Origin of the sequence: Acinetobacter sp. YH12021, assembly GCF_013420145.1 — a bacterium.
Lineage (GTDB): Bacteria > Pseudomonadota > Gammaproteobacteria > Pseudomonadales > Moraxellaceae > Acinetobacter > Acinetobacter towneri.
Genome location: NZ_VOYT01000004.1, coordinates 57672 through 115342 on the forward strand (window position 1 = coordinate 57672; position 57671 = coordinate 115342).

Consider the following 57671-nt stretch of genomic DNA (forward strand, 5'->3'; position numbering starts at 1 on the left):
ACCATGATATTGTTTGTGTAGACTTGGTACATAAAATGGATTAAGGCGGCTTGGAAATTTCATTTCTGGCAGCAATTTGCCCAATTGGCTTAAGCGCGGAATACCGACTTTTTTCTCAATTTCGCTCATATTGAAATCATAAAAAGGGCTGTTGCACCATAAACCACGAATCAGTGGATGATTGGGATGATGTGCCACATATAACGTGGTGATTAATCCACCTGTTGAATGTCCCGCCAAAATCACTGAGTCATGTTCTTCTGCGGCAATTTGCTCAAGTGCAGCGGAAATTTCTGCATCATATTCAGACAAGTTGCGCACGTTGTACCAATGCTGATGTGACAAATGCGAACGCCCGTATTTGCGCAAATCTAAGGCATAAAAGTCGTAGCCGTGCTGATTAAACTGGTCTGCCATTTCTGTTTGAAAGAAATAGTCAATAAAACCATGAATATAAAGTACGGCTTTACGGGTTTCCTGTTCGGTTTTTTTGCGTACCAAGGTAGCAATCACTTTGCCTTCATAATCCGAAGGAAAATCCAGCGTCATTTGTTGGTAATCGGCACCCAAAATATCGGGTTGATAGCTTGGTGTTGTTTTTTGTTTTTTACTTAACAGCATAAGGTGTTCGTCATCCATTTTATTTTGACTATATCCTTGATGAGCTGTGCGCATTTGTCAAATTGAATTATGCAAACTCTCTGCATCTATACCGGTTTAGTTTTATGCTGAGAGTTCATTTTGTTCTGAACAGCAAAAAAAGCAGAACGCATCTGAGATGGTTCTGCCAAAAGGAAGGATAAAAATAAAACAGCAACAGACGAAAATTGAAAAAAGGATGGGAGATGCTGAGCAAATCGTGATTCACTCAGCAGGAGATTCAAATTACATCGCGGCTTTAAAAATTTCGACCACTTGTGCATGATTGGCTTTACGTGGGTTGGTGAGCATGCAGGCATCTTTTTGTGCATTTTCAGCCATAATCGCCAAGTCATCTTCTTTAACGCCTAACTCTGCTAAACCTGTTGGAATACCAATTGAGCTAGATAATTCACGAATTGCATCAATTGCGGCATAGGCGGCTTCTGTGGTAGTTAATCCATCAGTATTTACCCCCATCAGTTCTGCAATATCTGCATAACGCTCAGGGCAGGCAATCAGGTTAAATTCGCAAACATGTGGCAATAAAATTGCATTACATACACCGTGCGGCAAGTTATAGAAACCGCCGAGTTGATGCGCCATGGCATGAACATAACCTAGCGAGGCATTGTTAAATGCCATACCTGCTAAGTATTGCGCATAGCTCATGGCATCACGTGCTTCAATATTTTCACCATTTGCCACAGCAGGGCTGAGCCACTGGCTAATCATACGAATAGCTTTTTCCGCACAGGCATCGGTAATAGGATTGGCTGCAGTTGAAACGTAGGCTTCTACAGCGTGAGTTAAAGCATCCATGCCTGTTGCTGCGGTTAAACCTGCAGGTTTGGCAATCATGAGTTTTGGATCATCAATGGCGATGAGTGGTGTGCAGCGCCAATCGACAATTGCCATTTTAACGTGCGTGTCAGTGTTGGTAATGATACAGAAACGGGTCATTTCCGATGCTGTACCTGCTGTGGTGTTAATGGCAATTAGCGGGGTCATTGGCACGGTACTTTTATCAATGCCTTCATAATCACGAATATGCCCACCACCTGCGGTAACTAAGCCAATGCCTTTGGCGCAGTCATGTGAAGAACCACCACCTAAAGACACAATAAAGTCGCATTGATTGGCATTGTAGGCATCGACACCTTTATGTACGTTAATGTCGGTTGGGTTTGGCTCAGCACCTGCAAAGATATGGCTAGCAACGCCTGCTTCGGTGAGATAGCCTGCAATGGTATCGGCTACGCCAAATTTAAACAGTCCTTCATCTGTCACAATCAGGGCTTTTTTAGCACCTAAATTTTGCGCTCTTACGCCAATTTCTTTGGCACAACCAGGGCCGAAGAGAGACACACAAGGAATATAAAAACCGTTGGTTTGATCTGCAATATTTTTAAAAGCCATGCTCAGATTCCTTCTTGCATTGGGTATTGGAATAATGTGTTGTTATCGCGGTGTTGAACCGTGATTTGAGTATATAATGTATACAATGCTTTGTGGTGAAATCCTACCTACCAAACACCAACCCTATTTTCTGAGTAAATAATGCAAACTAATCAATTGAAATTTATTTGTTTTTTAATGGGTTTTTATTTTTTCTGAAGTTGTGCGCAGGCTATAGGCAAGGGCTTAAATCTTGTTTATAGTGTTTTTGTATCTCTAATTTTAAGGTGTAGATACCGTTCACATAAATTTCAGGTGTAATTCAATTAATAAGTGGCTTAAGCTCGATTGAAGAATTGTCCACTTTTTGCAGATGGAAATAAAAAACAAAAAATAGGGATGTATCACGTGATGGGTCTAGTCGGTGCAATCAAATAAAAATAAGATGACACTTAGATAGACCGCACTTAAGCATGAGGAGCGTATATGCAGCCAATTTGCCAGCATAGCCAGTTGCATGCCGTTGCACAGCAATTGGTTCGTATTTCCAGTGTGGCCGCAGAAATCTATCAAGATCAAATGGATTTGGTTGGACATTTTACAGCACAAAATTTGTTTCGGATCGATCCTTTGCAGCATCGGGTCGAATTGCTGAATGGTCTGTTTAGTCTTGAATTTTATCCGCCAAAATCGCATACAAATTTAATAGAAACTCACTTTGAATTTGCGGGGAAACAGCAAGAAGCATTTGAAGATTTTTTCTTACATGATCTGCATTTTTTGACAGGGGATTTAAAGCCGCAGCATTCCTTATTTTTGCGTAATCAGGCGCAGCAATTGCGGCAATTGATTTTGCAGCAAGTTTACCTGTGGGTAGATGGTGCAGCACGGGTTAAGCAATTGTTATTGCATTTAGATGCAATGCAGGCACAAATTTTAGATCAGGCATTAATGCAGGCAGACGATCAGTATCAGCCAGTATTGACCAAATTTGTGCAGCAAGGGCAGCCAATTCCTGAAGATGTTTTAACTACTTTATCGACACTGTGTGCTTTGGAATTTGTAGAGGGTGAAACCTTTTTGCCAGTGCAAGCACTGATGCAAAGTTATGATGATTTTTGTTTTAGTGCGGCAGAATTTCTGCCTAAAGCCATGCATCGTATTTTAAGTATTTCATTTCCTGAGCGATTTAATTTACAGGATTTAATCGATCATCAGGATGATATTCGGTTGTTGTATCGACATGCCGAAGAACATGGGCATTTATTGGGTTTTGCGCGTTTAATGCACCGTGAAGTGTGGCAGCGTTCCGATGCTTTGGCGAAACCGCATTTTTTAAAATCTTGCCCTTTAATTTGGCAAAAGAAAGTCGCCAAACTGCCGTTATTTGATTATCCACGTGCGGTGAATTGGCTGTTTAAACAGTCTGCACAAGTGTTGGATTGGCTTAGTTTAAATATTCATCATACCAGTGTGCGGGTGGCAGTGACTGCGCTCAGTTTTGTCGATTGTAGTCAGGCACATCCACGGATTATTTTGGCAACTTTACAATATTTTCAATATTCAGCCGCACGTATGTTCATTCAAAGCTGTAATGTATATGCGACACAGCAAGCGTGGTTCGCACATGCGCATAATGTCAGTTTAATGCCGCATGGCGAAAAACAATCGTTGGATGATCCGCGGGTTGCCATTAGTCCTTCTATTTTGTATTTGGATGAATGGATGACTTTGCTGAAAACCGTGGCGCAACACGATGAGCATTTGGTCAAGCATGTATTTCGGCGTTTAAGTCGTGTCATGCAAAGTTATATGTTGTCTTTACAGCAGATCACCCAAGATTTACCGACAGCTTTGTTGGACTATATTCAGTCTGATAGTCAGCAGCAACGTGACTTTTATACGGTATTGCAGCGTTATCAGATTCAGCCTGATGATTTTCGGCAGCGTTTTTATTTACGTGCGCACAATACACGCGTTTCAGTATTTGACAGTTATGTGCGTGACTATTTACTGGAATATTTCGTAGCGCATACGCATATTCCAAAAAGTTTGAGTTGGTTGGGGTTGTTTCATCAAGCGGTGTATTGGCATCAACAAGTGTATAAAGCAGAGCTATTTGCCAAACTGAAAAAAGAAATTCCATGTAGCACATGGCAGGCCAAAAGCCCTATGCCGATGCTAAAGTTTTCAGGTTGGTGCTTTGAGGAGCTGACTCATCTAGACCGTATTATTGAAGAATCACAAAACTTTAAACACTGTTTGGCACTTAGCTATGCCAAGCTAATGAGTGAAGGGCAATATGTGGCTTTTCACATGGCATCGCCACATTATGCGCAGCAATTGACCTTGGGGTGTCATTTTCGGCAAGGACAGCTTGAATTTGATCAGTTGGAATATCCGAATAATCAAAAAGCGGAACAGTTATTGGTGACCATTGCAGAGCAGTTTATTGCATGGGTGAATCCACAATTGCAAGCTAAAGCATAAGACAACAGTTGTCGTATTCGCAGACTTGAGCCTTAACTTTTGGGCAAAAACTCGTTAGGCTATAGCCGTTCAATCATGGTATAGGTCTTATGAAACAGGAAACTGCACTTAAACTTTTAAAAGCAGGCGAAAATGTCTTTTTAACAGGCTCGGCTGGTGCGGGTAAAACCTATACCCTGAATCAATACATCAATTATTTAAAAGCGCGTAAAGTGCCAGTGGCAATTACGGCATCTACAGGCATTGCTGCAACGCACATGAATGGCATGACCATTCATACATGGGCAGGCATTGGTATTAAAGATTTTTTGTCCGATGCTGACCTGAAAAATATGAAAGAGCGCAAATATCTCAAAGAACATTTAGAAAATGCGCAAGTGCTGATTATTGATGAAATTTCGATGTTGCATGCTAAGCAACTGAATTTGGTCAATCAGGTTTTAAAATATTTTAAAGACAGTGATGACGCTTTTGGTGGTATTCAGGTGATTGTCGCGGGAGATTTTTTCCAGTTACCGCCTGTGGGAAAAAACGATGAGCGCAATCGTGACAAGTTCTGTTTTATGTCAGATGCGTGGGTCGAAGCTAAATTTCGGGTCTGTTATTTAACCGAGCAGCACCGTCAGGGCGATGACTACTTAAATGACATTCTCAATGCGATTCGTGCACAAAGTATTGATCATCAACATATTCAGGCTTTGGAACACACCCGTCATCAAGATATTGGCGACACTTTCACGCGTTTATATACGCACAATATGGATGTGGACAATATCAACTTTAAGCATTTGAATGAAATTGAAACTGAGAGCAAGCAGTTTGATGCCGTGTGTGATGGCAATGAAAAGTTGATTGAAACGCTGAAATCATCGGTACGTGCGCCTGAAATTTTAAATCTAAAAAAACATGCCAAAGTGATGTTTGTTAAAAACAACTTCGATATGGGCTATATCAACGGCAGTTTGGGCGAAGTGATTGGCTTTGAAGAAGATGATGATCACGGCATTTTACCTAAAGTAAAATTGACTGATGGCACAGTATTGTTGGTCGAGCCTGAAACTTGGTCGGTGGATAATGATGCAGGCAAAACCATTGCCAGTTTCCAGCAAATTCCGCTGCGTTTGGCATGGGCAATTACCATCCACAAATCACAAGGTATGACCTTAGAAGCGGCAGAAATCAATCTTAGCCATACTTTTGAAAAAGGGCAGGGTTATGTGGCGTTGTCACGATTAAAATCGTTAAGCGGTTTGCGTTTATTGGGATTTAATAGCCAAGCTTTGGAACTCGACAGTTTAGCGATTAAGGCTGACCGCCGTTTTCAGGAATTGTCTGAAGAAGCTGAAACGCACTATGAGCTGATGGATTTAACACCACAACATAATGCATTTATTCGTCACTGTGGTGGCACGTTGAACGAAACCGAAATTTTGCGCAATGAAAAGAAAATTGCCAAAGGTGGAAAAACCAATTATGCGACTGCCACGTTAGATGAAACCCGCGCTTTATTTGAAGAAGGTTATGATATTCAGGATATTGCAGTAGAGCGAGGTTTAACTCCTGCAACTATTATCAACCATTTGGCACGTTTGCAAAAAGAACAAAATCTGGATATTTCAGTGGCACATCCAGGTGAAGAAGTGGTGGAAGAGGTCCGTAAAATTTATAAGCGATTAATGAAGCGTCAAAATGCAGAGCACTTCAGCGATGATGACGCAATTAAACTGCGCCCGATTGTTGAAGCGACTAGTCCACGCATGGGCTATGATCAGGTGCGTTTAGCATTGCTGTTTATTCAGTAGTTTAGTCATTTGGATAATGATGACTTATACTGCAATTCTGCATTAAAAATGCCCGCTTAACGTCACATAAAATACTATCGTTTTGAGAAAAACTTCGGTTAAACTGCCATCACTGTAAGCTTTAAAATATAATATTCGGTATGGCATTTACACCGTGGTACACATTTCGAAAATTTGTCTATAACAACTTACACGACGATGACTATGAAACATGGTTTAGTCGTTGCATTAACTATTTTTTAATTTTACTGATTTTAAGCAATGCCAGTGCGGTTATTTTGGAATCGGTCAATGATGTCTATATTGCATATCAGATATTTTTTGACCATTTTGAAAACTTTTCCATCGCCGTTTTTACCGTTGAATATTTGCTGCGGATCTGGAGTATTGCCGAAAAAGACCCATTTATGTCACCTTGGAAGCAGCGTCTGAAATGGCTCAGCAGTGGTGGGGCGATTATAGATTTATTGGCAATTTTACCTGCTTATATCAACTTCTTTGTACATTTAGATTTACGTTTCCTTAGAATTTTACGTTTGCTGCGTTTATTAAAACTGACACGTTATTTTGTGTCCTTACAAATTCTATTAAGAGTGATTGAGCGGGAAAAAGGCTCATTTCAGGCTGTTGTTTTTATTCTATCAATTATGATTGTGATGTCTGCTGCAGGCGTGTATGTGGTTGAAAGTAAAGCACAGCCTGAAGCGTTCAGCTCGATTCCTGCCTCAATGTGGTGGGCAGTGGTAACCTTAACCACGGTGGGCTATGGTGATGTCACACCAATTACCCCTTGGGGCAGAATTTTAGGTGCGTTAATTACGGTATTGGGTGTCGGCTTGGCAGCATTGCCTGCAGGTATTTTAGCCACAGGTTTAGCCAACGAACTTGAACAACGTAAGCAGCATTTAGGGGTGAAATTTAGAGAGCTATTGCAAAATAGTGAGATTGATCTGTTAAATGATCAAGAAAAAATTGAAGATTTACGCAAACAAGTCGGTTTAACCACTGAGCAAACCCAAGATATTTTATTGCAGTTAATTCGTGAGCGTCGTGAAGAAGAGCTGCGTTTAGAACAGGAGCCTTATAAATACTGCCCACATTGTGGAGAGAAGTTGTCGGAGTAAGCGAGGCTTGGGTTAAGAATTTCAATTCTAGTTTGGCTCTGCACGTTGGAAGCCTAAAACATGCTTGCTGAAAGCCATATTATTCTTATGGAATTGTATTGATTTCGTAGTAAATATCATCGAATAAAAACTAAGATGAAGAAAACTCATTATTTACATGCTAAGATTAAATTAATTCATTATTAAATTGAATCATGTTTGGCTTTGTTTCTTATTTTGCAAAATAAAAATGCGACCTAGGTCTAAACATGCAGTCAATAACTTGAAAAACTAGGAACAAGCAATGCTTGAAATTCGCCACTTAAAAACGCTATCAGCCCTGCGTGAACATGGTTCTTTGGTTGCTGCCGCCAATGATTTATGTCTGACGCCATCTGCCATTTCTCATCAACTCAAAGAACTAGATCATTGGTATGGCGTAGAAGTGGTGAACCGTCGTAGTCGCCCTGTGACATTTTCCAATGTCGGACAGCGTTTATTGAAACTGGCGGATGATGTCCTGCCACAAATTCAAATCACCCAAACTGATATTACCCGCATTGTGCATGGTCAAACGGGGCGAATTATTTTTTCTTCGGAATGTCATAGTTGCTTTGACTGGTTGATGCCGCTGCTGAATCAATATCGTCAGCAATACCCTGATGTAGATTTAGATTTTGCTTCAGGTTTTGAAGCCAATCCGCATGAATTATTGCAAAACGCAGAATTTGATTTATTGATTACCGCAGACCCGATTGCCTTAAAAGGTATCGAATATTTTCCAATTTTTGAATATGAATCGCGTTTGGTGTTGTCAAATACTCATCCTTTAGTACGTGCCGAGCGCATTACCGTACAGGAGTTGGCAGAAGAAACCCTGATTACCTATCCTGTCGATAAACACCGTTTAGATATTATGTCTAAGCTATTCATTCCAGCCAATATTCAGCCAAAAGCTATTCGTACTACAGATTTAACCCAAATGTTGATTCAACTGGTGGCGAGTGGGCGAGGGATTGGCGCATTGCCAGATTGGGTGGTGAATGAATATGAGCAAAAAGGCTGGGTAACTTCACGTCGTTTAGACTGCGTTGCTGCGGGAGGATTACGCCGTACCTTGTATGCGGGTTATCGTAGCGAAGAAAAAGAAAAGTGCTATTTTGAAGGCTTTTTGAAGCAATTAGAGAAATTTTCCCAAAAACGCACGCAGTATTATTCAAGTTAAAAATCGTACGATCAGCATCGTAAAGAGAATGCTAATTTATCGCTAAAAACACTAAGCTCATCTAAATCTCCACTAAAAACAGTGAGATGTTCTTGCTAAGCTTGCCTTGCGAAAATTAAGGGAGAGCGCAGTGAGTTCGGTACGTTGGCTGACAAAGGATTTGTGGATTGTTGCTGCGGGTTTTATGGCAGCAATGCATATTGGCAAGTTGCCACCGACTGTACCCATCCTACAAGCTGAACTCGGAATTAGTTTGGTTCAGGCAGGTTTTTTGCTGTCTTTGGTACAAGCTGCGGGCATGTCTTTGGCGTTGTTGCTAGGCAGTTATACCGCAAAAATTGGCTTAAAACGCTGTGTACTTTTGGGTTTGTCTTTATTGGCAGGTGCAAGTTTTGTTGGTGGTTTTGTACATAGCTTTTCCGCACTATTAAGTCTGCGTGTAATTGAAGGTTTTGGCTTTTTACTGATTACACTCAGCGGCCCTGCATTTATTCGTCAACTGGTTGCAGTGGAGCAGTTGCCTGCCAAAATGGGGCTGTGGAGTGCCTATATGGGCGGTGGGATGGGTATTGGTTTACTAAGTACGCCGTTTTTACTGACCATCTTGGATTGGCAAGGCGTGTGGATGTGTTTGGGATTGTTATCCTTTGCGCTCGCAATCATCATTTATAAAGCCGTACCGAGTGTGCAGATCAGCACGCAAGCCATTGCCATCTTTGAACTGATTAAAAGCACTTTGAGCCATCCACCCGCATGGATATTGGCTTTGGTTTTTGGTGTTTATGCAGGGCAGTGGTTCAGTTTGGTGGGTTTTTTGCCGACCATTTATCAGCAATATCAAATATCTTTACAAACCGCAGGTGTGCTCACAGCTATGGTTGCAATGGCAAATGCGGTGGGTACATTTGTATGTGGGTTGTTATTACAGCGTGGGCTGAGAGCGCAAGTGCTGATGCAAATGGGTTTTGCGGTATTGATGCTATGCGCACTGAGTTTTTATATTTTGCGTGATGTTTTACCATTCATTGTGCAGTTTTTATTGGTCATCCATTTCTCTTTATTTGGTGGTTTAGTCGCAGCTGTGGTATTTGCGCAAGTACTTAATTTTGCACCACAACCGATTGCGATTAGTACCACCGTAGGTTTGGTGTTGCAGTGCTCGGCAATTTCACAATTTTTATTGCCGCCTGTGGTCGCAGCTATCGTATCTGCCACAGGAACATGGCTTTGGGTTGGTATTTTAATGGCCGTTTTATCTGCAATGGGAATGATATTAACATCTATCTTGTTTCGCAAAGTGGCTTAGATTTGGATGGTTTTTATTGAAATTGGTTGATACAAGACGATGAATTCAAGCAAAACCATCTAAACCAAGCGTCCCTAAATCTATGTTAAGAATAGCCAATAAACAAGGTGAGAATTCCTGCTGCAATCAGTGGTCCCACAGGCACGCCACGTAGCACAGCAACACCTGTGACTGTACCAATCAATAAGCCTGCGACCACATCAGGCTGATTGGTCATGAGCTTGACACCACGCCCGCCTAACCATGCCACAAAAACACCAATTGCAATCGCAAGTAAAGATTTCCAACTCAGGAAAGATTTTAGAATTGCTTCGCCTGGAAGTTTGCCACTGGCAATGGGTGTCAGTACGCCAATGGTGAGAATGATAATGCCCAGATTTAAGCCATGCTGCTGCAATAGTGGGAAAAATTCACTTAGCGGCGTAATTCTAAAAACAATCAGTACTGCTGCGGCAATGGTCACAGCCGTATTTTGGCTAAAAATACCGCATGCGAGTAGAACGATCAGCACCATCAGGTTAAGGTCTAATTGAGAGAGCATGGTGATCCATAAAAGGGGAAATAAATTGGAAAAGTGCAGTTATTGTAACTGTTTTGAACTACAAGCGGGCAAGGTACGCAATGTGTTCAGAATTTACGGTGTATTTGGTTTAGAATAGCAGCAAATATATTTATACTTTTTATCATTAGGTCGCTCATCATGTTGTTGGAAAAAATGTTGCAATCACAAGGCTTTGGATCACGTAAACATTGCCAACAACTCATTAAAAATGGTGCAGTCACCATTATGGGCGAAACCCAGACCAATCCTAAATTCGCGATAAAAATTGCGCCTGAAACGGTTTTGCAATTTTCGGTGTATGGGCAAAATTATCAATATCGTGAAAAGGTCTATATCGCCTTACATAAACCACAAGGCTATGAGTGTTCGCATCAGGCGACCCATCATTTTAGTGTGTTTGACTTGTTTGATGATGTATTGCTGAATCGTGGTTTGCAGTGTGTTGGACGCTTAGATCAGGACACCACAGGGCTGTTATTGCTGACGGATGATGGACAGTTTTTACAAGCATTGACCCATCCTAAAAAGCATGTGGCAAAAGTATATGCTATGCACACCGCAGACCCGATTAATGCAACACAAATCCAGCAACTTGAGCAGGGTGTCGCATTGCGCAATGAATCAGGGACATTTGCTGCAACAGAGGTACAACAGCTTGCTGAACATGAATTGCAGATGACCATTCATCAAGGTGTTTATCACCAAGTTAAACGTATGCTGGCAGCAGTGGGCAATAAAGTAGAACAATTACATCGTCAGCAAGTTGGTGCATTAAACTTGACTGATTTGGCTTTAGATGTGAGTGAATGGATGTATTTAAGCCCTGAACAAGTCGAATTGGCAAAAAACCGTATGGAATAAATGAGGTTCTGCTGAACTTTCATCAATAGCTTATGATCAATGGCTTACGTCAGATTAAATTTAAACCCTTTGCCTAAAGCCGTAATCGTCAGATCAGGTGACTATTTTAAAAAGCAGTGATAAGTCTGGAATTCATCATCTTTGACAAAGCCCATCTTTTCATACAATTGGTGGGATTGGTAATTACTTTTTTGTGTTTCAAGGCTAATCCGTAGCGCATTTTCATGTCGTGCAAATAAAATTGCAGTATCAATGAGCTGTTTGGCCGAACCTTGTCGTCTAAAAACAGGGGTGACATAAACGTCATCTAAAATATAGTAGGTCGAGCAGGCAACCGAAGAAAAGCCTAAATAAAGTAATACAAATCCAGTGATTTTTTGATCTTTGATATGAATGAAAATCACACTTTCCTGATTTTCAAAACGCTGTTTTAAGAATGCTGCTGAAAGGCTTAAATTCGAGGATGCACCATAAAACTGACGATACTCATCGAACAATACAGCAAGCTGGTCTAAGTCTTCTAAAGTGGCACGTCTTACAATCATTACGATACTCCATGCTTTTTTATTGTCCTTGCATGAAGCATAGCTAAGTTTTTAAAGTAAATTTTTAAAGAATTGTTTAAAAATGCAACACTGTTAATTTTTGTCAGTTTCACCCAAAATTGCATTGAGTTCATCAAACAAGTCTAGATGTTCATCATCCAGTTCAAAATCTTCAACACTATTATTGCCAGTTACAGATGCTTCATTGCTTGGGGTTGCATCCACTAGCGTTGCTTTTTGCTCTTGTTTTAATTTGCGTAACTTAATCAATTGTTCCAGATTAATATTCTGATTTTCAATTGAAAAGGGAATTGATTTAGTCAGCACGACTTGCTTAAAAAACAAACGTACCGCTTGCGCAGGCGTAATCCCCAACTGTTTAAACACAGCAAAGGCTTGTTTTTTCTCTTGAGAGTCCAAGCGTACTTGATAGACTTCAGTTTTTCTCATAATTTTTAATAGAAGGAAATAGATTTAAATTTTAGCAATATTGTAAACAATTCATTTGTAATTTCAATATGACTACAACGAAAATCCACTATTTTGTAATGACAAACATATTACAATGTCAATTCTTGCTGTGCGCTAAAGTGGAATTGTTGCTGGCTAATCGGGTCAAAAAAACTTAAATGCTTGGCAAGCAATTGTAGCGGTGCAGAAAAATCATCTGCTTGTTTGTGCTGTAAAATGGGATAAAACGGGTCGTTCTTAATCGCAATACCTAAGCTATTTAAATGCACACGCAGTTGGTGCTGCTTGCCTGTTGTAGGCTTTAATTCATATTTTGCCCATGTTTGATTATGTTCAAGCAAACGAATTTCTGTTTCGCTGTTAGGTGTGCCTGCCACGACGTGCATCAAATAAAAAGGTTCACCTTTTTCCATGCGTAATTGCACAGTACATGGTAGTGACAAATTAGCTTGATAAGGCGCAATGGCATGGTAGGTTTTTTGCACCTGACGTTCTGCAAATAATTGCTGATACACCGACCGAGTTTCTGGTTGTTTGGAAAACAGCACCACACCCGCAGTTTCGCGGTCTAAACGATGAATAGGTGTGAGCTGCTCATTCTGTGTTTGTTTTTTTAAGCGTACTAATAAGGTTTCTTGTACATATTGCCCTGTAGGGCTCATGGTCAAAAAATGTGGTTTATCTACAACCAATAAGTGTTCATTTTCAAATAAAACTTGATGCTGAAAAGGCACGGCAACTTCATGCGCTAAAAAACGATAATAAAAAATATCCTGATGTGCGCTATAAGGTGTATCTAAATCTAAACGCTTGCCTTCGGCATCATAAACCAGACCATCCTCAAAGCGTTGCAGCCATTCCTGTGCAGAAATATGGGCAAACTGGGCACATAAATAACGAAAAATTGATTCAGGCTGTGTGCTTAATTTGGGTAAATGCAATTTGCTGGCGCTCACACCATCTAGCATGGGTGGAACAAATGTGTTGGGATGAGTCGACTTCATCTGCAAATTGCTCATATTCAGGTGGGAGAGTTTCTTTTTCATCATATAGAAAATAGCCTAAGCAGTTTGGGTGCTAAGCTTAATAATCTTGATTCATTGCCTTGTCTAAACTTGTTATAAATTGTCCATATTTACACAGTTTTATCCATCAGTACATAGGCTTTAAAGCAGTGCGATGCTATCATAATTGGTCTTTTGAATCATGTCGTGAGCGTTATGCAGTATTCATTTAATTTGGCTTTAAATAATGAGCAAGATACCCAAAATCTGGCGCAGGTTTTGGCAACGCATTTTCGGTCGGGTGTGATTTATTTAATTGGTGATTTAGGCGCAGGAAAAACCACTTTATCGCGTTATTTTCTACAGCATTTGGGGCATCAGGGCGCGGTTAAAAGCCCGACTTACACCTTGGTGGAACCTTATCAAATACAAGGACAAGATATTTTTCATTTTGATTTATATCGTTTAAATGATCCTTATGAATTAGAGCTGATGGGCATTCGTGATTATTTAGAAACCCCAAATGCCTTGTTTTTATTTGAATGGCCATCAAAAGGTGGCGATGAAATTCCGCCCGCAGACTTGATCATTGAAATTAAAAAATCGGAAGATGAATTAAGCCGTACTGCAACGCTAAGTTCGTCTTCGGTTGCATTACAACAAGCTTTGGAGTAACAATTTAATCATGCCTAATGATGTGTTAAATCTACGTCGGATCCACACGCTTGAACCTGCCTTAGCCAACCAAATTGCTGCAGGTGAGGTGATTGAACGTCCTGCCTCTGTGGTCAAAGAACTACTAGAAAACTCCATTGATGCAGGTGCAACCGAGCTAATTATTCGGGTGGCACAAGGCGGCAGTACACTCATTGAAATTATTGATAATGGTCGTGGCATTCATGCTGAAGATTTGCCTTTGGCGGTGACTCGTCACGCGACCAGTAAAATTCAAACGGCTGATGATTTACATGCTATTGTCAGTTTAGGCTTTCGTGGTGAAGCACTGGCATCAATTGCAGCAGTATCGCGTTTGACTTTGGTCAGTAGCCAAACTGAAGATGGTGTCGGTTATCAGGTCGAAGTCAATGGCACTGCCTTTGACCATCAAGATATTCAGGCCGTTGCTGCACAAAAAGGCACACATATTCGGGTACAGGATTTATTTTTTAATGTGCCTGCACGACGTAAATTCCTGAAAAAAGCGGGTACAGAATTCGGACATATTGAAGAAATTGTGCGTCGTTTGGCACTCACACATTTCGATATTCGTTTTGTTTTGGAACACAACGACAGCATCAAACTGAATTTACCCATTGCAGACAGTGGCGAATTGCGTTTTCAGCGCGTGCAGCAACTTTTAGGACGAAACTTTGTCGAAAATGCCTATTGGATAGATGCTGACAGTGTCACCATGCACTTATCAGGTTGGTTGGGGCATCCTTCCGATGCACGTTCACAAGCCGATCTGCAATATGTGTATGTGAATGGACGTATTGTAAAAGACAAGACCATCTCCCATGCTTTGCGTATGGCATACGAAGGTATTTTGCATGGACATCAACATGCTGCATATTTGCTATTTTTAGAAGTAGAACCTGAAAATATTGATGTCAATGTGCATCCGACCAAGCATGAAATTCGCTTTTTAAATCAGCGAGAAGTTCATGAGTTTGTAAGACATTACGCCAAAGAAACCTTAGCTCAATTTCAAACTGCAACTGCAGATTTAGCTACAGCCATGAAAGCCGATCCTATCGAACAAGCTGCGCCTTATGTGGTGCAACCGCGTTATCAGGAACAATTTTTACTGCACAAACATGCCGAGGCAAATCCTTACAATTCCGCTGACGATGCAGTAGATGCGTACACGATGCAGCCCGCTTCACAAGCGGGAAGTGAGTTACTTACCGATTTTAATCAGAGTCAGCCGCAGACAGTTCAATATAACCGACCTGTGCAGAGTAATTATCAAGGTTCGCAACAGCTCAACAATGCTTTAAAAAGCTATCTCGCGCCTTTACGTGATCTAGATCAAGACTCAGCCAATCTTACGCAAACAAACACAACACCTGCGGTGGATGAGCATCCGCTCGGCATTGCAATTGCGCAATTGCACGGTATTTATATTCTGGCGCAAAACAGCGAAGGTTTGATTATTGTCGATATGCATGCCGCACATGAACGTATCGTTTTACAGCAGATGAAAGCTGCGTGGGATAAACCAGAGTTTTGGACTTCGCAGCAATTGCTCATTCCCAAAGTCATCAGCATTAGTCGTATGCAGGCCATGCGTGTAGATGATTTAAAACCACAATTGGCACGTTTAGGTTTGGATGTTGACCAATATGGCGATGAGCAAGTCATTGTGCGCGGTGTGCCAGCCATTTTGCATAAAGCAGATTTTGCAGAGTTGATTCCTGAATTACTGAATGATTTAGACCCAAATGATGAAGCGCAGGCATTACTGCAAAAACGTGATCATATTTTGGCGGGTATGGCGTGTCATAGCGCGGTGCGTGCACATCGGATGCTGAGTCTTTCTGAAATGAATGCCTTATTGCGTCAAATGGAACAAACCGAATTTGCTAGCCAATGTAATCATGGTCGCCCGACTTGGCGTGCCTTTCCATTGGCACAACTAGATAAACTTTTTGCTCGAGGAGAGTAGCGTTACATGTCAAATCAATTGCCGGTCATCAATTTAATGGGACCAACTGCAAGCGGTAAAACTGCTTTGGCATGTGAGCTGTATGAAATGGGGCATTTTGAGCTGATTTCAGTCGATTCTGCGCTAGTTTATCGAGATATGGATATTGGTACAGCCAAACCAACTAAAGCGGAACAGGCGCGTTATCCGCATCATTTGATTGATATTATCAGCCCGCTTGAAGTGTATTCTGCTGCACAATTTGTCGAAGATGCCTGCGCCTTGATTGACGATATGCATGCGCGTGGCAAAACCCCAATTTTAGTGGGCGGAACCATGCTGTATTTTAAGGCATTGCTTGAAGGTTTATCTTCAAATTTACCCAGTGCCAATTACCAAGTACGTGCTGAAATTGAAGATAAAGCCGCGCGTGAAGGTTGGGAGGCTGTATATGCAGAATTATGTGCGGTAGATGCATTGGCGGGACAAAAGTTTAAAGTGTCCGATAAGCAACGTATTATTCGTGCTTTGGAAGTTTATAAATTAACAGGCACACCAATTACCCAACTGCAAGCAGAACAACCTAAAAATGTACCATATCGTTACACTTTTCATAACCACGCCTTAGTGCCTGATCGGGTAGAATTACATCAGCGTATTCAAAAACGCTTAGAGATCATGTGGGAAATGGGTTTTTTAAATGAGGTGCGTCATCTTATTGAAAAATACGATTTAGATGCAAATTTACCTTCCATGCGCTCTGTCGGTTATCGTCAAGCTTTAGAGTTTTTACAAAAAGGTGATGAAAGTCGCGGAAAAATGCAGGAAATGGAGGATAAGGCGCTATTCGCAACACGACAACTTGCGAAACGTCAATATACTTGGCTCAGATCGTTGCAAGAATCGCATAAATTTCACACATATTTTACGATAAAGCAGGCTCAAGAAGACTTGCGAAACTGGTACGGATAAAGCAAAATTTACACACTGTCTTTTTTATAATTTTTAATTGAAAAATAAAGATAGTTTTTGCGCTGATTTTTAATTATTTTTGGAGTTATAACATGTCTAAAGGTCAAACTTTACAAGATCCGTTCTTAAATTCTCTCCGTAAAGAACGTATTCCTGTTTCTATCTTCCTTGTGAACGGTATCAAGCTACAAGGTCATATTGAATCTTTTGACCAATATGTTGTTTTATTGAAAAACACGGTAAGCCAAATGGTTTACAAACATGCAATTTCTACAGTTGTTCCTGCACGTAATCCACGTCCAGCGGGTGCACCAGCAGGCGGTCAAGGCGCAGGCTTTGGTGGTCAAGGTGGCGGCTTCGGTGGTCAAGGTGGTGGCTTCGGTGGTCAAGGTGGCGGCTTCGGCGGTCAAGGTGGTGGCTTCGGTGGTCAAGGTGGCGGCTTCGGTGGTCAAGGTGGCTTCGGTGGTCAAGGTGGCGGCTTCGGCGGTCAAGGTGGCTTCGGTGGTCAAGGTGGCGGCTTTGGCGGTCAAGGTGGCTTCGGTGGTCAGTCTGCAAGCGGTTTTGACAACGATTCTAAATTTGAAGAATCTTCAGAAGACGATAACAACCGTTAATTGATCTTCTTAAAAAACCTCTCGAAATGAGAGGTTTTTTTATGTCTATGGTTTTTTTATCAAAGTCGTATTTTGGTAGTGGCTAAGATGAAGTGCATATGGTAAAAAAGCATAAAAAACCAGTGTTGCTACACTGGTTTTAATTTGGGAAATAGCAGAAAACTTAAGCTTAGTTTTTCTTGCGGTCTAAGCTTGGGTCTTTAATTTCTACAAAAGCATTGTTACGTGTTTCACGTAACCAGCTATCCAATTCAGTATCAAACTGGCGTTCACCTAGTATTTGACGTGCCATACGTTCTTGGTATTCACGAGTCATATCTTGCTGGCGTGTATCGGTCACTTGCAGTACATGCCAACCAAACTGGGTTTGGAATGGTGCGCTAATTTCACCTTTTGCAGTATTTTTCATTTGATTTTCAAATTCTGGCACCATCACGCCAGGATTCACCCAGCCTAGACTGCCGCCATCACGTGCAGAGCCAGCGTCATTAGAGAACGTCGCTGCTAAGGTTGCAAAGTCTTCACCCGCTTTTAAACGGTTGTGAATACTGTCAATCATGTGTTTCGCATTTTCAGGGCTTACGACTTCACTTGGCTGAATCAAGATATGTCGAGTTTGATATTGTGGAACTAGTGCACGTTGCTCAGTACTTTTGCGCTCCAGTAATTTTACGACATGAATACCATCACGGACTTCAATCAGTTCACTGGTTTGCCCCACATCTAATGGCGTAATACGTGCAGCAAGTTCCGCGGGAATATCGGTCAAGTTACGTAAACCCATGTCTGCAGACTGAACGGTTACACCATTGCCTGTATATTTTTTACTAATGGCTTGAATGTCATTGTTCTGCGCCAATTCAGCTTTGACTTGTTGCGCAACTTGTGCGGCATTTTCTGCTCCAGAAACACGCGCATGCAAAATATGTACTTGATTGCCTAAGGCAGCCTGACCTTGTGGTGTTTTCAGGAAATTATCAACATCTTGGTCGCTAATTTGAATACGTGACATTACGACTTGCTGACGTAAGCGATTCATTGCCAAATCTTCAGCAATACGGTTACGTAAAAACGCATAACTGCCTGGTGCAGATTTATCTAATTTTTGCTGAAAAGTTTCTAGGCTGTTTGCGCCATTTTGCTGTGCAACTTTTAAAACTGCTTCATTTAAAGATTTTTCATCAGCTTTAATGTTGTAGCGTTTGACTTGCTCTAATTGCGCTTGGCGTACAATCAGTTGTTCTAAAGCTTGTTGTTCTAAAATGTGTTGTGGTGGAACAGGGCGCTTTTGCATCTCAAGTTGTTGTTTGAGTTCAACCACGCTTTGCGCTAAATCACTTTTTAAAATGACACTATTGTCAACTACAGCCACAATTTGATCATTCGCAGCAAATGCAGGCAGCGCTGCTGTCATGTAAAGTGCCAAGGTAGATGCTTTTAAAAATCGTTTTAACTGTTCTGTTTTCATTAACGTTGTGTCCAAGATTGATTAATTTTATTAAAACCTAAAATACGGTTTTCAAGCAAAGAAGCAAGTTTATTATTGAAACTGCCTAAACCTTTTAAATTTAGCTCTGCCATAATGGCACGTTTTGGTTTAACACCTGCATCTGTCACATCGTCCAAGTCGTTATAGTAAGAGCGACCATAGACTGAAATACCCCAGCAGCATGATTCGTAATTTACACCCAGTAAATACTCACGTGCCACACTGTTATCTAAGTCATATTGTGCGTGACCTAAAATACGCCAGTTGTTGTGAATGGGTTGAATGAATGATGCAACCACTTGATCATAATGGTCTTGGCGGTTTGGAATATAACGACGGTTAATATAGCCAAAGTTATATAAGTTACCCTGATCGCCAGCGTAAAGCAGATTTACATTACGCTGAGCATTGTCGCCATTAGACATCCAAGCAGCATTGGCACCCACACTGAGGTTTTGACTTAGCTGACTGGTTAAGCTCACAATTGGCCCAGTACGGTTTTCCGTATTAAATTCGTCTTCGGTATTATCCAACGTGACACGACGATCTTCAAAGTAAAAACTTTGACCAATTCCTGCTCTAAGGCGTTCTAAACCAATTTCATCAAACAGGCTATAGCTTAAACCCAAAGACAAAAAGTTGTTGTCTTCTAAACGGTCATGACCATAGAAACGGTTTGGACTGAACAACTGGTCATAATTAATAGAAGCGGTTGCAGAGTCAAAATTCGGGTGGTCGTTTTGATTGCGGTACGGTGCATAGGCATAGAACGCGCGCGGGGTGATGGTTTGCAAGAAGCGACCATCTTTTTCAAAGGTAATCCCTGTATCTAAAGTGAATTGCGGAACAGTAACTGACTCACTTTTACTTGAAGATTTATACGTATTTAGGGTATCTTTGTCATAGAAGGTGTTGATGTTACGTAACGATACTTCAGGAATTACAAATGACCACGGGTTGCGGTAGTTGTAACGCACAGCAAAGTCATTATAAATACGCGTACCACTTGGTTCCCCATCTTGCGCAGCTAGATCTTTTTTGAAGTAAGCTGTGTCGTTATTAAATTCGACTTGGAAGCCTTGAGGATTGCCCGTTTTATAGTTCAATAAAAATTGTGGTAGGCGTGCATAAGGGCGATCCACAGATGGAATCGTCTTATCCAGGGTTTGGAAATCTTCAACTTTGAGCTGTGCTTTTAAACCCGGTATGCCGTTACGATAATTCAACTCCCAAGCACGACGTAAATTTAGGTCGGTTTTAGAGTTCGGGTTGTTATTTAAATCGGCAAAGTAGTCTTTGTCCGATGCATAGTTATATTCTAAGTTGGTTGAAAATTGTTCGTTGATTTGCCAGCCGTGTAAAAAATGTAAGTCTTTACGGTCTTGGTCATCATATTTGGCATCCGATGCTAAATAACCGCCCCAAATTTTACCTGAACCAAAATTTTCAGTTAAATAACGGAATTCACCTTCTAGCATCGCGCCACGATCGGCAATATAACGCGGGCTAACGGTTGCATCAAAATTCGGTGCAAGGTTTAAATACACAGGCACAGACAGCTCGACACCACCATCATTGGTAAAACCAAAACTTGGGGTCAAAATACCTGTGGTACGGCGGTCATCAATTGGGAAATTGAAGTAGGGTACAGCTAAAACTGGTACATTTTTCACATACAATTTGGTGCCGCGTGTTTCACCGCGTCCCGTTTCCTGATTCAGCTTAATTTCATTGGCTTGAATTTTCCAAGTCGGGGCTTGTTCAGGCGGGCAAGTACTGTAAGTGGCATTATTCAGCACCATCGTATTGGTTGAGGTGCGTGCAATTTTTTCTGCCATGCCGTGTGCATGTTGTTCTTCGGCAATATAAAAACTGTTGTTTAAGTCACCTTGCTGGGTTTTTAGGTTGTAATTAATTTCATCACTTTGCGCCAGTAAACCCGCTTGCGCCATTTGTACCCGACCTTCGGCTTTGGCAAAGGTCTGAGTTTGATCAATGGTAATTTTATCGGCACGAATTTGACGACCTTCTTGGTCAATCACCACGTTGCCTTCTAAGACTGAATCACCATTTGGGTCATAGTGCCCATAATCGGCAGTCACTGTAGAAGTGGCATTTGCAGCATCTACCGCAACAGTACCTGAGCTGATCGGCGTTAGCCACGCACCCTCACAATAGGCAGAACTTTGGCTGTGACCAAATTGTTGTTGTGCTTCAGGTGCAGCTTTATCAACATAATATTGCTCAAAGAACTGCTGCCCAGGATAAGCTTCCTGAATGGTGTGTTTAAGCTGTTGGTTATTGAAATTTGTGACAGATGAAGTCTGATCTGTGGTCTGCGCATAGCTGGAAACAGAGTGACCACATAACAGAGTTAAGACCGCAGTCGCTAAAGGATTAAATTTAAACTGATGCTTCATTTATCTCATCAACCAAGAATGCTTAATCGCAATTAATTATTGTCGCATCATAGAGAAAAAGCGCAGAAGTAGCTACACTTAGCACTTTAAAAACTCAGCCTGTATTAGAATTTATTGCAAATGAATACACAACGCGAACAATTGATACAAACATGGATAACATCTGTACTTGGTTCAGATCAATTTGAAACTCATTTTTTAGCAGGCGATGCAAGTTTTCGTCGTTACGCACGAATCAAGTTGAATAATAAAACATTTATGCTCATGGATGCACCACCAGAAAAAGAAGATTGTGGTCCTTTTGTGACGATTGATGAATTTTTTGCTGCCCATGGCGTGCGCGTGCCAAAAATTGTAGCCAAAGACCTGACACAAGGCTTTTTGTTGCTTGAAGATTTTGGTGATGTCTTATTATCTACCTTGCTGAATGATCAGACTGTAGATGACTACTATGCGCAGTGTTTTAAGCAGTTAATTCAATTACAAGATATTGATGGTACGGCACATTTCCCTGAATATTCCTATGACAAACTCATCAGTGAAATGGAGTTACTCACCGATTGGTTATTGCCTGCCTTACAGATTCAGCCAACGGCTGAAGAAAGTGCATTAATTAAACGTACATTTGCAATTTTGGCCAATGCCGCTTTGGCTCAGCCACAAGTGATTGTGCATCGCGATTTTCATAGTCGTAACTTAATGAAAATTAATGATGATACCGAGCTAGGTGTAATCGATTTTCAGGATGCAGTGATTGGTGCAGACACCTATGACCTGATTTCAATTACGCGTGATGCTTATGTACAGTGGAATGCTGAGCGTGTGTATCGCTGGTTTAAAATGTTTTATGACTTGTTGCCGGCAGCATCTAAGCAAGACCGTGATTTTGAACAATTTAAAAAAGATGCCGATATGATGGCGATTCAGCGTCATATCAAAATTTTAGGTATTTTTGTGCGTTTATTTGAGCGTGATGGTAAATCGGGTTATCTCAAGGATTTACCGCGCGTAATGTGGTATTTACTTGAAGAAAGTAAACCTTATCCAGAATTACAACCATTTATGCACTTTATTCACACGACAGTAATGCCAAAATTTACAGCCAAATATGGTCAGTATGAGGTGGTTGCCTAAATGAAAGCCATGATTCTTGCTGCAGGCATGGGTAATCGTATGCGTCCTTTAACGTTGCATACACCTAAGCCATTATTGGAAGTCGGTGGTAAGCCTTTAATTGTGTGGCACATCGAAAAATTACAAAAGATGGGTGTGCAGGAAATTGTCATCAATACGGCATGGTTGGGTGAAAAACTTGCAGATGCTTTGGGTGATGGTTCGCAATTTGGTGTGAAAATTTTGTGGTCGCATGAAGGCGAAGGCTTAGAAACTGCAGGTGGCATCATCAATGCGTTGCCATTATTGGGCAATGAACCTTTTATATTGGTGAATGGCGATGTTTGGACCACCATGGATTTTGCGCCACTATTAAATGTGCAGCTTCAAGACGACTTGGCACATTTGGTTTTGGTGGAAAACCCTGTGCAGCATCCGCAAGGTGATTTCACTTTGGCTGCAAACAAAGCCTATACTTTTGAGCAAGCACGCTCAGGTGAAAATCTGACTTATAGTGGCGTGGCGGTGATGCATCCGCAAATGTTTAACGGTTTGGAATCGGGCAAACGTCCGCTTGCGCCATTGCTCAAACAAGCCATGCAGCAAGAAAAAATTTCTGCACAGAAATTGCAGGGTGTTTGGGTGGATGTTGGCACTCCTGAACGATTAAATACGCTAGATCAACAAATTCAGCAGGGTGTGTACGCTTAAGTGCATATTCACTAAGCATTCGCCCCTATGACTGCAACTATAAATCGGTATACTTCCATTAACTTTTTCGAGATGTGAATTGTGATGCATTCGTTTTTTCAGGAACTCAAGCAAGGTAGTCAGGCTTTAGGTTTAGAGCTCAGTGATGAGGCTTTAAATTTATTACTCAAATACCAAGATGCTTTGGTGCTATGGAACAAAGCGTACAACCTCACTGCAATTCGTGACCCGAAAGAAATGCTAGTGAAGCATTTGCTAGATAGTCTGAGCATCCTCAAAGATTTGCCTGCAGGTCGTTTACTGGATATTGGTACTGGCGGTGGTATGCCGGGCATGATTATTGCCTTGTGTCAGCCTGAGCGCGATTGCGTGTTATTGGACTCGAATGGTAAAAAGATTCGTTTCTTAAAACAGTTTATTGCCGATTTAAAACTGAAAAACGTCGTGGCAGTTCAGACCCGTGTTGAAAATGAAGACAGCATCCGCGAGTTAGGTCAGTTTGATGTAATTACCAGTCGTGCTTTTGCATCTTTAACTGACTTTGTAGCCGCGTCAAAACCATTTATGCATGAGCAAAGTATTATTGCATCTATGAAAGGTTTGATTCCTGCCGATGAAGTAGAGGCATTGAAAGATGAATTCAGCTGTGAAATTATCGAGCTTAAAGTTCCGCGCTTAGACGAACAACGTCATTTACTTTTATTAAAACGTATCTAATTTTCAAAGGACTGGGGTGATCATGGCACAAATTATTGCGATTGCGAACCAAAAAGGTGGTGTCGGAAAAACCACAACCGCAGTAAATTTGGCAGCATCTTTGGCTGTTTTGAAAAAGCGCATTTTATTGGTCGATATGGACTCACAAGGCAATGCCACCATGGGTTCAGGCATTCAAAAAAATGATTTGCTGTATTCAGTGACCGATGTATTGTTGGGCGAAGTGCCGATTGAAACTGCAATTAGCAAGGCAGAAGTTGGTTATAAAGTTTTGGGTGCCAATCGTGATTTGGCTGGGGTTGAATTGGTGATTGCTGAGCAAGAGGGGCGTGAGTTTATTTTGCGCAATGCCTTGCAAGAAGTTGCCAAAGACTTTGATTATATTATTGTCGACTGTGCACCAAGTTTAAGCTTAATTACAGTAAACGCTTTAGCAGCAGTGCAAAGTGTAATCATTCCAATGCAGTGCGAATATTATGCACTTGAAGGTTTGGCAGACCTGACACAAACCATTGATCGTATTCAACAAGCACTCAATCCTGATTTAGAAATTATTGGCGTATTGCGTACCATGTATGATGCGCGTAATGCCTTAACCCGTGACGTGTCTGAAGAATTATCACACTATTTTGGTAAAAAATTATACGATACCGTGATTCCGCGCAATGTGCGCTTAGCAGAAGCGCCTGCACACGGTTTACCCGTCATTTATTTTGAAAAAAGCTCAAAGGGTGCAGTTGCCTACCTGAATTTAGCAGCTGAAATGTTGAAAAAAAGCAAAGTGAAAAAAGGAAGTAAAGCATGACCACAAAAAAACGCGGATTAGCCAAAGGTCGTGGTTTGGATGCCTTATTGGGGTCAATCCAGAAAGAAAAATTACAACTTGAAGTGCAATCTTTAGATCATGGTCAGCTCAAACAAATTGATGTCTATTTATTAAAACGTGGTGAATATCAACCGCGTCGTTTTATTCAAGAACAAGATTTGCAGGAACTGGCGGCATCTATTGAAAAACATGGTGTAATGCAGCCAATTGTGATTCGTCCGATAGATGACGAACAACATCCTTATGAAATTATTGCAGGTGAGCGTCGCTGGCGTGCTGCACAGTTGGCAGGTTTAACTGAAATTCCTGCAATTGTGCGTGATTTGACCGATCAGGTCGCGATTGCTTTGGCATTAATTGAAAATATTCAGCGTCAAGACCTCAACCCAATTGATCAGGCAATGGCGTTACAACGCTTTCACGATGAGTTTGGCTTGAGTCATCAGGAAATTGCCGAAACAGTAGGTAAAGCACGTACCACGGTCAGTAATTTATTGCGTTTACTCACTTTGGCTGAGCCTGTTAAAGAGTTGATGCAGCAAGGCTTGCTAGATATGGGTCATGCACGTGCTATTTTAACTTTGAAAGCTAAAGATCAGCTCAAAGTCGCGCAGCATGTAATTGAAAAGAATTTATCGGTACGTCAAACCGAACAGTTGGTACGTGACTTTAATGCGCCAAAACAAGAAAAGCCGAAAACGGCTATTGCGCCTGATATTCAACAACTCACGCAACGTCTTTCTGAGCGTTTTAGTGCAGATGTTAAAATTGATTATAACAAGCAAGGTAAGGGCAAATTGACCATCAGTTATCACTCTCTGGAAGAGCTGGATGGTATTTTAAATATTTGCCTGTCCGATTAATTTTAATTCGTATTTTATTGGGGAAAAGCGAATGTGGGAATTGGTAAAAGCAGGTGGCTGGCTGATGCTGCCGTTGGTATTGTGCTCGGTATTTACCGTTGCAATTACCATTGAGCGTTTTATGCGTTTAAAGAGAGCAGGTATTTTGCCCAATGCGTTGTTGCTCAACCGCGGGCAAAGTTTAGCGACTGTGTTGCAACAACTGAATCAAAGTGCCAACTTAAAAAACAGTACATTAGGCCGTATTTTTGAGGCGGGTGCGCGTAACAAACAACAATCAGAACACTATGCGCGTGCACAAATGGAAGCGACAGCTTCACAAGAAATTGGTTATTTAGAAAAAAATATCAACTTCTTGGGTACGCTCAGTGCAGTTGCGCCATTATTGGGTTTATTGGGTACAGTGCTTGGGATTATTGAATCATTTTTAGTGATTGATGTGGGTGCAAGTAATCCAACCTTAATGATTCCAGGGATTTCTAAAGCCTTAATTACCACTGCTGCAGGTATGTTAATTGCAATTCCAGCCTTATTTGCCTATCGTTATTTTCAGCGTTTGGTGCAAGAATATACTGCTGAGTTAGAGCAGCAAGCGACTTTGTTTCACGCAGGATTATTTCATCAGACTCAACCTCATCAGCTTGATGCGGATGTGCAAGATGTGAAAAAAGTAAGCTAAGGTGAGTTTATGAAATTCAAACGCTCGCAAGTTGAAGATATTCATATTAACCTGACCCCAATGATTGACTGTTTGCTGTTCATCTTGGTGTTTTTGTTGCTTTCGACCACATTTAACCAATTTAGCCGTATGAATTTAACTTTGCCAGATGCGCAAGGCGTACCACCAAAATCTTATGAACATAAAATTGAAGTCGTGGTAGATTCTTCAGGGCATTATTCTGTCAATGGTCAGGCACTTTCGACTAAGGAAGTGGCAGATTTAAGCACAGCAATTAAACAAATTTCTCAAGATCGACACGATTTAATGTTTATCATTGCTGCAGATGCCAAAGCCACTCATCAAGATGTGATTCGAGTGATGGATGTCGCAGGACAACTTGGTTTCGTCAACATCAATATCAGTACGAAAGTCCCAACTCGAGGTTATTAGTGAAGAAGGATTTACAGGTCTATCGCCGTCTTCTGAGATATTTGCTCCCATTTTGGGGCTTGGCAATCTTGGTGATTATCGGTTTCGCCATTAATGCAGCCACAGAAGTATCTGTGGCAAAACTCTTGGAAAAAATTATTAATGCCATTCAGGAGCGTGACCAATCTTTCACCACACTATTTCCGCTATTAGTCATTGCACTGATGTTTTTCCGTGGTTTGGGAACTTTTATTGGCGGTTACTATACCGCAGTGATTTCACGTAATTTGGTATTCAATATCCGTCAGGAAGTCTTTGCTAAATTGCTGCGTTTACCTGCACAGTATTACTTAGATAATACCAGTGGGCACATTACTGCCAAAATTATGTATAACGTAGAGCAGTTGACCGCTGCATCTACAGAATCGCTGCGTACATTGGTACAACAGGGTTTGATTACACTCGGCTTGCTCGGCTATTTGCTGTATACCAACTGGCGTTTGACCTTATGTATATTGGTATTTGGCCCATTAATTGGCTTGCTGATTCGTAAAGCTGCAAAACGCATGCGTCGTTTATCTATTCAAGTACAAGACACCATGGGGGATGTAAACCACGTGGTGCAAGAAACGGTGAATGGTAATTTGGTCGTCAAAGGTTTTGGTGGTCAGACCTATGAACAAAGCCGATTTAAAGAAAACTCTTTAGAAAACCTGCGTCGTGGTTTAAAGATGGTGGCAGTGCAGCAATTGAACAGCCCTGTGGTGCAGTTCATTATGTCCATTGCTTTGGCAATTATTATCTGGATTGCCTTACGCCCAGAAATTCTACGTGATATTTCAGCAGGCGAGTTTGTAGCCTACATTACTGCCGCAGGTATGTTGAGCAAACCAATTAAAGCCCTTACCGATATTAATGAAAAATTACAACGCGGCTTGGCAGCAGCACATTCAGTCTTTGAATTGCTCGATATGCCTGAAGAAGACAATCACGGGACGCTTACACCAGACCTAAAAGGCAATTTGCAATTTAAAAATGTGAATTTGGTGTATTCCGATGGACACCATGCCATTCATGATTTCAATCTAGATGTCAAAGCAGGCGAGACAGTGGCTTTGGTCGGTCGTTCAGGTGCGGGTAAAACCTCATTGGTCAATCTGTTGGTACGTTTTCAGGAAGTATCTTCAGGGCAAATTTTGTTTGATCAGCATGATATTCGTGACATTGAGCTGAATAGCCTGCGTTCACAAATTGCTATGGTCAATCAGCAAGTGGTATTGTTTAACCGTACGGTGCGTGAAAATATTGCCTATGGTCAGCTTGAAGGTACGAGTGATGAAGCAGTGATTGCTGCAGCCAAAGCGGCTTATGCACATGACTTTATTATGGCTTTACCGCAAGGCTACGACACAGCATTAGGTGCGCAAGGTTTGAATTTGTCGGGTGGTCAGCGACAGCGTATTGCCATTGCACGTGCAATCTTGAAAAATGCACCGATTTTAATTTTAGATGAAGCCACCAGTGCTTTAGACAATGAATCTGAATACTTTATTCAACGTGCATTTGATGCGGCCATGCAAGACCGTACCACCATTGTCATTGCACACCGTTTATCTACCATTGAAAATGCTGACCGTATTGTGGTGATGGATCAGGGGCGTATTTTAGAACAAGGAACTCATCAGGAACTCATAGCGCAAAAAGGCGCGTACTTCCAGTTGCATCAACGTAACTTCGAGGAACATTAACTCATGTCTTTGGCACAATTTATTCAGGACGCTTGGCAGCAACAGGCCAAATGGCTGGTTGTGCTTAGGCCCTTGTCTTTATTGTACCGTGGCGTGAGTTTGCTCAATCAAAACTTATATCGTTCAGGTATTAAAACCGCTTATACCGCGCCCGTACCTGTGATGGTGATTGGCAATATTACTGTGGGTGGCAGCGGCAAAACCCCTTTGCTGATTCACTTGGTCAAATATCTACAAAGTTTAGATGTTCGTGTTGGCGTGATTAGCCGTGGTTATGGCGGAAAAGGCCCATTTCCAGCCTATGTCAGCATTGACGCTAATGTTGACGTAGTGGGCGATGAACCGACTTTGATTGTGCAATCTACAGGCGTACCGATGGCTGTGGGGCCAAATCGTCAAAAAAGTATTGAATTGTTACTTGCACAGCATGAATTGGATTTAATTATTAGTGATGATGGTTTGCAGCATTTGGCTTTAAACCGTCAATTGGAATGGATTGTTTTAGATAATAATCGTGGTTTGGGTAACGAGAAAATATTGCCCGAAGGTTATTTGCGTGAACCAAAATCTCGATTAGAGCATGCCACGGTGATTGAACATGCAGCGCAACCGAGTTCTGAATTAAATATGCATTTGGCCGTTGCAGCGCCATACTTATTGCATCCCGCACAAGAATTAATTTTTGATCCGACCCAAAATTTTTATGCTGTCGTGGGCATTGGCTTTCCTGAGCGGTTTTATAAAACTTTAGAGTCGATGGGTGTGACCCAATTTCAATGCCATGAGTTTCCAGACCACCATGACTATGAAATTACCGATTTGCAGTTTGAAGACTCGCAACCGATGATTACCACAGAAAAAGATGCGGTCAAGTTATTGCCCCTGTTAAAGCAATATCCAGATTTTCAGCGCGAAATTTGGGTTGTACCTGTAGATGCAGTATTGTCATCGGCCTGCTATGTCACCTTACATCAACAATTGAAACAATTGGGTTTAAACCTGCCTGAAAGACCATGATAAGGAAAATTATGAAGCACATTGTTATCCCTGCACGTTATGCTAGTTCACGCCTGCCAGGCAAACCTTTACTGGAAATTCATGGTCGTGCCATGATTTTACGTGTGGTTGATCAGGCAAAAAAAGTGGCAGGTTTTGATGACTTGTGTGTGGCGACCGATGATGCTCGTATTGCAGAATTATGCCGTGCCGAAGGTGTAGATGTAGTGCTGACTTCGGCAGACCATCCATCAGGTACAGATCGTTTAAGTGAAGTGGCGCGCATTAAAGGTTGGGATAAAAACGATATTATCGTCAATGTGCAGGGCGATGAGCCACTTTTGCCTGCGCAATTGGTGCAACAAGTGGCGCAGTTGTTAGAAGCTCAACCTGAATGCTCGATGTCTACGCTATGTGAGCCGATTCAGCAACTAGATGAATTTACTCGCGACAGCATTGTTAAAGTGGTCATGTCTAAACACAATCAGGCTTTGTATTTTAGCCGTGCCACGATTCCTTATGACCGCGATGGTGCGAAAGCAGCGACACCACAATTGCATGCACATGCGTATCGCCATTTAGGTTTGTATGCGTACCGTGTGGAATTGCTGCAAGAATATGTGACTTGGGAAATGGGAACATTGGAAAAGCTGGAAAGCCTAGAGCAATTGCGTGTCTTGGAAAATGGACATCGTATTGCCATTGCAGTTGCAGAAGCCAATTTACCACCGGGTGTAGATACCCAAGCAGACTTAGACCGTTTAAATGCAATGGATATTGCCCATTTTGAGTAAGTGAATCACCGACCATGCAACGTGATGTAATTGGACAAGTATATCCTTGGCAGCAACAAGTTTGGGAAAACCTGACAGGGCGATTTCCCAAAATGGGGCATGGTTTATTGTTTTTTGGCAAACAGGGTTGTGGTAAAGAAGCCTTTGCACAGCAATTTGTGGCTTGGATTTTATGCCAACAGCGTGATGTGCAGTCACAGCCTTGTGGTGAATGTAGCAGTTGTCAGTGGTTAAAATCAGATACACATCCGAATTATGTCTATATCAGCACCGATGAAGAGAATAAAAAGCAAAACGCGAAAATTAAGATCGAGAAGATCCGTGATTTATTACCTTTTGTCCAGCAAACGGTAGATGGCTGGCGGGTGATTGTGATTGAACCTGCTGAAGCCTTAAATATTGCATCTTCCAATGCGTTGCTGAAAACCCTCGAAGAACCGGGTGATCGCATCGTGATTATTTTGCTGGCAGATCATTATCTTAAATTACCTGCAACCATTCGTAGCCGTTTGCAGCATTTTGCTTTAGACCGTATTGATGCTGCACAGGCTACGGCATATTTGCAGCAGCATTTGCCCGATTTAGATGCGAACAAACAGCAATTGTTGATGAATTTGTCTAATCAAATGCCATTGCAGGCTTTGCAGTTGGCTCAGGTGGAATGGCTAGAACAGCGTACAGATTTTCTGAAAGACTGGTATAAACTGGTGACGCAAAAAAATATGCCGATGGCAATCGCAACCAAGTGGAACAAGGCGCTGAGCTTTACTGATTTTAGTCAGATGTTTGAATACTTGTTGTGTGATTTAATTTGTGTCAAGCTAAATCAAAGCATTAAAAATTTGGATTTAAGCACCGCTTTGCAGCATTTGGCTGAACAATATGACTTAGAAAGTCTGTTTGGTTTATATGCAGAATTACAGCAAGCCAAGCCAATGCTTGAGCAAAACGTGCAAAGTAATCTAGTGCTTGATCAATTATGTATTAAGTTAATGAATATTTAAGGGGAACATGATGCAACCACGTATGGGCGGTATTATTCAGGCCAATATTCCTGATGTCGAAACGCTATATTTAAGTTATATGCCATACGTTGTGGGTGGTGGCTTATTTGTACCCTCAAAACAACCTGTAAAAATGGGTGAAGAAATCTTCGTACTTGCAACTTTGCCTGAACAATCACAAAAAATTCCACTTACAGGAAAAGTCATCTGGATTTCGCAAAAGCAAAATGGCATTAAATTGCAGGGCTTTGGCATTCAACTGAGCGGTGAAAAAGGCGTTTATTACAAATCTGAAGCCGAAAGAATCCTTGCGGGGCTTAAGTCTGACAACCGTAACAGTTACACTATGTAGGTTGTTTGCTTTTAGGAAAAAATCGTGTTTGTAGATACACATTGTCATTTAACGATGCTGGATTTAAGCCCTTATGATGGTGACTTAGACGCAGCAATTGCTCAGGCACGCCTAGCGGGGGTGTCTAAAATTATGGGTATCTCTGTCGATTTAGACGATCATATTGCATTGTCAAAAATTGCAGCACGTCATGCCGATGTCGGTTATAGCGTGGGTGTGCATCCTTGTGAAAACGCTGAAAATATGGCACGCGCCACCACCGAGCAACTGATTGCTTTAGCACAAGCAGACAAAGTCTGGGCTTTGGGCGAAACAGGTTTGGACTATTTTCACAGTACCGATTTTGTCGCAGAGCAAAAAGCCTGTTTTGCACGGCATATTCATGCTTCACAAGCTGTAAAAAAACCTGTGGTGGTACATACCCGTGCTGCCAAGCAAGATACAGTAGATATTATCCGTGCGGAAAAATCGACGCATGGTGTATTACATTGCTTTACTGAAGACTGGGCAACCGCCAAAGCGGTGTTAGATTGTGGTTATTATGTGTCGTTTTCAGGCATTGTTTCCTTTAAAAATGCGCAAGATTTACGTGATGTGGCTAAGCAAGTACCTTTAGACCGTATCTTAATTGAAACTGATAGTCCATATTTGGCACCTGTGCCATATCGCGGTAAGACAAATGAGCCAAAATACGTTCCGTATGTAGCCAAAGCCCTAAGTGATGTATATGATAAGTCCTTAGAGGAAATGGCTTTCATAACAACACAAAACTTTGAAAACCTGCTCAAAGGACATTAATTTGCATGGTGGAATGATGCAAAAATTTAATGTTCTGGTGATATATTAAAAATTTCAATTGATTGAATAGTGAAAAGAGAGTTTATCGGGTGAAGATGGATCGTCAGGCTCAGTTTCGAGCAAGAGAAACGTTAATTTTCCAAGTGGCAGAGCAGTTGCTTTTGGAAAATGGTGAAGCAGGAATGACCCTTGATGCTTTGGCAGCAGAACTGGATTTGGCCAAAGGTACTCTATATAAACACTTTCAAAGTAAAGATGAACTATATATGTTGCTTATTATTCGTAATGAGCGCATGTTGCTAGAAATGATTAAAGATGCGGAAAAACAGTTTCCTGAACATCTAGCATTTTTTATGCTGCATCACTTACATCATCCTGAACGTACTGTGCTTTTTCATCAAATTGAAGAACGCCTTTCTACAACGGGTGTTGGCATTGGCTTGTTGTTTAGTGAACTATATCAGGTTCGTAAAAGCCGATTACGCATCATTATCCGTATGACTGAACAATATTTGGAATCTATTAATAGTCAGATGGAAGTGCGTGATTATCTGGCTTCAATTTGGGCACTTACGCATGGTGCGGCAGCCATTTTAAACTCAAGTTTCTATCAGCGTTATTTAGGTTCCCGGGATACTTTACGTGTGGCCTATATCGATCAAGCGTTGGCGATGCCCAAACAAGCACAATCTTTCGAGCAATTGAATTAATACGCTATGAACACACCACTATCTTCGGTTCGCGGTTTTACGCTCATTGAATTGATGGTGGTGATAGTCATTATGGCGATTATGGCATCGCTGGTTTTAATGAATATCGGTGGTGTTGATCAGCGTAAAGCCATGCAGGCGCGGGAAGTGTTTTTATTGGATTTGCGTAAACTGAATCGTGAAGCCAATGATCAAGCGCGTATTTTTGCACTCAATTTGCATCAAGCAACCGATGTTTCAGCTGCGCGTTATGATGTGTTGGAATATCAGCCTTATGCCACAGAACAACAATTAAGCCTGCAAAATAATCAAAAATGGCAAAACTATGGCGAATTTAAAAGCAGAACGTTGCCTGAACAAGTTTCTATCCAAATTTTATCTTTAGAACAAAGCTATCCAAATGCTAACAATAGTGAGTTGCTGCAAGGTAATGCACCCGCACTGATTTGGCTGGGCAATGGTGAAGCCAAACCTGTGCGTATTCAGTTCTATTTAGAACAGCGTCCTGTAGGTGCGGAAATAGAGGTCGATCATTTAGGAAAAATCCATGAAAGCTAAAGGATTTACACTACTTGAAGTTATGGTGGCTTTGGCAATTTTTGCAACAGCAGCTATGGCAATGACCAAAGTGGCGATGCAATATACCCAATCCACCGCCAATGCAATTTTAAGAACCAAAGCACAATTTGTGGCTTTGAATGAAGTGGCATTGATGGAAATGAATCGGCAATGGTTAAGTGGAACAGAGTCAAAGCAAGTGACACAACAGGGCGAAACATGGCAAATTGACAAGTCCACACAGCCAACCATTAGTCCGAATGTGCAACGTGTCGATCTTCAAATCAGTTTATATAATCAAGACACAGGACAAGTTGAAGCAGGAGTGACTTCTTTGGTGTTTTTTAATGCCCGTGAGCAGCAATCATGAGTACAAAGAAAGGCTTCACTTTAGTTGAGTTGCTAGTCGCTATTGCAATTTTTGCAGTGCTGTCTGCTTTGGGTTGGAAAGTATTTGATTATCTCGCCAAAGTCAAAGATCGCAATGCGATGCATGAAGCCAATTTAGAGCAGTTGCAAGAAAGCTATCAACAAATTTTACGTGACACGATGCAGGCTGTTCCATTAACGGCCAATGTTAAAGGGCAGCAACAACCTGCTTTAGTTTTACAAAATGGACGCTTTAATTTCAGTAAAACAGGGGTGACCGATCCTTTGCAGCAGGGTATTTCACCCCATGAGCGTGTTGAATATCAATATCGTGCCGATGAAAAAAAATTGTATCGTTTAAAATATCGTAATTTGCATCAAACGGGCAATGATCAGCCTGAGTCGAGCGTGATGTTGGATGAAGTTGAAGCCTTTGAGATTATGGTATTGAATCCAAATGAATTAAGTAGTTGGCCTGAAAGCAATATTGATCCTCAGCAAACTGAACAATTAAGGCTACTCCCGAAAGGAATAAAAATAAATTTAACCGTGCGTGACGTGCAATATGAATGGATATTTAGCTTATTGCAGACTGATTTTTTAAAGAAGAAAGACAATTAAAGGCACAATGGCAATGTATTCGAAATCGACTCAGCGCTTAGGTAGCATCATCAAATCACAACAAGGCATCGCCTTGATTACGATTTTGATGTTGGTTGCTTTAGCCACGATTTTGGCAGCGACCATTGCCAAGCGGCAAATGTACACCAGTGAAAATACCGCGTATTTGATGCGTCAAAATCAGGCATTGTTATATGCCAAAAGTGCCGAAGTATTTTTTGCAGAATTACTGCAAGATGATGCTGAAAATGCTGGTCAAGTTGATCATTTACAAGAGAACTGGGCAAAACCGATGCCGCCATTTCCAGTCGAAGATGGTTATGTATCGGGCGTGCTGCAAGATGAGTCAGGGAAATTTAATTTAAATAGTTTGCTGACAACCGAAGATCAAGTAAACGAAAAAGCAAAAAAATATTTTGAAAAATTATTGCAGCGTGTTGGGCTACCTGCTCAATTAAGTGAAGCCGTGATTGACTGGCAAGATGCAGATGATGAGCCGAGTGGTGCAATGGGTGCAGAGTCGAGTTATTACCAAGGTTTGCCAATTCCTTATTTACCGCCCAATAGCTTATTTCACAGCGCAGAAGAATTAAAACAAGTCCGTGGTTTTGAAGGTACGAAGTATCAGCAAATTGCACCTTATGTGAGTGCCTTGCCAAAACGGGATACCACTATCAATATTAATACCGCACCTGCTTTAGTTTTGGCGAGCTTTGATGAAAAATTGGATGTGGTTGCTGTGCAAAATCTACTTGATCGTCGTAATGCCAATTTAGAGCACTTTAGCAATGTAAATGCTTTGTGGGAGTTAGATGGCTTTCAAGCTGTCGATAGCGCGATACGCAATGAATTTACAAGTTTATTGGGTGTGCAATCCCATTATTTTAAAGCCAAAATTGAAGTGGTATTGGGCGAGCGCAAACGTCAATTTAGCAGTGATTTGGTGCGTAGCGAAAAATCTGTCAATGTCAGTGGGCGAAGTCTGGCGCCATTTTAAGTATTAGCATTAACCTTGACTTAGTTGCTGTTATTCGGATGCAAATGCATTGCATATCTGTACTGAAACTGATCATTACGATTTTTGTCTGGCAATCTGCGGGCTAAAATTGGCTTATTGTTCACGTTTTGCATTATAATTAAAAAGAATATCCCCCAAATATTTTGATGACGTTAAGACCCATGTTAATTCGAAAGTTATTTAAGTTTGAAAATGCGCATATTGTGCGTAATTGCACTTCAGACCGCTGTAAGCGCTCGATTCATGGTCATAGCTATAAAGTAGAATTATTACTGAAAGCTTCAAAACTTGATCATGGACAAATGGTGTATGACTTTGGTTTGCTTAAAGGTGTAATCAAAGAATTATTTGATGCCTTCGATCATGCCATTTGTTTTTGGGAGCAGGATGACCCTGCATATATTCAAGCCTGCAAAACGTTCAGCGCACGTTGGGTATCTTTACCAGTATCGCCATCAGCAGAGCAGTTTTCACGTATTTTCTTTTATTTGGCACAACAAGTTTTGGCATCAACCATCACACAAAATGGGGAAGGTGATGTAGAAGTCTATTCTGTGATTGTACATGAAACTGATACAGGCTATGCACAAAGCTTTTTGGAAGATATTGAAAATGCGCAGATGGGATTGCTAAGTCTGGATCAAATTCATTTCTCTGAGCAAGTACAGACAGAATGGTCAGACCCACAAATGTATGAAAAATTAAAACAGGGGATGACATTCCAAAACCCGAATGTCGAGTTACAAGTTAAACTTTAAATCACATCATTAGACATCAACAAGGATTGATAGCGGTATGTCTTTTACTGAGCAGCAATATGCGAGCTTAAATAAAGTTCAGTTAGATGAGAGTTGGAAATACAATCTAGCTGAATTTTTATTGAGTCCACAAATGGATGCGCTACGCGATTTTTTGTTGCAGGAAAAACAACAGAATAAGGTGATTTATCCACCAAGTTCACTGATATTTAATGCTCTAAATACCACGCCTTTAAATCAGGTGAAAGTCGTGATTATTGGGCAAGACCCTTATCATGGACCTAATCAGGCACATGGACTTAGTTTTTCTGTACAAAGAGGGGTTGCATTGCCACCATCTTTGCGTAATATTTTCCATGAGTTACATACAGATTTAGGTGTGCCTATTCCAAGACACGGTGATTTAACCCATTGGGCAGAGCAAGGGGTATTGCTGCTCAACAGCGTGTTAACGGTAGAAGCAGGACAACCAACCTCGCACCAAAAGCAGGGTTGGGAAGATTTTACAGATCATGTGATTGATGTGTTAAATCAACAACGTGAGCATATTGTGTTTATTTTGTGGGGCGCGTATGCACAACGTAAAGGACAACGTATAGATCCAAATAAACATCTGATTTTGAAGGCAGCGCATCCATCCCCATTGGCAGCAAACCGCGGTGGTTTTTTTGGATGTAAAGTATTTTCAAAATCAAATAATTATCTTAAACAAAATGGCATTGAGCCTATAGACTGGCAGCTGGACGCATGACACATTCTCCCATTTCTAAAGAATATCATCCGGATTTAATTGTCGAAGAAGCAAATAACGGTTGGCGCATTGTACGTTTGAATCGCCCAAAATCTTTGCATGCTTTAGATGAATCTATTGTTTCTGCATTATTGGCAGTATTTGAAGACTTTCATACCGATGATAGCGTAAAAGCAATTTGGCTAGATTCGACCACACCAAAAGCATTTTGTGCAGGCGGTGATGTGCGTAAATTACGTCAGCTTGTCATTAATGATGAGGTTGCAACTGCCAATAAATTCTTTGAGCAAGAATATGCGTTGGACTTGTTGCTACATAACTATGCCAAGCCTGTTTTAGTGTGGGGTGAAGGTTATGTCATGGGTGGTGGCTTAGGTCTATTTATGGCTGCACCATTCCGTTTGGTGACACCGTATTCACGTTTAGCTATGCCAGAAATTAACATTGGTTTATACCCAGATGTAGGGGCAACTCGTTTCTTGGCTGACCGTGGTGCGATTGGCTTGTTCACAGGTTTAACGGGTTCAATTATGACTGCTGCAGGTGCGTATGGTATTGGTTGGGCAACCCATATTTGTGATGCACAACGCGCTTCTGTATTAGAAAAAGTCATTAATATTGACTGGAATCATTACCCTGCAGGTGACTTCCGTGCCATTGATGATACCTTGAACAGCATGCACCGTCCTGTAGGGCCTGGGCCGCTACAGAATTCTTTGGATGTGATTCAAAGCGTGTGCCGTGGTGTGAGTTTTGAAAGTGATTATGAATCCATCATTGGTCTAAGCGATGCACGTAGCGATTGGTTACGTCAAGCCAGTGAAAACTTGCAAAAAGGTTCACCAACTACAGCAGCTTTAACGTGGTTACTATGGCAATGGGGTAAGAAGGTTCACGCTTGGAATGAAGTGTTTGAACTGGAAACGCAAATTTCAGACTGGAAAATTCGCCACGCAGATTTTGTCGAAGGTGTGCGCGCACGTTTGGTCGATAAAGACCTTGCACCAGCTTGGCAGCAAAATGGGCCAGTGCAGCTCAAAACCATTTTTGCAGACAATCCACCTGTGACGAGCATTGAAAGCTGGAATGAGTTATTGAAACAATACGAGATTATTTAATTCGTATTGATTTTTACTCATATTTAAATGTCAGAACAGAACTATAGTGATGAAGACTGGATGCAGCTTGCCTATGCGCAGGCTGCTTTGGCTGCAGCACAGGGGGAAATTCCTGTGGGGGCTGTCATCGTTAGTCAAAATCAAGTGATTGGCGCGGGTTATAACGCGCCTATTTCCTTACACGACGCAACCGCACATGCCGAAATTGTGGCAATCCGTGCAGCATGTGATCATATTCAAAATTATCGTTTACCTGAAGATGCCACGCTTTATGTCACACTGGAGCCTTGTACCATGTGTGTGGGTGCGCTCATTCATGCGCGAATCAAACGTGTGGTATTTGGAGCAACTGAACCCAAAGCCGGCTCATTGATCAGTGCTAGAAAGCTTTTAGAGTCAGGCTATTACAATCATATTTTTGAGTATCAATCAGGTTGTTTAGAGCAGCAATGTTCAGCCCAGTTGAGTGATTTTTTTAAGATGCGCCGTGCGCAAAAGAAACAACAAAAGCAGCAATAGTTGATAAATGACCTCCATGATCAAAACCAGTTCTGAGTTTTAGGCTTGATTTGCGTTAAACTAAATCAAACACAACATAGCATTCATCATCAGGGCAAACCATGCACGCTATTCAAATTAAAAAAGAATTTAATGCGCCAGTTGCGCAAGTATTTGAATTACTTTCTAAACATGTAACTTATAATATTGCATTTGCACCAATGCAAGTGGTGCGCATTAAAGACTCTGCTGACCCTGAACGTCCAGATGGTGTAGGTTCGGTGCGTCGTATGGGGATTGGGCCAATTAAACCTTTGCAAGAGCAAATTACCGTGCTTGAACCGAATCAGCGGATTGAATATAAAATCATTAAAAATCCATTGATCAAACATCATTTGGGTACCATTGAATTTCAGCAAGTGGCAGATCACAAAACCTTGGTCACGTATAGCATTGAGCTACAAGCGCGAGTTCCGTTTGTGAGCAAAGCTATTCTTGCGCAGTTGAAAACTGCAATTAAAATTGGTTTATCCAAACTCGCAAAATCTCTCTAATCATTTCGGAAACAGCATGACGGTTCAAATTATTACCATTGATGGCCCTAGCGGTTCAGGTAAAGGCACACTCGCGGCAAAATTGGCAGCATATTATCAGTTTCATTTACTCGACTCTGGTGCGTTGTATCGTTTGTTGGGTTTGGCGTTACATAAGCAGAATTTGCTAGATCAACTTGATACTGAACTGAGTCAATGCGTTGCCATTGCAACACAGCTCAATATTCAATTTGTGACCCAGCCAGATGGCACACAAGTGTTGCTTGATGGTGAAGATGTCACGCAAACCATACGTACCGAACGTGTGGGGGAATATGCCTCAAAAGTTGCGGCAGTACCTGAATTGCGCACAGCATTACTTGCACGTCAGCATGCCTTTGCCCAAGCACCAGGCTTGGTTGCAGATGGACGCGATATGGCGACCAGTATTTTCCCAAATGCGCAGGCTAAAATTTATTTAACTGCTTCGGCAGAGTCACGTGCACAAAGACGAGTAAAACAGTTGCAGGGTATGGGGCTGGATGCTAAAATAAGCGACATTTTAGCGAATATACAGGCTCGCGACAAACGAGACATGGAGCGCACAGTTGCTCCGCTCAAGCCCGCAGAAGATGCTTACATCATTGATAGTTCTGAGTTGAACATTGATGAAGTGTTTGCATTAATGACGGCTTATGTCGATCAGAAGCTTGCTATTTGCCGCGCTTAACCGCGTGAAATAAACCTATTCAGCGAACGCATAGCTTGATCAGTTCTATACGGACTATGTAGACGCTTAACTAAACCGGCCTTGTCTGATCCAAGACCGCTGACTTTATCAGGTATATCATGACCGAATCTTTTGCAGCCCTCTTTGAAGAAAGCGAATTAAACCTCAACGTTGAAAAGGGTGCTGTCATCCAAGGCGTTGTAGTAAGCATCGACTCTGACTGGGTAACAGTTGATACTGGCCTTAAATCAGAAGGCGTTGTTGACCGCGCTGAATTCTTAAACGAACAACGCGAACTTGAAGTTCAAGTTGGTGACACCGTTGATGTTGTTGTTGAAGCACTTGACAACGGTATGGGCCAAACTGTTTTATCACGTGAAAAAGCGAAACGTGCTGAAACTTGGACTAAACTTGAAAAAATCTTTGAAGACGGCGAAATCGTTACTGGTGTTATCTCTGGTAAAGTTAAAGGCGGTTTCACTGTAGACATCGGTCCAGTTCGTGCGTTCTTACCAGGTTCTTTGGTAGACACTCGTCCTATCCGTGACACAACTCACCTTGAAGGTAAAGAGTTAGAGTTCAAAGTTATCAAACTTGATGCTAAACGTAACAACGTTGTTGTATCTCGTCGTGCAGTTATGGAAGCTGAATCTTCAGCTGACCGTGAAGCGCTTCTTGCTCAGCTTGAAGAAGGTCAAACTGTTACTGGTACGATTAAGAACCTTACTGACTACGGTGCATTCGTTGACCTTGGCGGTATTGACGGTCTTCTTCACATCACTGACATGGCTTGGAAACGTATCAAGCATCCATCAGAAGTGGTTGAAGTGGGTCAAGAAGTTACTGTTAAAGTACTTAAATTTGACAAAGAGCGTAACCGCGTATCTTTAGGTCTTAAGCAATTAGGCGAAGATCCATGGTTAGCGATCATGAGCCGTTATCCTAAAGGTTCTATCGTTAAAGCTCGCGTAACAAACTTAACTGACTACGGCTGTTTCGCAGAAATCGCTGAAGGCGTTGAAGGTTTAGTACACGTTTCAGAAATGGACCACACTAACAAAAACATCCACCCATCTAAAGTTGTTCAGATTGGTGACGAAGTTGACGTTATGGTTCTTGAAGTGGACGAAGAGCGTCGTCGTATTTCTCTTGGTATCAAACAAACTCGTGCTAACCCATGGGAAGAGTTTGCTAAGAACCACGACAAAGGTGAAAAAGTTTCAGGTACAATCAAGTCAATCACTGACTTCGGTATCTTCATCGGTTTACCAGGCGGTATCGATGGCCTAGTTCACTTGTCTGACATTTCTTGGAACGAGCAAGGCGAAGAAGCTATTCGTCGTTACAAGAAAGGTGACACTGTTGAAGCGGTTATCCTTTCTGTAGACGCTGAAGGCAACCGTATCAGCCTTGGTATCAAGCAATTGAACAGCGATCCATTCAACGATTTCTTAGCTGCTAACGAACGTGGTGCTTTGGTTAAAGGTACTGTAACTGCTGTTGATGCTCGTGGCGCAACTGTTAAGTTAGCTGACGAAGTTGAAGCAACACTTAAAGCATCTGAAATCAACCGTGATCGCGTTGAAGATGCAACTAAGTTCTTGGAAGTTGGTCAAGAAGTTGAAGCGAAAATCATCAACGTAGACCGTAAATCTCGCTCTATCAACTTGTCTATCAAAGCGAAAGACGAAGCTGAAGAGAAAGAAGCTGTTGCTAACTTGAAAACTGCAACTAGCGGTCAAGACAATGGTCCTAAGACAATTGGTGACTTGATCAAAGCTCAAATGGGCAACTAAGTTGCGGGTAAACTGTATGGTTAATGTAAATTAGCACATACTTTTTACACAAATACTGTAAACGGTAGCGTAGTATTCAATTATTACGCTACCGTTTTGTATTTAAACAGGTTATTATCAGTTTAGGTAAAAGTAGCTTGATAATTAAAGAGGTCGCAGATGACTACTGAAGCACTTAATAAGTCTGATTTGATAGAACGAATTGCTTTGAAAAATCCACATTTGGCTGAGCCATTGGTGGAAGAAGCTGTGAAGATCATGATTGATCAAATGATTGCATCACTATCGGCAGATAACCGAATTGAAATTCGTGGATTCGGTAGTTTTGCATTGCATCACCGTGAACCACGTGTAGGTCGTAACCCAAAAACAGGTAAGTCTGTAGAAGTTGCGGCTAAAGCTGTACCGCACTTTAAACCGGGTAAAGCACTACGTGATGCAGTAAACGAGTCTGTAAATAAATAAAATTCCTAGGGGTGTTTATGCGTTACGTTCTAGTCGCTATTCTAGTTATTCTATTTGGATATTCTCTGGCATTGGTTTTGCAAAACGGCACTGAACTTTCAGTTGACCTGTTATTTACTCAAGTGCCTGCAATGCGTTTGGGTCTATTGCTACTGATTACATTGGCACTTGGTTTGGTGCTAGGGTTATTGTTGGGCGTGCAGGTTTTCCGTGTATTCCAAAATAGTTGGGAAATTAAGCGACTACGTAAAGATATTGAATACCTACGCAAAGAGCAAATTCATGCAGCTCAACTGGCTGCTGCTGAAGCTGCTGCGCATACTCGTCATGAAAAAACGGTATTAGATGTGCATACTGAAGATCGTTCTTCTAATGCACTTTAATTTGCTCTGTTGAGCGAATTGATCATCAACACCTCAAGGTTATCTTGGGGTGTTTTTTTATGTGTGCCTTTGACGAATGGCTGATTATCGCTGCGATGGGGGATAAGCTGTCTTTTTGACTATCTGCTTGGCACGAATCACTTTATAATAGCGACTCTTTGTCAAATCCATAGGTAATTCTCTTGAGTATCATTGTTGCCCTCGATGCTAAAAGCCAATATGACGCCTTAACCATTGCAGAACAATTAGACCCTGCATTATGTCGAGTAAAAGTTGGTAAAGAGTTATTTACCCATGAAGGTCCTGCAGTCGTGAAAGCCTTGCATGACAAAGGTTTTGAGGTTTTTCTAGATTTGAAATTTCACGATATTCCAAATACAACGGCTCAGGCTGTATGTGCTGCAGCAGATTTAGGCGTATGGATGGTCAACGTGCATGCCTCAGGTGGTCGTAAAATGATGGAAACCTGTGTGGAGCGTTTAAAAGCAGGGAATTATCAGACTCAACTTATTGCAGTGACTGTACTAACCTCTATGGGGCGTGAAGATTTAAAAGATTTAGGTTTAGATATTGAGCCTTTTGAGCAAGTTCAGCGTTTAGCTAAACTCACTCAAGAAAGTGGTTTAGATGGTGTGGTGTGTTCTGCGCAAGAAGCCAAAATGTTGCGTGAAATCTTAGGGCAGAATTTTGCCTTAGTAACTCCAGGGATTCGTCCTGAAGGCTCAAATGCCGATGATCAAAAACGTATTGTGACTCCCAAACAAGCTATGCTGGATGGTTCTACGCATTTGGTGATTGGTCGTCCAATTACAAAATCTGAAAATCCACGTCAGACTTTGAAAGATATTTTAGCGACGCTTTAATTTTACTATCGCTGACTCTCTAAAAGGGAGATAAGCCCTCTCTCTAACTCTCGCCTAAATAGAGCGCAAACCCTCTCTCCAACTCTCTCCCAGAGGGAGAGAGGACAATTGTTGATTCTTTTTAAATAGCAGCCAATACACTTACAGCAATGGGTGCAAGGATTGACAATACAAATCCACTGACCATGGCATGTGGAATAAAATCGTTGCCACAGGCTTGTTTTACCATGGGCAAAGTGACGTCCATGGCAGTTGCGCCTGCGGCAGAAATTGCAGCACGTGGATAACGCCATCCCAAAATATACATCAGCAATATCGCAAAAATCTCTCTGAATAAATCATTCATTAACGCAATACTACCCAATTCGGCATTGCGAAGTTCCGACACCACAATCCCGCTCATGGAATAAAATCCATAACCTTGTGAGAGCATAAGCAAATCTTGTAGAGCGATGGGGAGCCAAAGTGCGCAAAGTAGTACCCCAGCAATAGAACCGGAAATACAGCCTACAGGTACCATCAAAATTTTCCAATTCAGCCAAGAACGATCTAAAGGCGAATAAGCGAGATCGAGTCCAATCATCCACATAAACAGCAACAGTAAATACCAAGTGTTGATCTGAACTTGGAAATCCATAGCACTAAAAAGTAGATGCAGCACGTAGCCTGCCAAAAGTGCAAAAAAGGCATAACTGATGTTGATGCAGGATTGAATCAACAACTGTAATGAAACTTTGCCTTGCGTTGCTTGCAGCCCCAAACCTTTGTAAAGCAAATAACAACACAGAAAAGCACCAATTGATGTAGCAAATGCAATCTGTAAAGCTGTAGATAGAATATGCGATGGCTGCTGTAGTGAACCGAGCGTTTGTGAAAATTCCATCGCAATTGCAATTAGCAGGATATAGCTAAAATATGGAAGCAGTTGAAACGCAATTTTTTCGATTATTCGAGGGAGGCGTTTTGCCAGTACAAAGCCTAGACATAAACAGCAGAGTAATTGGAAAATCAGCCAAAGAGATTGCATGAGATCAACAGGTGGGAGATAGATAAAAACCTGTTGATTATGCCAGTTTGCTTTTAAAAGCGGAAATTTATGCCGCTTTACTGATTAATCTGAAATCACTCGGATGCAGCGACTTGGTTTTTAGCCAATATTTCCAAGTATAGGTTGGCCAAAGTGCAAAGTTTTTTCCACCATCTTGTTGATACCAACTTACACAGCCAGATTGCCAAACCGTGTTATTTAGCATGTCTTGCACATCGTGGTTAAATTGATCTTGTACTTGATCTTTTACTACAATTGCATTGCTCTGTGATTGTGCCACCAAATCCATCATTTGCAGAATGTAATCGACTTGCGATTCGATCATAAAAATAACCGAGTTATGCGCCAAAACTGTATTTGGCCCAAGCAACTGAAACAGGTTCGGAAAACCTTTGTGGCTAATGCCGTAATAGCTTTCTGCGCCATCTTTCCATGCCTGTTTTAATTCAACGCCATGTTCACCAATGCAGCTAAATGGCTGTAGATAGATACGCGGATCGGTAATAAAGCCTGTGCCATAAATCAGACAATCAATTTTTCGCATTTTACCATCTTTGGTGATGATGCTGTCTGCAGTCAATTCCTGTATTGCATCAGTCACTAATTCGACGTTGTCACGGTTAAAAGTTGGGAAGTATTTATTGGACACTAAAATACGTTTACATCCCATAATGTAGTCAGGCGTGAGTTTTTGTGCCAATTGTTTGTCTTTGACCTGAAAACGAATAAAGGCTTCTGCCAGTTTTTGGGTATATTTCATCACGCTAGGTTGCATGATTGGAATTGCACGTGATTCATTCGACCAATACAAACGCGCACGATGCAACTTTCTAAACCGGTCTGCTTGTTTAAACAGTTTTTTCTCAATATTCAGATATTTGCGTTCATCTCGTGGAATGACCCATGCAGCTGTACGTTGCATGACATATAACTGTTTAACTTGAGGTGCAATTTCAGGAATGTATTGAATCGCGCTGCCGCCTGTGCCAATAGATGCCACAACTTTGCTATTTAAGTTGTATTGATGATCCCATTGAGACGAGTGAAAAACCTTGCCCTGAAACTTTTCAATGCCTTTAATGTGCGGGATTTGTGGCACATGCAGTGGGCCAGAAGCAAAGACTAAATATTGGCAACTCAATTGTCTGCCATCTTTTAACGCAACATGCCATACACAGTCTTTTTCATGGTATTCGGTATGCACCACTTCGCTGTTAAATTGGCAATATTCGCGCAGATTAAACTGTTGCACCACATCTTGAATATACTGAAAAATTTCTGGTGCTTCGGCATAGCGTTTTGACCAGTCAGTTTTGGGTGCAAATGACAATGAATACAGATGCGACTGCACATCACAAGCCGCGCCAGGGTATTGATTTTCACGCCAAGTACCACCCACTTCATTAGACTTTTCTAAAATCACAAAGTTATGAATGTTGCGTTGTAGCAAACGAATCGCCATGGCTAATCCACCAAAGCCTGCGCCAATAATTGCGACTTGATAATGAGCTGCTGCATCCTGCATGAAGACATCCTTATATTTATTTTGTTTGACTTGAGTTTGTTTGAGTCAGGATAGAATAAGCCAGCATGTGGTAACATGATCGTGCTGACATAAAAATTGATATTTTCGGCAATTTCTATCTGTGGATGAATCGGGTAAAAAGGATATTCCGTTTCGCACTGTTCATTTTATGAAAAGATCCATACTTGGCTTAATGTATTTAATACAAGGCATGCGTAAAGCAGGCGTTGATGTCGATGCAAAATTGCAAAGTATCGGCTTGCGTGCAGATGCGCTGGATACCAGTTCAATTATTCATCCGAGTTTGGAATGGGATATTCTCAAAGTCATTGGTGAAGATGTAGAGCCTGAAATGGGGCTGTTTATTGGACAGCATTATGCTTTGGCAGGTTATGGTCCTTTACTGATGTTATTGGTGACCAGTCCAGATATTGCCACTGCATTAGAAAAAGGGATTCAATATCAGGGATTGACGCATTTAAGCGGGAAACTGAGTTTGCAACATAGCACGCGACATATTGCCTTGTGTTATCAACCCAATGATTTACATAGTAGTTTAGGTGTATTGCGTGCGCAGTGTGAAATTTCAGGCACGTTCAAATTTATTCAAGACCTATATAAAATGATGGGAATGAGTGCGCCACGTATTCGCATAGAATTGCCATTTGCACAGCCGCAGCAAAGTGAAGTTTTGCAAACTTTTTATGATTATTACGGTCAAGATATTGTTTTTAATCAACCCCAAGCAGCGTTTTGGTTTGATGATGCAGTTCTCACAGCACGTATTCCATCTGCCGATGCAGTCACTTTTAGTAGTTATGAAGCCAAATGCGTGATTGAGTTAGAGCGACTTAAACTCGAAGATGATGCGCCTTCGGTGGTACAGCGCGTAAAAGATTATTTGGAATTACAACAAGGCAGTATGCCGAGCATGGCAGAAACAGCACATGCTTTGCAAATTCCTGAACGGACATTGCGCCATCAACTGCAACAATTGAACACTAGTTACAAACAAATTCGTGAAGATCTTATCAAAGATAAAGCATTGCGATTAATTGAATATCAGGAATATTCAATTGAAATGATTGCAGAGTTACTTGGTTATTCAGAGCCTGCGGCATTTAACCATGCCTTTAAACGGTGGTTTGGACAAAGTCCACGCCAATATACAAAATAGCCTAAGTATTTTGCAAACTATGCCAAAGTGCTATATCTCGTGATTCGATCTTCGTTATAATCTATTTGCCCAAATAAGTACTGATGAATATGTCTGATTTTAATTCGCCACAAACCACAGCCTTTACTCCATTATCGCCTGCGGAGCGTTATGCACAAGCGTTAGCCTCTGGACAATTTATGCCAGATGATGCGCAGGCGCAGGCTGTACACGAACTTGAGCGTGTGTGGCAGGAATTAATTCAACGCTATAAAGCATCAAAAAAAGCGTTCCGCCGTTTCCGCCGCCAAACAGCACCACAGGGTGTTTATATGTGGGGTGGTGTAGGTCGTGGTAAAACATGGCTCATGGATCAGTTTTACGACTCGATTCCATTTAGACGTAAAACACGTATGCACTTTCACCACTTTATGCAGCATGTGCATCGTGAACTGAACAAACTTTCAGGGCAGCGTAACCCGCTCGATTCTGTTGCAGACCAAATTTATAAAGATGCAGTGGTGATTTGTTTCGATGAATTTTTCGTATCTAACGTGACTGATGCGATGATTCTGAGTGACTTGTTCCAAAAATTATTCCATCGTGGCATTACTTTGGTGGCAACATCTAACATCGCCCCAGACGGTTTATATAAAAATGGTATCCATCGAGATCGTTTTATTCCAACCATTGAAATGGTCAAAAAACATTGCCAAGTGCTAAATGTCGATGCTGGTGTAGATTATCGCTTACGTGTTTTGAAACAGGCGCAATTATTTAAATCGCCTTTAACGCATGATAATCAAAACTGGATGGCACAGCGTTTCAGTGCTTTGAGTAATACACAACATTATTCTTCTGAGCCAATTATTATCAACCAACGTATTGTTGAAACAATTGCGCATACTGAAGATGTGTTGTGGTGTGAATTTTCAGAACTGTGCTTTAAACCGCGTAGTCCTGCAGACTTTATTGAAATTGCCAACATCTACAACACGGTTTTGGTGAGCAATGTACCGCATTTAACAGACTTCTTGTCTGAAGGAACACGTCGTTTTATTTATTTGGTCGATGAATTTTATGATCGTGGTGTCAAGTTATTACTGACTTCTGAAGATTCGATTATTGAAATTTATCAGGGCGAAAAACTGGCATTTGAAATTGAACGCACACGTTCACGTTTATTGGAAATGCAGTCTGATGATTACTTAAATGAAGAACATCGACAGATACAGGCCACCGAAGCCAAACATCAAATCAGTTGATCTTTTAAGCGCCTAGAACTAGGCGCTTTTTTATGATAGAAAAGATGTGACTGTTGGTTTTATCGACATTTTGTCATAAACATGGCTTAATCTTGAAGGGTTGCAATAAGACTGACGTCGATTTTTACAACAAAATCTGAACTTAAGTCTAATTTCGACATTTCAAAAACTTTATACACTGTAAAAGTGTATTTAGATGAGTAATAGTGTCGTGTTTCTGATCAGGATTTATGATGATTGTTGTCATTCATCTTGTAATAAATGATCGTTATTTTGAAATGTGATAATACTATTCAGCTAAATATAAATCAGTATACTAGAATCTCTTGTATAAAAAGTAGCAATATCAGGAAAGACAATGACTGCACGTATTCAAAAAGGCAAGTTAGCGATTGCTAAAGAACTTTACGATTTCATCGAAAATGAAGCATTACCAGGTTCTGGTTTGGACAGTGATACATACTGGAAAAACTTTGAGCAAGTCGTTGTCGATCTTAGCCCTAAGAACAAAACATTACTCGCAAAGCGTGATGAGCTTCAGGCTAAAATTGATGAATGGCACCGCAATAATACATTTGAATTAGAAGCTTACAAAGCTTTCTTGACTGAAATTGGCTACTTATTACCAGAAGTAGAAGATTTTCAAATTACCACCGAAAATGTTGATGAAGAAATCGCATTATTGGCTGGTCCACAGCTCGTAGTACCTGTACGTAACGCACGTTATTGCTTGAACGCAGCAAACGCACGTTGGGGTTCGTTATATGACGCACTTTACGGTTTTGACGTTATTTCTGAAGAAAATGGCGCAGAAAAAGGTAAAGGCTACAACCCAGTTCGTGGTGAAAAAGTAATTGCATTCGCGAAAAACTTCTTAAATGAAACTTTCCCATTGGCGCAAGGTTCACATGCCGACGCGACTCAATATGCTGTAGAAGCAAACAAACTTGTTGTTCGCCTAAAAGATGGTTCTACAACAACTGTTGCGGATAGCTCTAAATTCGTTGGTTACAATGGCGAAGCTTCTGCACCAACTGAAATCGTACTGAAAAATAACGGCCTGCACGCAATCATCCAGATTGATGCAAACAGCCCAATTGGACAGACAGATGCAGCTGGCGTGAAAGATGTTGTGCTTGAAGCGGCTGTAACGACGATTCAAGACTTGGAAGACTCTGTTGCAGCAGTTGATGCTGAAGAAAAAGTTGAAGGCTACCGTAACTGGTTAGGCTTGATGAAAGGTACGCTTGAAGAGTCTATCGAGAAAAATGGCAAGACCATTACCCGTAAACTAAATGCTGACCGCACCTTCAAAAATGTTGAAGGCGGTGAGACCAAGGTTCATGGCCGTTCATTGATGCTGCTTCGTAACGTGGGTCACTTGATGACAAACCCGGCGATTCTGGTCGATGGTGAAGAAATTTATGAAGGCATCATGGATGCATTGGTAACACCTCTGCTTACTGTGGCTGACATCCGTGGTGAAAACACGATCAAGAACTCGCGTAAAGGTTCAATGTACATCGTTAAGCCAAAAATGCACGGTCCAGAAGAAGTAGCATTTGCGGTTGAGCTGTTTGAACGTGCTGAACAAGCGCTTGGCTTACCTGCTAAAACCCTGAAAATCGGTATCATGGATGAAGAGCGTCGTACCTCTGTTAACCTGAAAAACTGTATTGCTCAGGCGAAAGACCGTACCATCTTTATTAACACCGGTTTCATGGATCGTACAGGTGATGAAATCCATACCTTCATGGAAGCAGGTCCATTTGTTCGTAAAGGCGAAATCAAAGGCCAAAAATGGTTCCCAGCTTACGAAAACCGTAACGTCATGGTAGGTCTACAAACAGGTCTACGTGGTAAAGCACAGATTGGTAAAGGCATGTGGCCAAAACCAGACATGCTGTTAGACATGTACAAAACCAAGACTGAACATCCTGAAGCAGGCGCAAGCTGTGCATGGGTTCCGTCTCCAACAGGTGCAGTGATTCACGCGATTCACTACCATCAAATTAATGTAGCAAACCGTCAGCAAGAATTGCTTGCAACTGAAGCATTGCCTTTAGATGATTTGTTAACTCCACCTCTTGCAACTGATACCAACTGGTCTGAAGAAGAGAAACTAAAAGAACTGGAAAATAACTGCCAAGGTATCTTGGGTTATGTCGTTCGTTGGGTTGATCTGGGTGTAGGTTGTTCTAAAGTTCCAGACATCAATGATGTGGGCCTGATGGAAGACCGTGCAACTTTACGTATTTCTTCTCAGCACGTTGCCAACTGGTTACGTCACGGAATTGTAACGCGTGAACAGGTTGAAGAAGTAATGCAGCGCATGGCGAAAATTGTAGATCAACAAAATGCTGATGATCCACTATACACGCCTATGTCTAACGACTTTGCTAATAACATTGCATTCCAAGCTGCATCTGACTTGATCTTCAAAGGTGGCGAGCAACCTTCTGGTTACACAGAGCCACTTTTACACGCAGCGCGTTTAAAGTTAAAAGGTTATACAGGTGATTAATCCTTTAGGATTTGATTTACTGATTGTGTAATACAAACAAATGAGCCTCTTCGGAGGCTTTTTTGTTGCCTGTATTTTGCTTATGGTTTTTTGAAAATTTTGCAGCTGAATAGTTACAGGATGTACTTGCTGCTAGAAAAACATCAAGCTGCGGAGTAGAGTGAAAGTCATATATAAAAAGTAGCGCAAGGACAAATACATGCCAGCATATCAAGATTTGAATCAACAATTTATTGGCGGCAAGTGGTCGGTTGGGACATCTACTAAAACCATTCCAAACTTGAATCCATATCATCAAACTACAATTTTTGAGATGCAGGGCGCCAGCGTGGTAGATGTTGATAGTGCCTATAGTACAGCGCAAAAAGCTTTTGATGAACAATTGATTCAATCCACAAGTCTGCGTCAATACATCATTAAGAACTTAGAGCAAGTCATTCAGCAACGACGCGAAGAAATTATCCAGTGGCTGATTGATGAGTCGGGCAGTACCCGTTTAAAAGCCAATATCGAAGTCGATGCTGCTTTAGGGATTATTCAAGAAGCTGCACAATTTCCCGAGCAAATGACCACGACGCAACTGGAAAGCAAAGATCCGAAAGTCCGTAGTGTTGTTTTGCGTAAACCTTTGGGTGTTATTGCTGTGATCAGTCCGTGGAATTTCCCTTTCCATTTGTCTATGCGTTCAGTGGTTACAGCGATTGCTTGTGGTAATAGTGTAGTGCTCAAACCTGCCAGTGATACGCCAGTCACAGGTGGAACTATACTCGGTAAACTGTTCGAAGAAGCAGACTTGCCTGCAGGCGTACTCAATGTGGTGGCGGGTGCGAGTCGTGAAATTGGTGATTACTTTGTTGAGCATGTAACTCCTAAAATGATTTCATTTACAGGCTCTACAGAAGTTGGACAGCATGTAGGGCAACTGGCCGTTGCGGGTGAGCATTTAAAACATGTCGCCTTAGAACTCGGTGGCAATGCACCTTTAGTCATTTTGGATGATGCAGATATAGATTTGGCCGTAGAACTAACTGTGATGGGGCGCTTTTTGCATCAAGGTCAAATTTGCATGAGTACCAATCGGGTAATTGTCGATCAGTCTATTTATGCAGCCTATCTTGAAAAATTGTTAGCAAGTGTGTCGCAATTAGTAGTAGGTGATCCGAATAAAAATGACACCTTGATTGGGCCAATTATTAATGCAGAACAGGTGAAAAAGCATCAGCATATTATTCAAAAAGCACAGGTGCAGGGTGCAGAATTGGTTTATGCGGGCGGGGTTACGGGGAACTTAGTTGCACCACATGTTTTTGTGAATGTCGCTGCCGATTCAGAAATTGTACAAAATGAAAGTTTTGGACCTATTTTACCGATTCTCAAAGCAGCAGATACCGCACATGCCTTACAGTTAGCGAACGATACACGCTATGGTTTATCTGCTGCTGTATGCACTACAAATGTAGAACGCGGTGCAGAATTTGCAGCACAGTTTGATGTTGGAATGACACATATTAATGGTATTACCGTTGCCGATCATGCCAATGCACCGTTTGGTGGTGAGAAAAACTCAGGCTTAGGTCGTTTTAATGGGCGCTGGATATTTGAAGAATTTACCCGCACGCATTGGCTGACATTGCCAGCTTAACGGTAATTATTTGTCCTGCGTTTTGTTTGAGTAAGAAGGAATGCGTGGGTGCGCACTTACTGTTCATGATCAAAACGCATAATGTAGTGCGTGTGTCTAATCATCCAATTTGTATATGTGTGCCAATTTTAAACCAATAAGCATAGCGCAATTATCTGCATTAGGTCTGCCTGAAATTCCGTTTGAATATGCTGAAGAAGCGTATCCAAATTCGAGTGTGCCACTATTGTTTAAGTCTGAACAAGGTTTAGAGTGGCGCTCGGTGAATTTTGGCTTGATTCCCAAATGGGCGGAAGACGGAAGTATTGCGCAAAAAACCTATAATTGCCGTAACGAAACTTTATTAGAAAAACCAAGTTTTAGTGAAGCTGCTTATAAGTGTAAATTTGGCGCGATTGTTGTGTCAGAATTTTATGAATCCAAATATATAGACAGTAAACCGCAGCGTTGGGGTGTACGTCGTAAAGATGGACAGGTCTTTTTTATTGCAGCACTGTATGAAATTTGCCGTTTAAAGGATGGGCAAGGCACGGAAGAAATTGTCCGTTCTGCGAGTATGATTACCATGGACGCAATTGATCACGCGATGATGAAGGAATTTCATGAGCCTGGGCCAGTCAAACGTTCTGTTATTGTTATTCCACATGCACGTTTAGATGAATGGCTAAGTTTGAAAACACCGAACATACACAGCTTTGTGCAGGGCTTTCCTTTAGATGAGTTTGAGTGTTCACATGTACCAAAAGCAAAGATCGAAAAAGTAAGCCCCCAGCTCAATTTTTTCGATCTTTAAGTACATCTTGTGCTTATATAGGATAAGAACAGATGTGGAACAATAACGTGATGTTTAGCGTGCTAAATTATTAAAAATATGACGTAAACTTTCCATCATTTTTTCAATTTGTAGTGGAGTTAAACCATCAAATGACTGCTCTAAAACAACGCTAGTCAGATCATTAATTTTGTTGGTCATCTCATTACCTTTTTCAGTAAGCACGACACGAGTGATACGCGCATCATCATCACAAGAATAAGTTTCAACCAAACCTTCATCTTTTAAACGATAAACAATTTTAGTTGTAGTTGACATTTTTGACACCACCATGTCTGACAAATCAGACACACTCGCATGTGCTTTTGACCTTAATGCCAATAAAATACGACGGCGAGAATTATCTAAACCATACTTTTTAAGTGCCTGATCGACATTCTGTACATATTGAGCATGTACTTGTGTGACCCAATAATACGGAAATTGTTCAATATCATATTGGTCGGCGGATGGTAGAAATTTTGAATATTTCTTGGACATTGCATATTCCCTGCATTGTTTTAATTGTATTTTTGATATTTTACATTTTATGTGAAAACTCATGTGCTTAGCAAGATGCTTTCAGTGGCTAAAATTTGGTTGAAATCTGACGAAATATGATGAATCTCGATTTAGAAGCTGGCTTTGAAATGGCTATTTTTCCAAGCGCGTAGGCATTTGTTTAAGTTCAATCCATATTCATGTGTCATATCAATTAATCCTATAGAATTGTTTTAGTTTGGATTAGTAGTGAGTTATCTGGTTTTATAAGTTGAATTATCAATTTAACCATCAACTTAGGCTGCATTTTAGTTAAAAAAATACATTTGTACACTTGGCTTTTAGGTAAAAGTGCGGGTTATTGCGTTGAATTTTGCAAAAAAATTATAAGCTTTGGTCTAATCTTTTAACAATAGTTGTTTTTTATCAATATTTTAAGTTTAGATTAAAGTGTGGGTTGGCTTACAGTTGTAATCTATGACTAATGCGTCTAAAAATACATTACAATTCATTTGACATTTTTAATCCATTCTCACGGCTTTTGTTTGGCTGTCATCGCTCTAAAAAAATTAAGAATGTGAAAAATAAAGTAAAAACCATCTTATAGATCGTACTGTTTAGTTTTATTCAAAAAAATTAAAAATTTAATTACAAATGTTCAAGATTGTGCATAATTAAGCTATCTATTGCTAAAAAGGTTACTTTTATGGATCCGTCGCCGTGCGCAGGTCTACTTTATATTTCGATTTCTGCTAACTATCTCGGAGCTATGAACTAATGGAGTTTTTATTAGATCCGGGAATATGGGTTGGTTTAATTACACTTATTATTCTAGAAATCGTATTAGGTATTGATAACCTAGTCTTTATTGCAATTCTTGCAGAAAAATTACCCCCAGAACAGCGTGATAAAGCCCGTGTGATTGGCTTATCTTTAGCGTTGTTTATGCGTTTAGGATTGTTATTTGCAATCTCTTGGTTGGTTACTTTAACCGAACCGTTAATTACCTTATTTGAAAAAACCTTTTCAGGGCGTGACCTCATTCTCTTGGGTGGCGGTTTGTTCCTCGTCTATAAGGCGGTAGGAGAGTTGCATGAGAAGATGGAAGGCAAACCCGAAGTCAAAGTCACGACCAATGTGGTTTATGCAAGTTTTGCCGCAGTTGTAGCACAAATTGTTGTTCTAGATGCAGTTTTCTCTTTAGACTCAGTCATTACCGCAATTGGCATGGTCGACAACATCTATGTGATGATGGTTGCCATGGTGGTTGCAATGTTGGTGATGTTACTTGCATCTAAGCCATTAACTGCTTTTGTGAACCGTCATCCAACAGTGGTGATTTTGTGTTTAAGCTTCTTACTATTAATTGGTATCAGCTTGATTGCAGAAGGTTTTGGCTTCCATATCCCTAAAGGTTATATCTATTCGGGTATTGGTGTTGCGATTGCTATTGAAGCGTTTAACCAATTTGGTCAGCGCAATGTTGCAAAACATGAAGCAAAAATTCCGTTACGTCACCGTACTGCAGATTCAATTTTAAAATTGATGGGGGGGCGAGTTGAAACCAGTAGCCCTGATTTGCATAACGAAGCGCAAGAAGCGTTTGCAGATGAAGAACGCTACATGATTGGTGGTGTCTTGACCTTGGCAGAGCGTTCAGTCGCATCAATTATGACGCCACGTAGCCAAATTTCATGGGTCGATATTGAAGATTCACCTGAACAAATCCGCGAACAGATTCTATCTGTACCACACAGCTTATTCCCAGTGTGTCGTGGTAGTTTAGATAAAGTTATTAGTATTGTACGTGCCAAAGAGTTGTTGGATGTATTGGACGAAGAAGAAGAGCTTAAAGCTTTAATTAAACGTCAGCGTCCAATTTACATTTTTGAAAAAATGAAAGTGATTGATGCGATCAATACGTTACGTACCTCTAAAGGTTCTTTGGTTTTAGTCAGCGATGAGTTTGGTAATGTTCAAGGTTTGATTTCACCGCTTGATGTGTTTGAAGCGATTGCAGGTGAATTCCCTGATGCAGACGAACAGTTAGATTTGGTTAAAACCAATGAAAACGAATGGAAAGCAACAGGTATGCTGGATTTATACCAGCTTGAACTTGAACTGGGTATGATGGATCTGATTGAAGAAGATGCAGGCTACATTAGCGTTGCAGGTTTGATTTTAGATAAAACCCAAGGTGAAGTTCAGGTCGGCACGCAGTTGGATTATCAAGGTGTGCACTTTGAAGTGACAGAACTTGATGGTAACCGTATTAAAACTGTGATGATTCGCTTACGCTAATTACTAAGCTTTGAATTAAATCACTCAAAAAGCTCTACCGAAATGGTGGAGCTTTTTTATGGTGTAATAAAAAGATTGTGATGTTTCATCCTGAAAATGTGTATCAGCGATAAGTCTGGATTTTAAAAGCTGAACATGAAATGTGGCATGGAATAGAAAAAAAGAAACAACCAAACAGGATTACAAATTTGGTTGCTTAAACAAGGAAAAGAAAAAGCGAGAAACTAAAACAAATGTTTAATTTGTATGTGACTTCGCCACTAAAAATTAAACTGCCAATTGATTTTCAATCATATTCCATAAATTTCGATGTGACTTTTTAAACATCGCCATATGCCCAATGGCTTTATGCTGATAACGCTTTGGTTTAAGTTCAATCATATTAGTCGATGCATGGGGATAGAGACGGAGTAAATCTTTCACATTGGCTTCGGTGGCAATCTCATCATCCGAACTCCAAATAGCAGTAATCGGGCAACGAATTTCATCGTGATAATGCTGTGAAACTGTTTTGCCTATAGCATTGATGACATAGCCGGGTTTGCTACAAAATTGTGCCCATTGTTGGGCCACATTTTTAGGTAGGTTTTCGCCCATGCCAATTGCATTGGTTGGGCCATAACCATGTGTGATTCTGGCAAGTGGAAAAATAACTTTAAACATCACAGGGGCAAGTAGGCGAGTACGACCTTTTAAACCTTTTGTGTGGCCTGTAGAGCCTGAAACAGCTACGACTTTTGCCACTTTATGATATTCAGGATTAATCCCCAGTAATTGTCCGCCTGCGCTGTGTCCCAATAAAACCACTTGTTCAGCTTGCGTTTTTTGCAGCAAAGTATTTACTGCTGCAGGAATATCTAACTGCCCCCAATCAACAATACTGGCTTCACATTGTTTCAATGGTTCGTGTAACGAATCACCAATACCACGAAAATCAAAACACAGCACAGCATAGCCTTGTTCATTTAGCCATGTGGCAAAAGCGTGATAAAAATTCTTGGTAATGCCTGTCGCGGGACAAATCAAGACGGGTAGACGCTGTGCTTGTGTATATTGATTTGGATAATAACGGGCAGCGAGGGCATAACCATCTGTACATATAATATTTAAGCTTTCAAATGTGCTCATAATGTTTTAAGGATGATGAGAATAAAGTTACTTTACACG

The 57671-nt window shown here is 41.2% G+C and carries 56 protein-coding genes (1 of these 56 only partly in view); 44 read left to right on the top strand and 12 right to left on the bottom strand.

Annotated features, from left to right (window positions below; all coding sequences use genetic code 11):
• Together FTT91_RS05395 and FTT91_RS05400 are read right to left on the bottom strand one after the other, a co-directional pair.
• On the bottom strand, positions 1-639 hold the 5' portion of the coding sequence (locus tag FTT91_RS05395; RefSeq protein ID WP_168396382.1) for an alpha/beta hydrolase. Its footprint begins 357 nt before the window's first position; only the first 639 of its 996 coding nucleotides appear in the window; the start codon lies at positions 637-639; its stop codon lies off the left edge, out of view.
• Between the two features lie 246 nt (positions 640-885).
• Positions 886-2058: an iron-containing alcohol dehydrogenase gene (locus FTT91_RS05400; RefSeq protein WP_004976867.1), complete on the bottom strand. Its 1173-nt coding sequence runs from the start codon at positions 2056-2058 to the stop codon at positions 886-888.
• A gap of 465 nt (positions 2059-2523) precedes the next feature.
• On the opposite strand from FTT91_RS05400, the gene FTT91_RS05405 reads away from it, so the two are divergent.
• From FTT91_RS05405 to FTT91_RS05425, 5 genes are all read left to right on the top strand, one after another.
• A complete protein-coding gene (locus FTT91_RS05405; RefSeq protein ID WP_180169099.1) occupies positions 2524-4527 on the top strand; it encodes a hypothetical protein in 2004 nt (667 codons plus the stop codon).
• An 89-nt stretch (positions 4528-4616) separates the two neighbouring features.
• Complete coding sequence (locus FTT91_RS05410) at positions 4617-6329, top strand: AAA family ATPase (protein ID WP_180169100.1); 1713 nt, start codon at positions 4617-4619, stop codon at positions 6327-6329.
• 140 nt (positions 6330-6469) lie between these two features.
• Positions 6470-7453, top strand: a complete 984-nt coding sequence (locus FTT91_RS05415) for an ion transporter (protein ID WP_180169101.1) — start codon at positions 6470-6472, stop codon at positions 7451-7453.
• A gap of 283 nt (positions 7454-7736) precedes the next feature.
• Positions 7737-8657 (top strand): LysR family transcriptional regulator, encoded by a 921-nt coding sequence (locus FTT91_RS05420; RefSeq protein ID WP_131261626.1) that lies wholly within the window; start codon positions 7737-7739, stop codon positions 8655-8657.
• Positions 8658-8787: 130 nt separating this feature from the next.
• Positions 8788-9963, top strand: a complete 1176-nt coding sequence (locus tag FTT91_RS05425) for a CynX/NimT family MFS transporter (RefSeq protein ID WP_179988719.1) — start codon at positions 8788-8790, stop codon at positions 9961-9963.
• An 85-nt stretch (positions 9964-10048) separates the two neighbouring features.
• Here FTT91_RS05425 and FTT91_RS05430 read toward each other — a convergent pair whose 3' ends face one another.
• Positions 10049-10504 carry a DUF441 domain-containing protein gene (locus FTT91_RS05430; protein ID WP_180169102.1) on the bottom strand — a complete coding sequence of 152 codons (456 nt, stop codon included), beginning with the start codon at positions 10502-10504 and terminating at the stop codon, positions 10049-10051.
• Between the two features lie 159 nt (positions 10505-10663).
• On the opposite strand from FTT91_RS05430, the gene FTT91_RS05435 reads away from it, so the two are divergent.
• The gene (locus tag FTT91_RS05435; RefSeq protein WP_180169103.1) at positions 10664-11386 is read left to right on the top strand and encodes a pseudouridine synthase; all 723 of its coding nucleotides are present in this window, start codon (positions 10664-10666) and stop codon (positions 11384-11386) included.
• A 101-nt stretch (positions 11387-11487) separates the two neighbouring features.
• Here the strand turns inward: FTT91_RS05435 and FTT91_RS05440 are convergent, their stop codons facing one another.
• The 3 genes from FTT91_RS05440 to FTT91_RS05450 all read right to left on the bottom strand — a co-directional run bounded on the left by FTT91_RS05440 (position 11488) and on the right by FTT91_RS05450 (position 13406).
• Positions 11488-11931 carry a GNAT family N-acetyltransferase gene (locus FTT91_RS05440; RefSeq protein ID WP_004976850.1) on the bottom strand — a complete coding sequence of 148 codons (444 nt, stop codon included), beginning with the start codon at positions 11929-11931 and terminating at the stop codon, positions 11488-11490.
• 93 nt (positions 11932-12024) lie between these two features.
• On the bottom strand, positions 12025-12381 hold the full coding sequence (locus FTT91_RS05445; protein ID WP_004976848.1) for a type II toxin-antitoxin system RelB/DinJ family antitoxin: 357 nt from the start codon (positions 12379-12381) through the stop codon (positions 12025-12027).
• Between the two features lie 110 nt (positions 12382-12491).
• Positions 12492-13406, bottom strand: coding sequence for a pseudouridine synthase (locus tag FTT91_RS05450; RefSeq protein ID WP_180169147.1), 915 nt, complete (start codon positions 13404-13406; stop codon positions 12492-12494).
• A 216-nt stretch (positions 13407-13622) separates the two neighbouring features.
• Between FTT91_RS05450 and tsaE the strand changes: the two genes are divergently transcribed.
• The 4 genes from tsaE to hfq all read left to right on the top strand — a co-directional run bounded on the left by tsaE (position 13623) and on the right by hfq (position 17639).
• The gene (tsaE, locus tag FTT91_RS05455) at positions 13623-14081 is read left to right on the top strand and encodes a tRNA (adenosine(37)-N6)-threonylcarbamoyltransferase complex ATPase subunit type 1 TsaE (RefSeq protein WP_180169148.1); all 459 of its coding nucleotides are present in this window, start codon (positions 13623-13625) and stop codon (positions 14079-14081) included.
• 10 nt (positions 14082-14091) lie between these two features.
• Positions 14092-16074, top strand: a complete 1983-nt coding sequence (gene mutL, locus FTT91_RS05460; protein WP_180169104.1) for a DNA mismatch repair endonuclease MutL — start codon at positions 14092-14094, stop codon at positions 16072-16074.
• 6 nt (positions 16075-16080) lie between these two features.
• The gene (gene miaA / locus FTT91_RS05465; protein WP_180169105.1) at positions 16081-17025 is read left to right on the top strand and encodes a tRNA (adenosine(37)-N6)-dimethylallyltransferase MiaA; all 945 of its coding nucleotides are present in this window, start codon (positions 16081-16083) and stop codon (positions 17023-17025) included.
• Between the two features lie 92 nt (positions 17026-17117).
• A complete protein-coding gene (hfq, locus tag FTT91_RS05470) occupies positions 17118-17639 on the top strand; it encodes an RNA chaperone Hfq (protein ID WP_180169106.1) in 522 nt (173 codons plus the stop codon).
• A gap of 169 nt (positions 17640-17808) precedes the next feature.
• Here hfq and FTT91_RS05475 read toward each other — a convergent pair whose 3' ends face one another.
• Positions 17809-19107 carry a peptidylprolyl isomerase gene (locus FTT91_RS05475; protein ID WP_180169107.1) on the bottom strand — a complete coding sequence of 433 codons (1299 nt, stop codon included), beginning with the start codon at positions 19105-19107 and terminating at the stop codon, positions 17809-17811.
• Entirely contained in the window at positions 19107-21548 is a 2442-nt protein-coding gene (locus FTT91_RS05480) for an LPS-assembly protein LptD (RefSeq protein WP_180169108.1), read from the bottom strand. Before FTT91_RS05480 ends, FTT91_RS05475 begins: the two co-directional genes overlap by 1 nt.
• A gap of 120 nt (positions 21549-21668) precedes the next feature.
• Here FTT91_RS05480 and FTT91_RS05485 point away from each other — a divergent pair, with 120 nt between their 5' ends.
• From FTT91_RS05485 to pyrF, 28 genes are all read left to right on the top strand, one after another.
• The gene (locus FTT91_RS05485; protein ID WP_131261487.1) at positions 21669-22682 is read left to right on the top strand and encodes an aminoglycoside phosphotransferase family protein; all 1014 of its coding nucleotides are present in this window, start codon (positions 21669-21671) and stop codon (positions 22680-22682) included.
• Positions 22683-23372 (top strand): N-acetylmuramate alpha-1-phosphate uridylyltransferase MurU, encoded by a 690-nt coding sequence (gene murU, locus FTT91_RS05490; RefSeq protein ID WP_131261486.1) that lies wholly within the window; start codon positions 22683-22685, stop codon positions 23370-23372.
• Between the two features lie 84 nt (positions 23373-23456).
• Positions 23457-24089, top strand: a complete 633-nt coding sequence (gene rsmG, locus FTT91_RS05495; protein WP_131261485.1) for a 16S rRNA (guanine(527)-N(7))-methyltransferase RsmG — start codon at positions 23457-23459, stop codon at positions 24087-24089.
• Positions 24090-24111: 22 nt separating this feature from the next.
• Positions 24112-24894, top strand: coding sequence for a ParA family protein (locus tag FTT91_RS05500; protein WP_096901175.1), 783 nt, complete (start codon positions 24112-24114; stop codon positions 24892-24894).
• The gene (locus tag FTT91_RS05505) at positions 24891-25778 is read left to right on the top strand and encodes a ParB/RepB/Spo0J family partition protein (protein WP_180169109.1); all 888 of its coding nucleotides are present in this window, start codon (positions 24891-24893) and stop codon (positions 25776-25778) included. Before FTT91_RS05500 ends, FTT91_RS05505 begins: the two co-directional genes overlap by 4 nt.
• Positions 25779-25809: 31 nt before the next feature.
• A complete protein-coding gene (locus tag FTT91_RS05510) occupies positions 25810-26457 on the top strand; it encodes a MotA/TolQ/ExbB proton channel family protein (RefSeq protein WP_180169110.1) in 648 nt (215 codons plus the stop codon).
• A 9-nt stretch (positions 26458-26466) separates the two neighbouring features.
• Entirely contained in the window at positions 26467-26889 is a 423-nt protein-coding gene (locus tag FTT91_RS05515; RefSeq protein WP_180062205.1) for a biopolymer transporter ExbD, read from the top strand.
• Entirely contained in the window at positions 26889-28616 is a 1728-nt protein-coding gene (msbA, locus tag FTT91_RS05520; protein WP_180169111.1) for a lipid A export permease/ATP-binding protein MsbA, read from the top strand. The genes FTT91_RS05515 and msbA overlap by 1 nt, the downstream gene beginning before the upstream one ends.
• A gap of 3 nt (positions 28617-28619) precedes the next feature.
• Entirely contained in the window at positions 28620-29633 is a 1014-nt protein-coding gene (lpxK, locus tag FTT91_RS05525) for a tetraacyldisaccharide 4'-kinase (RefSeq protein ID WP_004976808.1), read from the top strand.
• Between the two features lie 11 nt (positions 29634-29644).
• Positions 29645-30406 carry a 3-deoxy-manno-octulosonate cytidylyltransferase gene (kdsB, locus tag FTT91_RS05530; RefSeq protein ID WP_004976805.1) on the top strand — a complete coding sequence of 254 codons (762 nt, stop codon included), beginning with the start codon at positions 29645-29647 and terminating at the stop codon, positions 30404-30406.
• A gap of 14 nt (positions 30407-30420) precedes the next feature.
• Positions 30421-31410 (top strand): DNA polymerase III subunit delta' C-terminal domain-containing protein, encoded by a 990-nt coding sequence (locus tag FTT91_RS05535; protein WP_180169112.1) that lies wholly within the window; start codon positions 30421-30423, stop codon positions 31408-31410.
• Between the two features lie 10 nt (positions 31411-31420).
• Positions 31421-31762 (top strand): PilZ domain-containing protein, encoded by a 342-nt coding sequence (locus tag FTT91_RS05540; RefSeq protein WP_026438361.1) that lies wholly within the window; start codon positions 31421-31423, stop codon positions 31760-31762.
• A 24-nt stretch (positions 31763-31786) separates the two neighbouring features.
• On the top strand, positions 31787-32560 hold the full coding sequence (locus FTT91_RS05545; RefSeq protein ID WP_180169113.1) for a TatD family hydrolase: 774 nt from the start codon (positions 31787-31789) through the stop codon (positions 32558-32560).
• A 95-nt stretch (positions 32561-32655) separates the two neighbouring features.
• Positions 32656-33270 carry a TetR/AcrR family transcriptional regulator gene (locus tag FTT91_RS05550; RefSeq protein WP_096901168.1) on the top strand — a complete coding sequence of 205 codons (615 nt, stop codon included), beginning with the start codon at positions 32656-32658 and terminating at the stop codon, positions 33268-33270.
• Positions 33271-33276: 6 nt separating this feature from the next.
• Positions 33277-33828: a prepilin-type N-terminal cleavage/methylation domain-containing protein gene (locus FTT91_RS05555; protein WP_004976794.1), complete on the top strand. Its 552-nt coding sequence runs from the start codon at positions 33277-33279 to the stop codon at positions 33826-33828.
• A complete protein-coding gene (gspI, locus tag FTT91_RS05560) occupies positions 33818-34198 on the top strand; it encodes a type II secretion system minor pseudopilin GspI (RefSeq protein WP_004976793.1) in 381 nt (126 codons plus the stop codon). Before FTT91_RS05555 ends, gspI begins: the two co-directional genes overlap by 11 nt.
• Positions 34195-34818, top strand: a complete 624-nt coding sequence (gene gspJ / locus FTT91_RS05565) for a type II secretion system minor pseudopilin GspJ (protein WP_178318415.1) — start codon at positions 34195-34197, stop codon at positions 34816-34818. Before gspI ends, gspJ begins: the two co-directional genes overlap by 4 nt.
• A gap of 13 nt (positions 34819-34831) precedes the next feature.
• A complete protein-coding gene (gene gspK, locus FTT91_RS05570; RefSeq protein ID WP_180169114.1) occupies positions 34832-35815 on the top strand; it encodes a type II secretion system minor pseudopilin GspK in 984 nt (327 codons plus the stop codon).
• Between the two features lie 182 nt (positions 35816-35997).
• The gene (locus tag FTT91_RS05575) at positions 35998-36594 is read left to right on the top strand and encodes a 6-carboxytetrahydropterin synthase (RefSeq protein WP_104851897.1); all 597 of its coding nucleotides are present in this window, start codon (positions 35998-36000) and stop codon (positions 36592-36594) included.
• A 37-nt stretch (positions 36595-36631) separates the two neighbouring features.
• Positions 36632-37345 carry a uracil-DNA glycosylase gene (gene ung / locus FTT91_RS05580; protein WP_004976786.1) on the top strand — a complete coding sequence of 238 codons (714 nt, stop codon included), beginning with the start codon at positions 36632-36634 and terminating at the stop codon, positions 37343-37345.
• Complete coding sequence (locus tag FTT91_RS05585; RefSeq protein WP_004976784.1) at positions 37342-38463, top strand: enoyl-CoA hydratase/isomerase family protein; 1122 nt, start codon at positions 37342-37344, stop codon at positions 38461-38463. The genes ung and FTT91_RS05585 overlap by 4 nt, the downstream gene beginning before the upstream one ends.
• Positions 38464-38490: 27 nt before the next feature.
• The gene (gene tadA, locus FTT91_RS05590; protein ID WP_004976782.1) at positions 38491-38982 is read left to right on the top strand and encodes a tRNA adenosine(34) deaminase TadA; all 492 of its coding nucleotides are present in this window, start codon (positions 38491-38493) and stop codon (positions 38980-38982) included.
• 101 nt (positions 38983-39083) lie between these two features.
• Positions 39084-39515: an SRPBCC family protein gene (locus FTT91_RS05595; protein ID WP_180169115.1), complete on the top strand. Its 432-nt coding sequence runs from the start codon at positions 39084-39086 to the stop codon at positions 39513-39515.
• Positions 39516-39531: 16 nt separating this feature from the next.
• Positions 39532-40224 (top strand): (d)CMP kinase, encoded by a 693-nt coding sequence (gene cmk / locus FTT91_RS05600; protein ID WP_154320795.1) that lies wholly within the window; start codon positions 39532-39534, stop codon positions 40222-40224.
• A gap of 119 nt (positions 40225-40343) precedes the next feature.
• A complete protein-coding gene (gene rpsA, locus FTT91_RS05605; RefSeq protein WP_004976774.1) occupies positions 40344-42020 on the top strand; it encodes a 30S ribosomal protein S1 in 1677 nt (558 codons plus the stop codon).
• 159 nt (positions 42021-42179) lie between these two features.
• Positions 42180-42485, top strand: a complete 306-nt coding sequence (locus tag FTT91_RS05610; RefSeq protein WP_004976773.1) for an integration host factor subunit beta — start codon at positions 42180-42182, stop codon at positions 42483-42485.
• A gap of 17 nt (positions 42486-42502) precedes the next feature.
• A complete protein-coding gene (locus FTT91_RS05615; RefSeq protein WP_004976771.1) occupies positions 42503-42868 on the top strand; it encodes a lipopolysaccharide assembly protein LapA domain-containing protein in 366 nt (121 codons plus the stop codon).
• Between the two features lie 182 nt (positions 42869-43050).
• Entirely contained in the window at positions 43051-43731 is a 681-nt protein-coding gene (pyrF, locus tag FTT91_RS05620) for an orotidine-5'-phosphate decarboxylase (RefSeq protein WP_178867766.1), read from the top strand.
• Positions 43732-43852: 121 nt separating this feature from the next.
• Here the strand turns inward: pyrF and FTT91_RS05625 are convergent, their stop codons facing one another.
• Positions 43853-44758, bottom strand: a complete 906-nt coding sequence (locus tag FTT91_RS05625) for a lysine exporter LysO family protein (protein ID WP_026438033.1) — start codon at positions 44756-44758, stop codon at positions 43853-43855.
• A gap of 67 nt (positions 44759-44825) precedes the next feature.
• Positions 44826-46304: an NAD(P)/FAD-dependent oxidoreductase gene (locus FTT91_RS05630; protein WP_180169116.1), complete on the bottom strand. Its 1479-nt coding sequence runs from the start codon at positions 46302-46304 to the stop codon at positions 44826-44828.
• Positions 46305-46473: 169 nt separating this feature from the next.
• On the opposite strand from FTT91_RS05630, the gene FTT91_RS05635 reads away from it, so the two are divergent.
• The 5 genes from FTT91_RS05635 to FTT91_RS05655 all read left to right on the top strand — a co-directional run bounded on the left by FTT91_RS05635 (position 46474) and on the right by FTT91_RS05655 (position 53684).
• A complete protein-coding gene (locus FTT91_RS05635) occupies positions 46474-47481 on the top strand; it encodes an AraC family transcriptional regulator (protein ID WP_165492532.1) in 1008 nt (335 codons plus the stop codon).
• Positions 47482-47570: 89 nt separating this feature from the next.
• Positions 47571-48725: a cell division protein ZapE gene (zapE, locus tag FTT91_RS05640; RefSeq protein WP_004976758.1), complete on the top strand. Its 1155-nt coding sequence runs from the start codon at positions 47571-47573 to the stop codon at positions 48723-48725.
• Positions 48726-49083: 358 nt separating this feature from the next.
• Positions 49084-51249 (top strand): malate synthase G, encoded by a 2166-nt coding sequence (locus FTT91_RS05645; protein ID WP_180169117.1) that lies wholly within the window; start codon positions 49084-49086, stop codon positions 51247-51249.
• A 199-nt stretch (positions 51250-51448) separates the two neighbouring features.
• The gene (locus tag FTT91_RS05650) at positions 51449-52891 is read left to right on the top strand and encodes an aldehyde dehydrogenase family protein (RefSeq protein WP_180169118.1); all 1443 of its coding nucleotides are present in this window, start codon (positions 51449-51451) and stop codon (positions 52889-52891) included.
• 115 nt (positions 52892-53006) lie between these two features.
• A complete protein-coding gene (locus tag FTT91_RS05655) occupies positions 53007-53684 on the top strand; it encodes an SOS response-associated peptidase family protein (RefSeq protein ID WP_180169119.1) in 678 nt (225 codons plus the stop codon).
• 54 nt (positions 53685-53738) lie between these two features.
• On the opposite strand, the gene FTT91_RS05660 is transcribed toward FTT91_RS05655, so the two are convergent.
• A complete protein-coding gene (locus tag FTT91_RS05660) occupies positions 53739-54203 on the bottom strand; it encodes a MarR family winged helix-turn-helix transcriptional regulator (RefSeq protein ID WP_004976754.1) in 465 nt (154 codons plus the stop codon).
• A gap of 777 nt (positions 54204-54980) precedes the next feature.
• Between FTT91_RS05660 and FTT91_RS05665 the strand changes: the two genes are divergently transcribed.
• Positions 54981-56504, top strand: coding sequence for a TerC family protein (locus FTT91_RS05665; RefSeq protein ID WP_004976753.1), 1524 nt, complete (start codon positions 54981-54983; stop codon positions 56502-56504).
• A gap of 267 nt (positions 56505-56771) precedes the next feature.
• Here FTT91_RS05665 and FTT91_RS05670 read toward each other — a convergent pair whose 3' ends face one another.
• On the bottom strand, positions 56772-57632 hold the full coding sequence (locus FTT91_RS05670; RefSeq protein ID WP_180169120.1) for an alpha/beta fold hydrolase: 861 nt from the start codon (positions 57630-57632) through the stop codon (positions 56772-56774).
• Between the last annotated feature and the right edge of the window lie 39 nt (positions 57633-57671).

What these genes read in the sequence shown, in the direction of transcription:
- FTT91_RS05430 (WP_180169102.1), bottom strand. Translation starts at nt 10,504, where the DNA reads ATGCTCTCTCAATTAGACCTTAACCTGATGGTGCTGATCGTTCTACTC.
- FTT91_RS05510 (WP_180169110.1), top strand. Translation starts at nt 25,810, where the DNA reads ATGTGGGAATTGGTAAAAGCAGGTGGCTGGCTGATGCTGCCGTTGGTA.
- mutL (WP_180169104.1), top strand. Translation starts at nt 14,092, where the DNA reads ATGCCTAATGATGTGTTAAATCTACGTCGGATCCACACGCTTGAACCT.
- FTT91_RS05400 (WP_004976867.1), bottom strand. Translation starts at nt 2,058, where the DNA reads ATGGCTTTTAAAAATATTGCAGATCAAACCAACGGTTTTTATATTCCT.
- FTT91_RS05515 (WP_180062205.1), top strand. Translation starts at nt 26,467, where the DNA reads ATGAAATTCAAACGCTCGCAAGTTGAAGATATTCATATTAACCTGACC.
- FTT91_RS05635 (WP_165492532.1), top strand. Translation starts at nt 46,474, where the DNA reads ATGAAAAGATCCATACTTGGCTTAATGTATTTAATACAAGGCATGCGT.
- kdsB (WP_004976805.1), top strand. Translation starts at nt 29,645, where the DNA reads ATGAAGCACATTGTTATCCCTGCACGTTATGCTAGTTCACGCCTGCCA.
- rsmG (WP_131261485.1), top strand. Translation starts at nt 23,457, where the DNA reads ATGCATTCGTTTTTTCAGGAACTCAAGCAAGGTAGTCAGGCTTTAGGT.
- FTT91_RS05555 (WP_004976794.1), top strand. Translation starts at nt 33,277, where the DNA reads ATGAACACACCACTATCTTCGGTTCGCGGTTTTACGCTCATTGAATTG.
- FTT91_RS05475 (WP_180169107.1), bottom strand. Translation starts at nt 19,107, where the DNA reads ATGAAAACAGAACAGTTAAAACGATTTTTAAAAGCATCTACCTTGGCA.
- FTT91_RS05450 (WP_180169147.1), bottom strand. Translation starts at nt 13,406, where the DNA reads ATGAAGTCGACTCATCCCAACACATTTGTTCCACCCATGCTAGATGGT.
- FTT91_RS05480 (WP_180169108.1), bottom strand. Translation starts at nt 21,548, where the DNA reads ATGAAGCATCAGTTTAAATTTAATCCTTTAGCGACTGCGGTCTTAACT.
- lpxK (WP_004976808.1), top strand. Translation starts at nt 28,620, where the DNA reads ATGTCTTTGGCACAATTTATTCAGGACGCTTGGCAGCAACAGGCCAAA.
- FTT91_RS05415 (WP_180169101.1), top strand. Translation starts at nt 6,470, where the DNA reads ATGGCATTTACACCGTGGTACACATTTCGAAAATTTGTCTATAACAAC.
- FTT91_RS05500 (WP_096901175.1), top strand. Translation starts at nt 24,112, where the DNA reads ATGGCACAAATTATTGCGATTGCGAACCAAAAAGGTGGTGTCGGAAAA.
- FTT91_RS05670 (WP_180169120.1), bottom strand. Translation starts at nt 57,632, where the DNA reads ATGAGCACATTTGAAAGCTTAAATATTATATGTACAGATGGTTATGCC.
- FTT91_RS05655 (WP_180169119.1), top strand. Translation starts at nt 53,007, where the DNA reads ATGTGTGCCAATTTTAAACCAATAAGCATAGCGCAATTATCTGCATTA.
- FTT91_RS05485 (WP_131261487.1), top strand. Translation starts at nt 21,669, where the DNA reads ATGAATACACAACGCGAACAATTGATACAAACATGGATAACATCTGTA.
- FTT91_RS05625 (WP_026438033.1), bottom strand. Translation starts at nt 44,758, where the DNA reads ATGCAATCTCTTTGGCTGATTTTCCAATTACTCTGCTGTTTATGTCTA.
- FTT91_RS05630 (WP_180169116.1), bottom strand. Translation starts at nt 46,304, where the DNA reads ATGCAGGATGCAGCAGCTCATTATCAAGTCGCAATTATTGGCGCAGGC.
- ung (WP_004976786.1), top strand. Translation starts at nt 36,632, where the DNA reads ATGTCTTTTACTGAGCAGCAATATGCGAGCTTAAATAAAGTTCAGTTA.
- FTT91_RS05595 (WP_180169115.1), top strand. Translation starts at nt 39,084, where the DNA reads ATGCACGCTATTCAAATTAAAAAAGAATTTAATGCGCCAGTTGCGCAA.
- tsaE (WP_180169148.1), top strand. Translation starts at nt 13,623, where the DNA reads ATGCAGTATTCATTTAATTTGGCTTTAAATAATGAGCAAGATACCCAA.
- FTT91_RS05585 (WP_004976784.1), top strand. Translation starts at nt 37,342, where the DNA reads ATGACACATTCTCCCATTTCTAAAGAATATCATCCGGATTTAATTGTC.
- tadA (WP_004976782.1), top strand. Translation starts at nt 38,491, where the DNA reads ATGTCAGAACAGAACTATAGTGATGAAGACTGGATGCAGCTTGCCTAT.
- gspI (WP_004976793.1), top strand. Translation starts at nt 33,818, where the DNA reads ATGAAAGCTAAAGGATTTACACTACTTGAAGTTATGGTGGCTTTGGCA.
- FTT91_RS05615 (WP_004976771.1), top strand. Translation starts at nt 42,503, where the DNA reads ATGCGTTACGTTCTAGTCGCTATTCTAGTTATTCTATTTGGATATTCT.
- FTT91_RS05505 (WP_180169109.1), top strand. Translation starts at nt 24,891, where the DNA reads ATGACCACAAAAAAACGCGGATTAGCCAAAGGTCGTGGTTTGGATGCC.
- zapE (WP_004976758.1), top strand. Translation starts at nt 47,571, where the DNA reads ATGTCTGATTTTAATTCGCCACAAACCACAGCCTTTACTCCATTATCG.
- FTT91_RS05645 (WP_180169117.1), top strand. Translation starts at nt 49,084, where the DNA reads ATGACTGCACGTATTCAAAAAGGCAAGTTAGCGATTGCTAAAGAACTT.
- hfq (WP_180169106.1), top strand. Translation starts at nt 17,118, where the DNA reads ATGTCTAAAGGTCAAACTTTACAAGATCCGTTCTTAAATTCTCTCCGT.
- FTT91_RS05610 (WP_004976773.1), top strand. Translation starts at nt 42,180, where the DNA reads ATGACTACTGAAGCACTTAATAAGTCTGATTTGATAGAACGAATTGCT.
- cmk (WP_154320795.1), top strand. Translation starts at nt 39,532, where the DNA reads ATGACGGTTCAAATTATTACCATTGATGGCCCTAGCGGTTCAGGTAAA.
- FTT91_RS05660 (WP_004976754.1), bottom strand. Translation starts at nt 54,203, where the DNA reads ATGTCCAAGAAATATTCAAAATTTCTACCATCCGCCGACCAATATGAT.
- FTT91_RS05440 (WP_004976850.1), bottom strand. Translation starts at nt 11,931, where the DNA reads ATGATTGTAAGACGTGCCACTTTAGAAGACTTAGACCAGCTTGCTGTA.
- rpsA (WP_004976774.1), top strand. Translation starts at nt 40,344, where the DNA reads ATGACCGAATCTTTTGCAGCCCTCTTTGAAGAAAGCGAATTAAACCTC.
- FTT91_RS05410 (WP_180169100.1), top strand. Translation starts at nt 4,617, where the DNA reads ATGAAACAGGAAACTGCACTTAAACTTTTAAAAGCAGGCGAAAATGTC.
- miaA (WP_180169105.1), top strand. Translation starts at nt 16,081, where the DNA reads ATGTCAAATCAATTGCCGGTCATCAATTTAATGGGACCAACTGCAAGC.
- FTT91_RS05445 (WP_004976848.1), bottom strand. Translation starts at nt 12,381, where the DNA reads ATGAGAAAAACTGAAGTCTATCAAGTACGCTTGGACTCTCAAGAGAAA.
- murU (WP_131261486.1), top strand. Translation starts at nt 22,683, where the DNA reads ATGAAAGCCATGATTCTTGCTGCAGGCATGGGTAATCGTATGCGTCCT.
- FTT91_RS05550 (WP_096901168.1), top strand. Translation starts at nt 32,656, where the DNA reads ATGGATCGTCAGGCTCAGTTTCGAGCAAGAGAAACGTTAATTTTCCAA.
- FTT91_RS05435 (WP_180169103.1), top strand. Translation starts at nt 10,664, where the DNA reads ATGTTGTTGGAAAAAATGTTGCAATCACAAGGCTTTGGATCACGTAAA.
- FTT91_RS05405 (WP_180169099.1), top strand. Translation starts at nt 2,524, where the DNA reads ATGCAGCCAATTTGCCAGCATAGCCAGTTGCATGCCGTTGCACAGCAA.
- FTT91_RS05665 (WP_004976753.1), top strand. Translation starts at nt 54,981, where the DNA reads ATGGAGTTTTTATTAGATCCGGGAATATGGGTTGGTTTAATTACACTT.
- gspJ (WP_178318415.1), top strand. Translation starts at nt 34,195, where the DNA reads ATGAGTACAAAGAAAGGCTTCACTTTAGTTGAGTTGCTAGTCGCTATT.
- FTT91_RS05420 (WP_131261626.1), top strand. Translation starts at nt 7,737, where the DNA reads ATGCTTGAAATTCGCCACTTAAAAACGCTATCAGCCCTGCGTGAACAT.
- FTT91_RS05575 (WP_104851897.1), top strand. Translation starts at nt 35,998, where the DNA reads ATGTTAATTCGAAAGTTATTTAAGTTTGAAAATGCGCATATTGTGCGT.
- gspK (WP_180169114.1), top strand. Translation starts at nt 34,832, where the DNA reads ATGTATTCGAAATCGACTCAGCGCTTAGGTAGCATCATCAAATCACAA.
- FTT91_RS05535 (WP_180169112.1), top strand. Translation starts at nt 30,421, where the DNA reads ATGCAACGTGATGTAATTGGACAAGTATATCCTTGGCAGCAACAAGTT.
- FTT91_RS05540 (WP_026438361.1), top strand. Translation starts at nt 31,421, where the DNA reads ATGCAACCACGTATGGGCGGTATTATTCAGGCCAATATTCCTGATGTC.
- FTT91_RS05650 (WP_180169118.1), top strand. Translation starts at nt 51,449, where the DNA reads ATGCCAGCATATCAAGATTTGAATCAACAATTTATTGGCGGCAAGTGG.